General features: G+C 30.2%; 46 protein-coding genes, 1 tRNA gene, 2 pseudogenes and 1 riboswitch. Of the genes and pseudogenes, 44 read left to right on the plus strand and 5 right to left on the minus strand.

The window, feature by feature from the left end; all coding sequences use genetic code 11:
• Positions 1-117: 117 nt before the first annotated feature.
• Positions 118-193, plus strand: a tRNA-Phe gene (locus tag HMPREF3181_RS06015).
• 138 nt (positions 194-331) lie between these two features.
• Positions 332-508: an HTH domain-containing protein gene (locus HMPREF3181_RS06020; RefSeq protein WP_068474459.1), complete on the plus strand. Its 177-nt coding sequence runs from the start codon at positions 332-334 to the stop codon at positions 506-508.
• 39 nt (positions 509-547) lie between these two features.
• Here HMPREF3181_RS06020 and HMPREF3181_RS06025 read toward each other — a convergent pair whose 3' ends face one another.
• Complete coding sequence (locus HMPREF3181_RS06025) at positions 548-1804, minus strand: helix-turn-helix domain-containing protein (protein ID WP_068474460.1); 1257 nt, start codon at positions 1802-1804, stop codon at positions 548-550.
• A gap of 431 nt (positions 1805-2235) precedes the next feature.
• Between HMPREF3181_RS06025 and argF the strand changes: the two genes are divergently transcribed.
• From argF to brnQ, 11 genes are all read left to right on the plus strand, one after another.
• On the plus strand, positions 2236-3228 hold the full coding sequence (argF, locus tag HMPREF3181_RS06030) for an ornithine carbamoyltransferase (protein ID WP_068474461.1): 993 nt from the start codon (positions 2236-2238) through the stop codon (positions 3226-3228).
• 9 nt (positions 3229-3237) lie between these two features.
• Positions 3238-4173, plus strand: a complete 936-nt coding sequence (gene arcC / locus HMPREF3181_RS06035; protein ID WP_068474462.1) for a carbamate kinase — start codon at positions 3238-3240, stop codon at positions 4171-4173.
• A gap of 9 nt (positions 4174-4182) precedes the next feature.
• A complete protein-coding gene (locus HMPREF3181_RS06040) occupies positions 4183-5118 on the plus strand; it encodes a DMT family transporter (protein WP_068474470.1) in 936 nt (311 codons plus the stop codon).
• Between the two features lie 111 nt (positions 5119-5229).
• Positions 5230-6549: a MurT ligase domain-containing protein gene (locus HMPREF3181_RS06045; RefSeq protein WP_068474473.1), complete on the plus strand. Its 1320-nt coding sequence runs from the start codon at positions 5230-5232 to the stop codon at positions 6547-6549.
• 86 nt (positions 6550-6635) lie between these two features.
• Positions 6636-7307, plus strand: a complete 672-nt coding sequence (locus HMPREF3181_RS06050; RefSeq protein WP_068474476.1) for a nitroreductase family protein — start codon at positions 6636-6638, stop codon at positions 7305-7307.
• Positions 7308-7315: 8 nt separating this feature from the next.
• Entirely contained in the window at positions 7316-8467 is a 1152-nt protein-coding gene (locus HMPREF3181_RS06055) for an Mbeg1-like protein (RefSeq protein ID WP_068474478.1), read from the plus strand.
• Positions 8468-8579: 112 nt separating this feature from the next.
• On the plus strand, positions 8580-8990 hold the full coding sequence (gene rpsL / locus HMPREF3181_RS06060) for a 30S ribosomal protein S12 (protein ID WP_009355082.1): 411 nt from the start codon (positions 8580-8582) through the stop codon (positions 8988-8990).
• 132 nt (positions 8991-9122) lie between these two features.
• Positions 9123-9593, plus strand: a complete 471-nt coding sequence (gene rpsG, locus HMPREF3181_RS06065) for a 30S ribosomal protein S7 (protein ID WP_068474480.1) — start codon at positions 9123-9125, stop codon at positions 9591-9593.
• A gap of 38 nt (positions 9594-9631) precedes the next feature.
• On the plus strand, positions 9632-11707 hold the full coding sequence (fusA, locus tag HMPREF3181_RS06070; protein ID WP_068474483.1) for an elongation factor G: 2076 nt from the start codon (positions 9632-9634) through the stop codon (positions 11705-11707).
• Between the two features lie 20 nt (positions 11708-11727).
• Positions 11728-12921, plus strand: coding sequence for an elongation factor Tu (gene tuf, locus HMPREF3181_RS06075; protein WP_068474487.1), 1194 nt, complete (start codon positions 11728-11730; stop codon positions 12919-12921).
• Between the two features lie 249 nt (positions 12922-13170).
• Positions 13171-14589, plus strand: coding sequence for a branched-chain amino acid transport system II carrier protein (gene brnQ / locus HMPREF3181_RS06080; protein WP_068474491.1), 1419 nt, complete (start codon positions 13171-13173; stop codon positions 14587-14589).
• A gap of 79 nt (positions 14590-14668) precedes the next feature.
• Here brnQ and gpmA read toward each other — a convergent pair whose 3' ends face one another.
• Positions 14669-15412 (minus strand): 2,3-diphosphoglycerate-dependent phosphoglycerate mutase, encoded by a 744-nt coding sequence (gene gpmA / locus HMPREF3181_RS06085; protein ID WP_068474493.1) that lies wholly within the window; start codon positions 15410-15412, stop codon positions 14669-14671.
• Positions 15413-15727: 315 nt separating this feature from the next.
• Here gpmA and HMPREF3181_RS06090 point away from each other — a divergent pair, with 315 nt between their 5' ends.
• The 14 genes from HMPREF3181_RS06090 to HMPREF3181_RS06155 all read left to right on the plus strand — a co-directional run bounded on the left by HMPREF3181_RS06090 (position 15728) and on the right by HMPREF3181_RS06155 (position 31708).
• Positions 15728-16585, plus strand: a complete 858-nt coding sequence (locus tag HMPREF3181_RS06090) for an ABC transporter permease (protein ID WP_068474503.1) — start codon at positions 15728-15730, stop codon at positions 16583-16585.
• The gene (locus HMPREF3181_RS06095) at positions 16579-17367 is read left to right on the plus strand and encodes an ABC transporter permease (RefSeq protein WP_068474505.1); all 789 of its coding nucleotides are present in this window, start codon (positions 16579-16581) and stop codon (positions 17365-17367) included. Before HMPREF3181_RS06090 ends, HMPREF3181_RS06095 begins: the two co-directional genes overlap by 7 nt.
• Positions 17354-18442, plus strand: a complete 1089-nt coding sequence (locus tag HMPREF3181_RS06100) for an ABC transporter substrate-binding protein (protein ID WP_068474506.1) — start codon at positions 17354-17356, stop codon at positions 18440-18442. Before HMPREF3181_RS06095 ends, HMPREF3181_RS06100 begins: the two co-directional genes overlap by 14 nt.
• Before the next feature lie 236 nt (positions 18443-18678).
• Positions 18679-20109 carry an APC family permease gene (locus tag HMPREF3181_RS06105; protein WP_068474507.1) on the plus strand — a complete coding sequence of 477 codons (1431 nt, stop codon included), beginning with the start codon at positions 18679-18681 and terminating at the stop codon, positions 20107-20109.
• A gap of 127 nt (positions 20110-20236) precedes the next feature.
• On the plus strand, positions 20237-21556 hold the full coding sequence (locus HMPREF3181_RS06110; protein ID WP_068474508.1) for a M18 family aminopeptidase: 1320 nt from the start codon (positions 20237-20239) through the stop codon (positions 21554-21556).
• Positions 21556-21936, plus strand: a complete 381-nt coding sequence (locus HMPREF3181_RS06115) for a hypothetical protein (protein ID WP_068474516.1) — start codon at positions 21556-21558, stop codon at positions 21934-21936. The genes HMPREF3181_RS06110 and HMPREF3181_RS06115 overlap by 1 nt, the downstream gene beginning before the upstream one ends.
• 155 nt (positions 21937-22091) lie before the next feature.
• Positions 22092-23267 carry an iron-containing alcohol dehydrogenase gene (locus HMPREF3181_RS06120; protein ID WP_068474519.1) on the plus strand — a complete coding sequence of 392 codons (1176 nt, stop codon included), beginning with the start codon at positions 22092-22094 and terminating at the stop codon, positions 23265-23267.
• A gap of 446 nt (positions 23268-23713) precedes the next feature.
• Entirely contained in the window at positions 23714-24976 is a 1263-nt protein-coding gene (locus HMPREF3181_RS06125; protein ID WP_068474522.1) for an ABC transporter permease, read from the plus strand.
• On the plus strand, positions 24969-25838 hold the full coding sequence (locus tag HMPREF3181_RS06130; protein WP_068474525.1) for an ABC transporter ATP-binding protein: 870 nt from the start codon (positions 24969-24971) through the stop codon (positions 25836-25838). The genes HMPREF3181_RS06125 and HMPREF3181_RS06130 overlap by 8 nt, the downstream gene beginning before the upstream one ends.
• Positions 25839-25847: 9 nt before the next feature.
• Positions 25848-26723 carry a hypothetical protein gene (locus HMPREF3181_RS06135; RefSeq protein ID WP_068474533.1) on the plus strand — a complete coding sequence of 292 codons (876 nt, stop codon included), beginning with the start codon at positions 25848-25850 and terminating at the stop codon, positions 26721-26723.
• A 207-nt stretch (positions 26724-26930) separates the two neighbouring features.
• Positions 26931-27950, plus strand: a complete 1020-nt coding sequence (locus tag HMPREF3181_RS06140) for a LacI family DNA-binding transcriptional regulator (protein WP_068474537.1) — start codon at positions 26931-26933, stop codon at positions 27948-27950.
• Positions 27951-28009: 59 nt separating this feature from the next.
• Positions 28010-29752, plus strand: a complete 1743-nt coding sequence (locus tag HMPREF3181_RS06145; RefSeq protein ID WP_068474539.1) for an ABC transporter ATP-binding protein — start codon at positions 28010-28012, stop codon at positions 29750-29752.
• Positions 29742-31481, plus strand: a complete 1740-nt coding sequence (locus HMPREF3181_RS06150) for an ABC transporter ATP-binding protein (protein WP_068474542.1) — start codon at positions 29742-29744, stop codon at positions 31479-31481. Before HMPREF3181_RS06145 ends, HMPREF3181_RS06150 begins: the two co-directional genes overlap by 11 nt.
• The gene (locus HMPREF3181_RS06155; protein ID WP_068474545.1) at positions 31478-31708 is read left to right on the plus strand and encodes a hypothetical protein; all 231 of its coding nucleotides are present in this window, start codon (positions 31478-31480) and stop codon (positions 31706-31708) included. Before HMPREF3181_RS06150 ends, HMPREF3181_RS06155 begins: the two co-directional genes overlap by 4 nt.
• Positions 31709-31828: 120 nt before the next feature.
• Here the strand turns inward: HMPREF3181_RS06155 and HMPREF3181_RS06160 are convergent, their stop codons facing one another.
• The gene (locus HMPREF3181_RS06160; protein ID WP_068474548.1) at positions 31829-32074 is read right to left on the minus strand and encodes a type B 50S ribosomal protein L31; all 246 of its coding nucleotides are present in this window, start codon (positions 32072-32074) and stop codon (positions 31829-31831) included.
• A gap of 177 nt (positions 32075-32251) precedes the next feature.
• On the opposite strand from HMPREF3181_RS06160, the gene thyA reads away from it, so the two are divergent.
• From thyA to HMPREF3181_RS06190, 6 genes are all read left to right on the plus strand, one after another.
• Positions 32252-33082, plus strand: coding sequence for a thymidylate synthase (gene thyA / locus HMPREF3181_RS06165; protein ID WP_068474551.1), 831 nt, complete (start codon positions 32252-32254; stop codon positions 33080-33082).
• A 9-nt stretch (positions 33083-33091) separates the two neighbouring features.
• Complete coding sequence (locus tag HMPREF3181_RS06170) at positions 33092-33631, plus strand: flavin reductase family protein (RefSeq protein ID WP_068474554.1); 540 nt, start codon at positions 33092-33094, stop codon at positions 33629-33631.
• Positions 33632-33848: 217 nt separating this feature from the next.
• On the plus strand, positions 33849-34295 hold the full coding sequence (locus tag HMPREF3181_RS06175) for a GNAT family N-acetyltransferase (protein WP_068474557.1): 447 nt from the start codon (positions 33849-33851) through the stop codon (positions 34293-34295).
• Between the two features lie 10 nt (positions 34296-34305).
• On the plus strand, positions 34306-36390 hold the full coding sequence (gene topA, locus HMPREF3181_RS06180) for a type I DNA topoisomerase (protein ID WP_068474560.1): 2085 nt from the start codon (positions 34306-34308) through the stop codon (positions 36388-36390).
• 330 nt (positions 36391-36720) lie between these two features.
• Positions 36721-37233, plus strand: coding sequence for a cysteine hydrolase family protein (locus tag HMPREF3181_RS06185; RefSeq protein WP_068474563.1), 513 nt, complete (start codon positions 36721-36723; stop codon positions 37231-37233).
• Positions 37234-37443: 210 nt separating this feature from the next.
• Positions 37444-37860: a hypothetical protein gene (locus tag HMPREF3181_RS06190; RefSeq protein ID WP_068474564.1), complete on the plus strand. Its 417-nt coding sequence runs from the start codon at positions 37444-37446 to the stop codon at positions 37858-37860.
• Between the two features lie 41 nt (positions 37861-37901).
• On the opposite strand, the gene HMPREF3181_RS06195 is transcribed toward HMPREF3181_RS06190, so the two are convergent.
• Both HMPREF3181_RS06195 and HMPREF3181_RS06200 read right to left on the minus strand, forming a co-directional pair.
• A complete protein-coding gene (locus HMPREF3181_RS06195) occupies positions 37902-39116 on the minus strand; it encodes an arginine deiminase (RefSeq protein ID WP_068474566.1) in 1215 nt (404 codons plus the stop codon).
• 174 nt (positions 39117-39290) lie between these two features.
• A complete protein-coding gene (locus HMPREF3181_RS06200; protein ID WP_068474568.1) occupies positions 39291-39821 on the minus strand; it encodes a folate family ECF transporter S component in 531 nt (176 codons plus the stop codon).
• A gap of 25 nt (positions 39822-39846) precedes the next feature.
• Positions 39847-39939, minus strand: a riboswitch (THF riboswitch).
• Positions 39940-40166: 227 nt separating this feature from the next.
• Here HMPREF3181_RS06200 and secA point away from each other — a divergent pair.
• The 11 genes and pseudogenes from secA to HMPREF3181_RS07985 all read left to right on the plus strand — a co-directional run.
• Complete coding sequence (secA, locus tag HMPREF3181_RS06205; RefSeq protein WP_068474570.1) at positions 40167-42887, plus strand: preprotein translocase subunit SecA; 2721 nt, start codon at positions 40167-40169, stop codon at positions 42885-42887.
• A gap of 60 nt (positions 42888-42947) precedes the next feature.
• Positions 42948-44300, plus strand: coding sequence for a 23S rRNA (uracil(1939)-C(5))-methyltransferase RlmD (gene rlmD / locus HMPREF3181_RS06210; RefSeq protein ID WP_068474572.1), 1353 nt, complete (start codon positions 42948-42950; stop codon positions 44298-44300).
• 524 nt (positions 44301-44824) lie between these two features.
• Positions 44825-45364 (plus strand): GNAT family N-acetyltransferase, encoded by a 540-nt coding sequence (locus HMPREF3181_RS06215; RefSeq protein ID WP_068474574.1) that lies wholly within the window; start codon positions 44825-44827, stop codon positions 45362-45364.
• Between the two features lie 21 nt (positions 45365-45385).
• A complete protein-coding gene (locus tag HMPREF3181_RS06220) occupies positions 45386-46135 on the plus strand; it encodes a nucleoside phosphorylase (RefSeq protein ID WP_068474577.1) in 750 nt (249 codons plus the stop codon).
• A gap of 55 nt (positions 46136-46190) precedes the next feature.
• Positions 46191-46319: pseudogene (locus HMPREF3181_RS07980) on the plus strand (DUF5301 domain-containing protein); the annotation flags it as partial.
• Between the two features lie 413 nt (positions 46320-46732).
• Positions 46733-47683 carry a 2-keto-3-deoxygluconate permease gene (locus HMPREF3181_RS06225; RefSeq protein WP_068474582.1) on the plus strand — a complete coding sequence of 317 codons (951 nt, stop codon included), beginning with the start codon at positions 46733-46735 and terminating at the stop codon, positions 47681-47683.
• 9 nt (positions 47684-47692) lie between these two features.
• Positions 47693-48862 carry a M20 metallopeptidase family protein gene (locus HMPREF3181_RS06230; RefSeq protein ID WP_068474585.1) on the plus strand — a complete coding sequence of 390 codons (1170 nt, stop codon included), beginning with the start codon at positions 47693-47695 and terminating at the stop codon, positions 48860-48862.
• A 500-nt stretch (positions 48863-49362) separates the two neighbouring features.
• The gene (locus tag HMPREF3181_RS06235; protein WP_068474587.1) at positions 49363-49785 is read left to right on the plus strand and encodes a hypothetical protein; all 423 of its coding nucleotides are present in this window, start codon (positions 49363-49365) and stop codon (positions 49783-49785) included.
• A gap of 3 nt (positions 49786-49788) precedes the next feature.
• A complete protein-coding gene (locus tag HMPREF3181_RS06240; protein WP_068474589.1) occupies positions 49789-51369 on the plus strand; it encodes a potassium/proton antiporter in 1581 nt (526 codons plus the stop codon).
• Between the two features lie 220 nt (positions 51370-51589).
• The gene (locus HMPREF3181_RS06245; RefSeq protein WP_068474597.1) at positions 51590-55375 is read left to right on the plus strand and encodes an InlB B-repeat-containing protein; all 3786 of its coding nucleotides are present in this window, start codon (positions 51590-51592) and stop codon (positions 55373-55375) included.
• Positions 55376-55635: 260 nt separating this feature from the next.
• A pseudogene (locus tag HMPREF3181_RS07985) lies at positions 55636-55761 on the plus strand (IS30 family transposase); the annotation flags it as partial.
• Positions 55762-56028 lie beyond the last annotated feature (267 nt).

Below are 56028 nucleotides of genomic sequence, written 5' to 3' on the forward strand. Positions count from 1 at the left end.
GTTGTTTTTAGGCAATGCCTTAGTTTAGTGCGGAGCACGAGAGAATGAGCTATCGTAAGAAATGATATAAATTTAAAACAGAATAATTTTTTAGAAAAAACAAAATAAGTGTTATATGCCCAGATAGCTCAGTCGGTAGAGCAGAGGACTGAAAATCCTCGTGTCGGTGGTTCGATTCCGCCTCTGGGCACCAGACCTGTAATTCGATACGTCTGTTATGGGTTGCTATTTTTTTCCTGCAGTTGCAGGATTTTTTTATTCATTTTTAGAATTGTTGAGTTTTAATTGTTTTAGGGTAAAAATATATCATAAAATTAAAGGAGATATAAAAATGGAATTAAATGAAAAAATTATTGAATTATTAAAATCTTCAGAACCTCTTAAGGGTGGAGAAATTGCTGAAAAATTAGGCGTAGATAAATCTGATGTAGATAAGGTTTTAAAAAAATTAAAATCAGAAGAAAAAATAATTTCACCAAAGAGATGTTATTATTCTGTTGAAAAGTAAAAATTGTGTAACTAAAGCTGTGTTTTTAAGCACAGCTTTTTAAATGTCTTTGTTTTGTAGTTGTAAATTTTTTCTAAATTCTGTTGGTAATATTTTTTGGAATTTTAAAAAGTTTCTGTTAAATGTTTTAACTGTATTGTATCCAACTTCAAATGCAATGTCTGTTATTTGCATATTTGTTTCCAGTAATAGTTTTGTAGATTTGTTTATTCTAACAAAATTCAAAAAGTTTTTGAAATTTTTTTCTACATAGTATATGAATAATCTGTTTAATTCTATTAAGGAAATAGAAAAGTCTTTACATATATTATCTATGTCTAAATCGTCACTGGAATTTTTTACGATATAGTTTAATATTCTATAAAATTTTCTAGTATTTTCTATTTGGCAAATTTGTGATATTTTATGAAATGTTTGTCTGTATTTATTAGGATTTTGTCCTGTTCTTGCCGTAAATACTTTTGATAGATGTGAACGGTCTGAAAAACCTGTTATCTCTGCGATTTCTTCTATATCAAGGTCGGTATAAAGCAACATATCCATAGTTTTTCCGACTCTCATTTCATTTATGAGTGTATTGAAAGAAAGACCGGTTGTTTCTTTTATATATCTGTTTATTGTCGATTCGCTTGTAAAAAATAATTTTGAAATAAGAGAAATTGTAAGCTTTTCGCTTAAATGGGCATGTATATACCTAAAAATATTTATTTTATCAAATTTTTCGTCGATTCTTTTTATTTTTTTAGTATCTTCGTCTTGTATTCTTCTATAAGTGATTATAAGGTCTATTATTTTATTTAAGACGAATGCTGATGAAATAGGGTTTTCATTTTTATCGTAAAGCGTTGAATCTTCTCCTAATTCATTTCTAAGTAAGTCAAATATATTTGAAAAATATTTAAATTGTTCATCTGTACATTGTATTACGGGATTGTCGTAGAATGAGTTTATTAAACTTAAATTTTCTGCGTCAACATTGTAGAATGATTTTATTATTTTGTTTGCGCTGTCAAAATTGTATTTTAAAATAAAATACTGAATAGTTTTAGAAACTTCAATAACTTCGGTGTATTCCCAAGGTAATATACAAACTAAGGTCTTATCATTTATTTCATAGATATTATTTTGAATTCTTATCTTTGCCAAACCTTTTTTTACAAGCAAAAATCTGGCTGATTGGTGAAAAAGTCCTTTTGTTGCTGATGTTATTATTTCTCTATCTATACTATACATACTTTCTTCGTTTATGTATGAATTTGCTCTGTTTTGTATTTCAATTCCCTTTTGTTTATTCATAATTAACTCCCGATTTTTATGTACTTTAATTTCCTTTTATATTAGTATAAATCATAAGTCTTTATATGTAAAGAGTTGTTTTGATAAAATGTCTTTTTGGTAAAAAATGGTATAAATAATTCTAAATGAATTTTTAATTAAATAAAAATCTTTAAATTTAAATATTTTAATTTTGTAAAAGACAATTTATATATAAATTAGAGTAAAATTAAGTCTAAAATTAATATATTTTATAATGTTTTTATGAATAAAAGTATTAATTTTAGATATATTTTTTTTAAAAGTTATTATATGTTTAATTATAAAAAAAGTATGTTAATACAAGATTATTTTGTTAATTTGTCCTTAGAAAAAAGACTATAAATAGTATAATAATTATGTAATAAATACGGTAGGTCGTATTAAAAATTTATTTTTAAAGGAGAAATGTTATGAGCAAAAATTTAAGAGGAAGAAATTTCCTAACATTATTAGACTTTACAAGTGATGAAATCCGTTACCTTTTAGACCTTTCAAGAAATTTTAAGGACTTAAAGAGAAATGGAACTCCTCACCGTTATTTAGAAGGAAAAAATATAGTATTATTATTTGAAAAGACTTCTACTAGAACTCGTTGTTCTTTTGAAGTTGCAGGAATGGACTTAGGTATGGGAGTTACTTACTTAGACCCAGGTTCTTCACAAATGGGTAAAAAAGAATCTATTGAAGATACTGCAAGAGTTTTAGGAAGAATGTATGACGGTATTGAATACAGAGGATTCAGCCAAGAATTAGTTGAAACTTTAGGAAAATATGCAGGAGTACCTGTATGGAATGGGTTAACAGACAAATTCCACCCAACTCAAATGTTAGCTGACCTTTTAACTATTGAAGAAAAATTTGGATACTTAAAAGGATTAAACTTTGTTTATATGGGAGATGCAAGAAATAATATGGGTAACTCACTTATGATAGCTTGTGCTAAAATGGGTGTAAACTTTACAGCTTGTGCTCCAAAAGAATTATGGCCTGAAGAAGAATTAAGAGAAAAAGCATTAGAAATTGCTAAAGGTACTCATTGTACTGTAAGCTTTGAAGAAGATGTTAAAAAAGGAACTACAAATGCTGATGTAATTTACACAGATATTTGGGTATCAATGGGTGAACCAGATGAAGTTTGGGCAGAAAGAATTAAATTATTAAAACCATACCAAGTAAATAAAGAAGTTATGGCAAACGCTAAAGAAACTGCTATCTTTATGCACTGCTTACCTTCATTCCACGACCAAAAAACTGTTATCGGAAGACAAATTTTTGAAAAATTTGGTATTCCTGAAATGGAAGTTACTGATGAAGTTATTGAAGGACCTCAATCAGTTGTATTTGATGAAGCTGAAAACAGAATGCATACTATAAAAGCAGTTATGTATTCAACTTTATGGTAAGAGGTACAAATGGGAAAGAGAATAGTTGTAGCTTTGGGGGGTAATGCTTTAGGCAATACCCCTTTAGAGCAATTAGAGAAAGTTAAAATAGCTGCCGATATTATTTCAGATTTAGTTAAAGATGGAAATGATGTTATAATCGGACATGGAAATGGACCTCAAGTAGGAATGATTAATCTGGCTATGGATTATTCAGCAAACGGAAAGGAAAAAACTCCTTTAATGCCACTTGTTGAATGTGGAGCTATGAGCCAAGGGTATATTGGATATCATTTACAACAAGCTTTAGGTCAAGCTTTTAAAGAAAAAGGAATAAATAAAACGGCTGTTTCAGTTGTAACTCAAGTTGAAGTTGCAGAAGATGATAAAGCTTTTGAACACCCAACTAAACCTGTTGGAATGTTCTATACAAAAGAAAAAGCAGATGAACTTGCTAGAGAAAAGGGCTTTACTTTTGTTGAAGATGCAGGTAGAGGATACAGAAAAGTTGTTCCTTCACCAAAACCATTACACATCGTTGAAATTGACGCTGTTAAGAAAATGGTAGATGCCGGACTTGTAGTTATAACTGTTGGTGGAGGCGGAATACCTGTTGTTAAGAAAAATGATAGATTAGTTGGAATTGACGCTGTTATCGACAAAGATAAGTCAAGTGCAAAACTTGCATCAGACTTAAATGCTGATTTTCTTTTAATCTTAACAGCGGTTGATAAAGTTTGCATAAACTTTAATAAACCTGACCAAAAAGAATTAGACGAAATAAATGTTGAACAAGCTATGAAGTATATTTCAGAAGGACAATTTGCAAAGGGTAGTATGTTACCAAAGGTTGAGGCTTGTTTGGAATTCGTAAATAGTTCTGATGATAGATGTGCTATCATTACTTTACTTGAAAAAGCATCAGATGCTGTAAAAGGTCTTACAGGAACTAAAATAGTTAAGTAGGAGGGTGTTTTGAACAATATTTCACATAGAACAAGTTTTTTAGCTAAAATTGCACTTTTTATTGTAGCTATTTTGTGGGGAACTTCTCTTACTGTTGTTAAAAGTGCAGCTGATGTTCTTAAACCTAACTTTCTTTTAGGTGTTAGATTTACTATAGCTGGAATTATCTTAGCAATTATTTTTCATAAAAAATTGTTTAAAGCAAGAAAAGATGAATTGACAGCCGGAGCTATAATCGGTGTATTTTTATTTGTTGCTTATTCCAGTCAAACTCTTGGAGTTACTTTTACAACTCCGGGACGTAGTGGATTTTTATCAGCATCATATTGTGTAATTGTACCTTTTTTATATTGGATAACAAATAAAGTTAGACCTGATAAATTTAATGTATCGGCTGCAATTTTTTGTATAATTGGAATATTTTTTATTGCAATGGCAGGAGAGAGCGGTTCAATTTTTAATTCCAGTTGGACAGCTATTTACGGTGATGCACTTGCGCTTTTAAGTGGAGTTTTATTTGCATCACATATTGTAATGGTTACAAAACTTGGAGTAGGTAAAGACCCATTTGTACTTACAATAATGCAATTTTTAGTTTCAGGAGTTTTATCTTGGATAACTACATTTGCTATAGAAAATAATGCAGGAATGCAAATTACATTAAGACCTATGCTTGAAGTTTTATATCTTTCTATAATGTGTACTGCAGTTGCATTATTATTACAAAACTTAGGGCAAAAATATACAGATCCAAGCAGTGCCGCTATCATTTTAGGTTGTGAGTCAATCTTTGGAGTTGTATTACCTGTTGCACTTGGGATCGAAAGCTTAACAGTTAAATCAGTTATAGGTTTTGTATTAATTTTTATTGCGATAATAATTTCAGAAACAAAATTATCTTTCATATTTAAAAAGAAAAGCGAAGAAGCTAAAAATAATATTTAAGAAGTCTTAGGACTTCTTTTTTGTTTTACAAACATTGTTAATGTGTTGACATTTAAAGGTTTGTATGTTAGTATAAAAAACGAAAATAATTTGTTTTAAAAGGAGGAAATTTTGAAAGATAGATTTGCAATATTTTGTGGGAAATTCGTTTATTATTTAGGTAAAAAATTTACTGCTTGTAGTTCTTTGCCTGGAAAAATTGCTTTGAATATAGACAAAAATTTATTAAAAAATATAAAAAAAGAAAATAATACAATTATTTTTATAACTGGAACTAACGGAAAGACGTCAACAACATTTTATAGTTATTATACTGTTAAAGATTTACATAATGATGTTGTTACCAATCTTTCCGGTGCAAATATGATTCAGGGTGTATTAACTGAAATTTTAAAGAAAACTGAAAAAAAGAATTTTAGTAATAAACTTTGTGTGTTTGAAGTTGATGAGCTAACAATTCCACTTCTTATAAAAAATGGCTTAATTCCTAATTATGTCGTAATTACGAATTTGCTTGATGACCAAGTTGATAGATATGGTTCAAAAGAAATTTTGGCAAAAACTTTGAGAGAAAATTTAGAAAAAACAGATGCAAAATTAATTGTAAACTTTGAGGACCCTACACTTAGAATTATAACTGACGGAATAAAAAATGAGGTAATATACTTTGGTGTTCAAGGAGAAGAAAGGGAAGTAGAAAAAGACAATTTAATTTTTAAATACTTGAATTATAGTTCTGTTGGATTTTTTAAAACTAAAGATGACGAAGATTTTGTTGATTTAAAGAGTTATACATTAAGGGAATGTGAAGATGGAAAATATTGTGAAGTTTTGTCGAAAGAAAAAACTTTTAAATTTGAAATAAAAAATAGGGAGAAATTTGACATTATTTATAATAGATATAATTATGTTGCCTCTTTTTCTCTGTTTATGACTTTAATTAGAGATGGAATTGTAAAATGTGAAAATCCTGAAGAAAAAATTTCAAACGTTATAAGTCTTGACGTTGGAAATGGTAGAATGGAGAACTTTAAGTTTTTGGGTAAATCTACGAAGTTAAATTTAGTTAAAAACAAGGTAGGTTTGGAGCTTTCTCTTACGGAATATGCAAAAGAAACCGAAAAATTCGATTTAGTTTTGGCTTTGGGAAATACTCCTGCTGACGGAACAGATTTGAATTGGATTGCTGAAGTTGATTTTAAAAATTTTGTAGAAAATTCTTTGGTTGATACGATTTTTATAACAGGAAATGCTTTTGAAATTGTAAAAGAAAAATTGGAAAAGTATTTAGAAAATAACTGTTTGTGTAAAAAATTTATTTTTGTTTCAAAAGATGAATTTAAAGAAAAATTGAGTAAAAAAACTATGTTTTTAGCAGGATTTTCAGAGCTTAATGATATGAGAAGTTTTTTAGAGAATAAAAATAAATAAAGATATCAATCAGAATTTTGTTAGTTTACAATAATATTTTAAGGGCGTTTTCGCCCTTTTATTATATCAAGAAAGGGTGTAATAATATGGATATTCAAAAATTTTTAGAACAAAGACATTCTGTAAGGAAATATACAAAAAAAGAAATAGATAAAGAGCTTGTTGACGAATTAAATAGAGATATTGAGGAGTATAATAAGATTGCAAATTTGAATATTCAATTTGTAACCAATGAGCCTTATGCATTCGGAAGAAGTATTTTAGCTAATTATGGTAATTTTAAAAATGTTAGAAACTATATAGTAATGATTGGTAAAAAATGTGATAATTTAGAAGAAAAGATTGGATATTTCGGAGAAAAATTAGTTATAAAAGCTCAGTCTTTAGGGCTTAATACTTGCTGGGTCGGTGGAACATATAGCAAGAAAAATACTAAATATGATATAAAAGAAGGTGAAAAACTTGTTTGTGTCATAGCTGTTGGTTATGGAGAGACGAATGGAAAGGTGAGAAAACTTAAGAGTATTTCTAAAGTTGCAATTAGCGATGTAGAAATGCCTGATTGGTTTTTAAAAGGAGTAAGATTTGCACTGCTTGCACCTACAGCATTGAATCAACAAAGATATAAAATTACTTTAAAAGATAATAAGTTGGAAATAGTTTCAAAAATTGGATTTTATACAAAGGTTGACTTAGGAATAATTAAGTGCCATTTTGAACTCGGTGCTGGTAAGGAACATTATATTTTTAAGTTTTAGGAGGCAATATGATGGATATAGACATTTTGTTAATTTTAAATTGTATAATTTATATACATGGATTTGAAAAAGATGATGTAAAAGAAAAGTTTGTTGGTAAAAGTATTTATGAAATTTCAGATTATATAAAAACTCAAAAAAATTCTTTAGGAATGTATCCTGGAGAAATTAATGAGGAGGAATTTTCAAATATCGTTAATACGATAGAATACAATAAGGAAATTTATAGGAAAATAAAAATTGTAGATGTTGAGAACTCTTATTTTGCAAATTTTTCAGGAAGCGAGAGAGTTGTAAATGTAACTTTTTTGTTTGAAGATAATTTAATTATAGTTTATAAAGGCACAGCCGGAGATTATGAGTGGAAGGACAATGTAGAAGGGACATATAATATAACAGATACAAAACAACAGAGAAGAGCTTTGAGTTATTTTGACGAAATGGTTAAGAAATTCCCCGATTTTAAAAAAATTTATGTTTCCGGTCATTCTAAGGGAGGAAATAAAGCCCAATATATTGGAGTTTTAAGAGGCGATATGTCTAAACTTGAAATGATTTACTCTTTTGATGGACAGGGTTTTAATAATAATTTTATAAAAAAATATAATAAAGAAATTACAAATAATAGACATAAAATATTTAATATATGTAATGAACTTGATTATGTAAATATTATATTATTTTCTATTTCTAATAAGATTTTTATAAAATCTACTACAAATGTTGGAAATGAAGATGATAGACAGTCTAAATTATTACATAGATTTGGTGGTTTTCACTCTCCTTATTCAATGTTTAAAAAGGAAAATGGCATATTAACATTGAATGAAAAAACTGAACAAAGTGATATTATGAAAAATTTTGAAAAACTTTTTGAATACTATAATACTAATATGGAAGATGAAGATAGTAATTTTATGTATTATAGAATGTCATTAGTTGTTATGGAAAATGGAAAGGAAGTTTTTGGAGAAGAATATCCAGCTTCGCCAAAAGGCTTTTTTAAAAGATTTATAAAGTTAACAAGAGAGTTTACAAAAAATGAAAATGAACTTAGCTTTTCACAAATTATTAAACTTTTTAAACCGATTTTATCCGATGTTGGTTCAATAATTTTTGCGGGTAAAATTTCTGAAAATGCTCCAGAAAAAAATACTTAAAAACTTTGAAAAATAGTTGACTTTTAATAAAAGTAATGTTAAAATAATTAGGTACATTTAATAATGTATAGTTATGTGCATTTTTAAAGAAAAATATTGAGGAGGTGAAGAAATGCCAACTATTAACCAGTTAATTAAACAAGGAAGACAAAAAGCTGTAACTAAATCAAAAGCACCAGCATTAAGTTTCAATTTTAATACTCTTAAAAAGAGAAGTACTGCTAGTGAATCACCACAAAAAAGAGGTGTATGTACAGCTGTAAGAACTGTAACTCCTAAAAAACCTAACTCAGCGTTACGTAAGGTTGCCAGAGTTAGATTAACAAACGGAATGGAAGTTGCAGCTTATATTCCAGGTATAGGTCATAACCTACAAGAACATAGCGTTGTGCTTATTAGAGGTGGAAGAGTAAAGGACCTTCCAGGGGTTAGATACCACATTATCAGAGGTACATTAGATACTGCAGGTGTAGCTAACAGAAAGCAAGGAAGATCTAAATACGGAGCTAAAAGACCTAAATAATTAAACTGATGTGGCAGAAATGTTTTATTAATTAAAGAATTTAACTTTATAATACATACATTTGTGTGCTTGTCAGCAAAATCAATCGCTGAGTACCAGTGATACTACTAATATAGTAAGGAGGGAAGAAAGGTGCCAAGAAAAGGACATGTTCCAAAGAGAGAAGTAATGCCGGATCCAATTTACGGAGATGTGGTTGTTACTAAACTTATAAACAACATTATGCTTGATGGTAAAAAAGGAACTGCTCAAGCAATAGTTTACGGTGCATTTGAAATCGTAAAAGAAAAAACTGGCGAAGAACCAACTGAAGTTTTCAGAAAAGCTTTAGAAAATATCATGCCTGTTTTAGAAATTAAAGCAAGACGTATAGGTGGGGCGACATACCAAGTGCCTATTCAAGTTAGACCTGAAAGAAGACAAACTTTAGGTTTAAGATGGTTAGTAACTTACTCTAGAAATAGAGGAGAAAAAACTATGAAAGAAAGACTTGCAAAAGAAATCTTAGATGCAGTTAACAATACTGGATCAAGTGTTAAGAAGAGAGAAGATACTCATAAGATGGCTGAAGCTAACAAGGCTTTTGCACATTACGGATTCTAATATAGGATTTTATTTAAAAGGAAAGGGGAAATGCTATTGTGGCAAGACAATATTCACTTGAAAATACAAGAAATATTGGTATAATGGCGCATATCGATGCTGGTAAAACAACAGTAACTGAAAGAATGCTTTATTATACAGGAAAGATCCACAAAATAGGTGATACTCACGAAGGTGCTGCACAAATGGACTGGATGGAGCAAGAAAAAGAAAGAGGTATCACTATTTGTTCAGCTGCTACAACTTGTGTATGGAATGATACAAGAATTAACATCATTGACACTCCGGGACACGTTGACTTTACAGTAGAAGTTGAAAGATCTTTAAGAGTTCTTGACGGCTCAGTTGCACTTTTTGATGCAAAGAGCGGTGTAGAACCACAATCAGAAACTGTTTGGAGACAAGCAGATAAATATGGCGTACCACGTATTTGCTTTATAAATAAAATGGATGCGACTGGAGCTAACTATTATGACTCTATCGAAACTATTAAGGATAAGTTAAAAGCTAATCCGGTTCCTGTTCAAATTCCTATTGGAGCTGAATCAGAATTCGTTGGAGTTATTGACTTAATTTCAATGCACGCTATTATTTATAAAAATGACTTAGGTACAGATATAGAAGAAACTGATATTCCAGATGCTTATAAAGATAAAGCTGAAGAATATCGTCAAAACTTATTAGAAGCCTTAGCTGAAACAGATGAGTTTATTATGGAAAAATATTTAGAAGGAGAAGCTATTTCACCATCTGAATTAAGAGAAGCTATAAGAAGAGCTACTATTAATCTATCAATAAACCCAGTACTTTGTGGTTCAGCTTATAAAAACAAAGGGGTACAACCTTTATTAAATGCTATCGTGGCTTATATGCCATCTCCATTAGACATTCCTTCTATTAAGGGTGTTGATGACAATGAAGAAGAAACAGAAAGACATGCTTCAGATGAAGAACCTTTCTCAGCGTTAGCATTTAAAATCGTAGCTGACCCATTTGTTGGAAAGCTTGCATATTTCAGAGTTTATTCAGGAACTTTAGAAGCTGGTTCTTATGTATATAACTCAACAAAAGGTAAAAAAGAAAGAATTGGTAGAATTCTTATGATGCATGCTAATAAGAGAGAAGAAGTTGATAGTGTATCAGCTGGGGACATTGCTGCTGCAGTTGGTCTTAAAGACACTACAACAGGGGATACTCTTTGTGATATGAATAGCCATGTAATCTTAGAAAAAATGGAATTCCCAGAACCGGTTATTTCTGTTGCTATCGAACCAAAGACAAAAGCATCTCAAGAAAAAATGAGTATAGCTTTACACAAATTAGCTGAAGAAGACCCTACTTTCAGAACTTATACTGATGAAGAAACTGGTCAAACAATTATCTCAGGTATGGGTGAATTACACTTAGAAATCATCGTTGATAGACTTTTAAGAGAATTCAAAGTAGAAGCTAATATAGGAAATCCACAAGTTTCTTACAGAGAATCTATTTCTAAAGAATCTGATGCTGAAGGAAAGTATGTAAGACAATCTGGTGGTAGTGGACAATACGGACACTGTAAAATTAAAATTGAACCTCAAGAACCTGGTAAAGGATTTGAGTTTGTAAATAATATCGTTGGTGGTTCTATTCCAAAAGAATATATCGGACCAGTTCAAAAAGGTATTGAAGAAGCAACTCAAGCAGGTGTACTTGCCGGATACCCTGTTTTAGATGTTAAAGTTACTTTATACGATGGTTCATACCATGAAGTTGACTCATCTGAAATGGCATTTAAGATTGCAGGTTCAATGGCATTTAGAGAAGCTGTTAGAAAAGCAGCTCCGGTTTTATTAGAACCAATGATGAAAGTTGAAATAACAACTCCGGATGAATATTTAGGAGATGTTATGGGTGATGTTTCATCAAGAAGAGGTAGAATCCAAGGAATGAATCCTAAGAATGGTGTTCATGTACTTGATGCATTCATACCTTTAGCAGAAATGTTTGGATATGCAACTGACTTAAGAAGTAATACTCAAGGTCGTGCAACATATTCAATGCAATTCGATCATTATGAAAAAGTGCCTCAAGCAATTTCTGAAAAAGTAATTGGCGAGAGAGCAAAAAAATAGATTAGGAGGATTTTAGTAAAATGGCTAAGCAAAAATTTGAAAGAACTAAACCACACGTTAATATCGGAACTATCGGTCACGTTGACCATGGTAAAACTACTTTAACTGCAGCTATCACTTTAGTATTAAATAAAAGATTTGGTACTGGTGAATTCGTTGATTATGCAAACATCGATAAAGCTCCAGAAGAAAGAGAAAGAGGAATCACAATTTCAACTTCTCACGTTGAATATGAAACAGCAAACAGACACTATGCACACGTTGACTGCCCAGGACACGCCGACTATGTAAAGAACATGATTACAGGTGCTGCTCAAATGGACGGAGCTATCTTAGTAGTAAGTGCTGCTGATGGTCCAATGCCTCAAACAAGAGAACATATCTTACTTGCAAGACAAGTAGGTGTTCCAAAAATCGCTGTTTTCTTAAACAAAGAAGACCAAGTTGATGACCCAGAATTAATCGAACTTGTTGAAATGGAAGTTAGAGAATTATTAAATGAATATGAATATGATGGAGATAACACTCCAATCGTAGTTGGTTCAGCTTTAAAAGCTCTTGAAGAACCAGATGGAGAATGGGGAGACAAAATCGTTAAATTAATGGAAGAAGTTGACGCATTCATTCCTGAACCAGTTAGAGATATCGACAATCCATTCTTAATGCCAGTAGAAGACGTATTCTCAATCACAGGTAGAGGAACTGTTGCTACAGGTAGAGTAGAAAAAGGTAAAGTAAAAATTCAAGATAACGTTGAATTAGTAGGTTTAACTGAAGAAAGAAGAACAGTTGTAGTAACTGGTGTTGAAATGTTCAAGAAAATGTTAGACGAAGCTGCTGCCGGAGATAACATTGGACTTCTTTTAAGAGGTGTTCAAAGAAACGAAATCCAAAGAGGACAAGTTCTTGCTAAACCAGGAACAATTAACCCACATACTAAATTCGAATCAGAAGTTTACGTATTAACTAAAGAAGAAGGTGGAAGACATACTCCATTCTTCTCAGGATACAGACCACAATTCTACTTCAGAACAACTGACGTAACTGGTAATATCCAATTAGAAGAAGGCGTTGAAATGGTTATGCCAGGAGATAACGCTAAATTCATAATCGAATTAATCACTCCAATCGCTATTGATGAAGGTTTAAGATTTGCCATCAGAGAAGGCGGAAGAACAGTAGGTTCAGGAGTTGTTACTAAGATTTTAGGATAATTTAAGTGATAATTTCTAAAAGGGAACTTTAAGTTCCCTTTTTTTATGTAAATATTTTATCTTGATAAATTATATAATTTTCACAATGAATAATTATACAATAAACTTTATTTATTTTCAGTTTTATATACTTCAAATCGTGAAATAAAATAGAGAATATAAAGATGATTTTTCAAGTCGATAAGCCTTGCAAGTTTTGAATTTTTATGTTAATATATCTAAAGAAATCGTTATTATCAAGGGGGAAGTATGAAAAAAGAATTAAGAATAATATTTGTAATAGGCTTTAGTTTGTTTGCAATGTTTTTTGGTGCCGGGAACTTAATATTTCCAACATTTTTGGGTTATTCTTCAGGCTCTTACTGGCCAATAGCTTTTATTTTGTATATGGCTGCAGATGGACTTTTAGCAATGGTATCGCTTTATTGCGTATTTAGTTGTGGTGGTATTACAGAATTCGTTAAACCTTTAGGAAAGTATTTAGGAACTATTATTTTGGTTTGTATATCTTTATGTATAGGACCTCTAGTTGCAATTCCAAGAACTGGAGCAATTACATATAATTTAGGCGTTGCAAATTTTGGATTTAAAAGTTTGGTTATAACAACTGCCGTATTTTTTATTGCTACATATTTTATTTGTATAAAATCTGAAAAAATTGTTGATTTTATTGGTAGATATTTAACTCCTACATTATTAGCATTTTTAATTATTATGGTTATAACAGGAATTATATCTCCGGTTGGAGAAATTCAAGCTGGACAAAATTTACAAAAAGTAATGTATGAATCATTTATAAATGGTTTTCAAACTTTAGATGGACTTGGTGCAGGACTTTTTAATGCTGTTATTGTAAATGCTTTGATTTTTTATAATATAAAGAAAGATAGAGAAAAGAAAGTAATTTTATCTTCTTCAATTATAGCTTTCATCTGTTTAAGTATAGTTTATTGTGGACTTTGTTACTTAGGAGCAAGTTCAAGACTTAATGTTGCAAATGCAGAAAATGGTACAGATATTTTACTTAGCTTTACAGGATTATTATTTGGTCGTTCCGGTGTTTTGATGCTTTCTGTAATAGTAATTTTAGCTTGTTTAACTACTTCAGTTGCTCTTACAGGAGGAGTTGCAGAATATTTTTCAGAATTAATACCGAAAATTCCTTATAAAATTTGGCTTATGATAGTTTGTTTTGCAAGTTTTATTTTCTCATGTTTGGGTGTAGATGCGATAATAAAATTGGCAATTCCACTTTTATTTACATTATATCCACCAATTATTATATTGATTTTAACAAGTGTATTTAGAAATAAATTCCCTTGTAATAATGCGATAAAATATTCAGCAATACTTGCTATAATCATCGGATTTATCACTGTATTGAATGATACTTTTGGAGGTTTGGGTTTTATAAAATTACTACCTCTTAGTTCTTTAAGTTTTGGATATTTAATTCCTTCATTAATTGTTTTTGTTGTCATTGCATTTTTTGAAAAGAACAGCGGAGATAATATTGATGTTCCAAAGGTATTAAATACGAGAATAACTTTACATGACGAAGATGTTGGAATGCTTTATTATATATCTGAAAAAATTGACGAACCGAAGTCAGAAGTTATTAGAAAAGCAATTAAGAATTTGTATGATGAATTAAAAGATAAAGAATAAAAATCTACATATGCTTGGTATAGTAATGGAAAAACAATAAAAATAGAGAAAAGAAAGGGTGATACGTTTGTATCACCTATTATTTTTTTTTTGCTTGGTTTGCAACTGAATTTATTTTTGCATTTATTGCATCTTGATTTCCTAAGTAATATTTATTTGTAACTTTGAAATTGTCATCAAATTCATAAACTAAAGGAACGCCTGTTGGAATATTTACAGAAATTATTTCTTCATCTGTTAGGTTGTCTAAATATTTAACTAATGCTCTTAATGAGTTTCCATGAGCAGTGATTAAAACTCTTTTTCCGTCTAACATATCTTTTTTAATAACTTCATTGAAATAAGGAATAACTCTTTCGATAGTATTTTTTAAACTTTCATTATAAGGTAATTCGCTCCTTTCAACATTTCTATAAGCCTCTTGGTTATGAGGACATCTTTTATCATTTTCTTCAAGTGCTGGCGGTGGTACGTCAAAAGACCTTCTCCAAAGTTTTACTTGTTCTTCTCCGTATTTTTCAGCAGTTTCTGCTTTATTTAATCCTTGCAAAGCACCATAATGTCTTTCGTTTAATTTCCAAGTTTTGATAACTGGTAACCATTGTCTATCCATTCTTTCTAAGACGATATTTAAAGTATTTATAGCTCTTTTTAGGTATGAACAGTAGCATACATCAAAGTCAAATTCGTTGTCTTTTAATGCAAATCCGGCCTCGTTTGCCTCGATAACGCCTTTGTCTGAAAGACCTACATCAGTCCAACCTGTGAATAAATTTAATTTATTCCATTCGCTTTCTCCATGTCTTATTAAAACTAATTTCATTTTAAAAACTCCTTTAATTTTTCTTATATTAATTATATTACAAATATTTAAACTTTACAAGATAAAAACTTGTCTAATATCTTTTTTGATGATAAAATATAAATAATTTATATTATCAAATAGGAGAAATTATGAAACAACCGTAAAAGTGGGGAGATGCTTTTGTGTGTTTCTATGTTTTAATAGCAAGTCATTTTTATTCACTTGGAGATGAAGAATATAGAGAAAAAGTTAATAAACTTGTAAAATCATTAATTTGATTAGAATAGTTAAATTGTGATATAATCTTAATTGATAATTATTTTTGGAGGATTTATGTTAAAAAAACATTCATATAAAATTAGAGCTATGCCATATTTGATATGGACGGTTCTTTTTACGGTGATACCTTTGTTTTTTATCATTTATTATTCTTTTAAGGTTAAGGATAAAAATTTTGTTTTCACTTTGGATAATTACAAAAAATTTTTTACACCGACTTATGTAAAAATTATTTTTGTTTCTTTAAAATTATCTTTGATTTCAACTTTTTTATGTTTTCTTTTTGGATTTCCAGCAGGACTTTTCCTTAGTAGAATAAAGGGAGAAAAGCGAAGAAATATTTTTGTATTATTTTTTATTATGCCTTTGTGGACTAACTTTTTGCTTAGAACATACTCTTGGATGAGTATTTTTAGAGAACAGGGGATAATAAATCAAATGCTTATAAATATTGGTATTATTAGCCAACCGATAAAGTTTTTAAACAATAATTTTGCGATTATTATAGGAATGATTTACAATTTTTTACCTTTTATGGTACTTCCAATCTATACTGCACTTATTAATATTGATAAGGAATATATCGAATGTGCAAAAGATTTAGGGGCAAGGGGTAAAGATTTGTTTTTTAGAATTCTTTTGCCACTCAGCTTTAAGGGAGTAATTTCAGGTTGCATTATGGTCTTTATGCCTTCAGTTACGACTTTTATAATTTCCGACTTGCTTGGTGGTAGTCAAAATATGCTTGTCGGAAATTTAATTCAAAGGGAATTTTTACAAGCGAGAAATTGGGAAACGGGCTCAAGCATTTCTATAATTATGATTTGTATAATTTTTGCAAGTCTTTTTATTTTTAAAAAACTTGTAAAACAATCAGAAAATGAAATTTCAGAAGGGTTTAGGATATGGTAAAAAAAGCGTTAGAAAAAATTTATCTCTATTTTTGTTATGTATTTTTATATATGCCAATAATATTTATGATGATTTTTTCTTTTAATGAATCAAGATATAACAAGTCTTTTACTGGCTTTAGTTTGAAATGGTATGCAGAGCTTTTTAAAGATGAATCCATTATGAAAGTTTTTTACCAAACTCTTATCATAACTGGAATTGCAACGATTTTTGCACTTTTAATAGGAACTCTTGGTGCTTGGTCGATTTACAAGGTAGTTAGTTCGAAACTTAGAAGTTTTTTTACAAATGTAAGCTATATACCACTTATATTGCCGGACATTGTAATTGCCATTGGAATGATAATTTTGTATGTATTTTTTAATTTTGATTTTGGATATATCACAATAATTTTATCACATATAATCTTTAATGTTCCTTTTGTGGTTTTTGCTATTTTGCCTAAACTTTTGACCTTTGATAAAAGACTATATGATGCAGGTATGGACTTAGGGGCAAGACCTTTTCAAGTGTTTAGAAGAGTTGTTTTGCCACAATTAGTTCCGAATTTAATCGCAAGTGCATTGATTTGCATAACTTTATCTTTAGACGATTTTACGGTTAGTTACTTTACTTCAGGAAATGGAGTAATGACGCTTTCCGTTAAAATTTATTCAATGACAAAAAGGGGAATAAGTCCAAAAATAAACGCATTGTCAACTTTATTGTTTGCAAGTATAATTTTAATTTCAACAATAACATATATATTTAAAAATAAAGGAGTAAAAAATGAAAATATTTAAAAAATTATTAGCATTACTATTAGTTTCATCAACAGCAATGACTTTTGCAGGTTGTGGAAAAACTGAGAAAAAAGAAGAAAAGAAAGGCGAAAAAGTAGAACAAAGTTCTGAAAAGAAAGTTTTAAATGTAACAAATACCGACCTTTTCATTGAGCCTGAAACAATTAAGGAATTTGAAAAAGAATATAATTGTAAAGTAAATTACACATTCTTTGAAGAAAACGAAGAATATTACACAAAATTAAAATCAGGTGCTGAAAAGTATGACGTAATTGTAGCAAGTGATTATATGGTTGACACTATGATTAAAGAGGGAATGTTGGAAAAACTTGATAAGAATAAAATTCCAAATATGGAGAAAGTTAAACCGGAATATAGAAAATTAGTTTTTGACCCTACTTTTGAATATTCAGTTCCTTATACAATCGGAAATATCGGAATTGCTTATGATAAATCAAAGCAAGAAAAAGTTGAAAGCTGGGCTGACCTTTGGAGTGAAAAAAATAAAGGCGAAGTTGTAATGCTAGACGGAAGTAGATTTACAATGGCAATCGCTATGATTAAAGAAGGTATTGACCCTAACTCAACAAAAAAAGAAGATATTTTAAAAGCAAGAGATTCTTTAATAGCTCAAAAGAAAATCATAAAAAGCTATGTAGGAGATGACCAAGCTAAAGATAACCTAATTTCAGGAGAATCAAAACTTACTTGTATTTGGGGTGGAGAAGCATTACTTGCAAAAGATGAAAATAAAAATGTAGAATTTGTATTTCCAAAAGAAGGAGCAATTTTCATCTTTGATAACTGGGTAATGCCTAAAGTTTCAGAAAATAAAGAACTTGCTCAAAAGTTCATCGACTTTATGTCAAGACCTGAAATCTCTGCAAGAAATTGTAATGTTGTAAAATACGGCTCACCAATCGAGGGTGCAAGAGAGCTTATGAAAGACGAATTAAAAAATAGTGATATAGTATTCCCTGCAAAAGAAGTATTTGAAAAAGGCTTTATCTTAAAAGATTTAGGAGAATCAAACGAAATATTACAAAATGCGTGGACAGAAATGAAAGCGAAGTAAAGCAAAGAAAAAACAAAAAGGCATCGAAAGATGCCTTTTAAATTGAATTAAAATAAGTGATAAATATTTGATTTAGCATATTTTAATTTAAATGAACAATTTATTAAAGTAATAAAAATATTATAACAAAAATAAAACGTTATCCTATTTCAAACACCTTTGACAAGAGACTTTAATTTTGGTATACTAAAGACAGCTAAAATTTTAGCACAAAATTTATATTTTAGGAGGACAAAATGGAAAGTTCCGAAAAGAAAATCAAATGGCAGGCCCTTGTATTTATGTGTTTCTCAACACTTTGGGGTTTTGGAAATGTTTTAAACGGATATATTTGCTTTCATGGTACTCAAGTAATCTTTTCTTGGTTACTAATGTTTGCATTGTATTTTATTCCGTATGCACTTATGGTTGGTGAACTTGGTTCAGTATTTAAAGATTTAGGTGGTGGGGTAACTTCTTGGATTCAAGAAACTACTAACTCTAAATTAGCTTATTATGCAGGTTGGACTTATTGGGCAGTACATATTACTTATATTGCTGGTAAAGGTTCAGGTGGTCTTAAGGCTTTAAGCTTTATGATTTTTAGAGATGCTAAAGCGTATGATAGTATTCCTACTATTTATGTTCAATTAGCAACATTTGGTGTTTTATTATTATTCTGTTATTTAGCAACTAGAGGTTTAAGCCCTATTAAGAAATTAGCAACTCTTGCTGGTTCAAGTATGTTTGTTTTAGGTATTTTATTTATTCTTATGATGTATGCTGCACCTGTTATCAATCCAAATGGTGGATATTTAAAATTAAACTTCGCATGGAATAACTTATTCCCTAAGGTTGACTTGAACTATTTAAGTAGTTTATCTATCTTAGTATTTGCTGTTGGTGGTATCGAAAAGATTTCACCTTATGTAAATAAAATTGAAGGAGATTCTGCAAAAGAATTCCCTAGAGCAATGATGTTTGCAACTTTAATGGTTGTTATCAGTGCTATCTTTGGTACAGTTGCTATGGGACTTATGTTCGATATTAATGAAATCAATGCAAGTAAAGAAGCATTTGACTCTTATGCAGCAAATGGTGCTTACTGGGCATTCCAAAAATTAGGCGCATATTATGGTGTTGGTGATTTATTATTAATCATTTACTCAGCAGCTAATACTGTTGGACAATTCTCAACATTATTAATCAGTATTGATGCTCCTTTAAGAATGTTATTAGAAGACCCTAATGCAAGTCAATACATCCCAACAAAATTGTTAAAGAAGAACGACAAAGGTGCTTATGTAAATGGTATCGTATTAGTTGCAGTTTTAGGTGGAGCAATCATCTTAGCTCAATCTTTCGTTCCTGGTGCTACTACAGTTCTTAGACAACTTACTCGTCTTAACGGTGTAGTAATGCCAATGAGATATATGTGGGTATTCGTTGCATACATTGCTCTTAGATATGGTAAAGAAGAACTTGACAGACATTACAGATTTGTTAAGAGTAGAGGCGTTGGATTATTCTTCGGTGCTTGGTGTTTCTTAGTAACATTAGCTTGTTGTTTACTTGGAATGTACTCAAAAGACAGCTTTGAAATGGTATTAAAGATTATAACTCCAGCAGTTTTAGTTGCTTTAGGTTTAATCTTACCAATTCTTAGAAAAAGGGAAGACAATAAATAAATTTAGATAATAAAATTTAGATTATAAAGAAATAAAGGAACTTTGGTTCCTTTATTTTCTTTGAAATATATTTAATGATTTTAAATTTAATAATTGGGGTAAATTTAAAATTATAGGGGGTATTGATATGAATAATATTGAAATTACAAAAGAATTATTAAGTTTTATTGATTCAAGTAAAAGTATGTTTCATACTGTTGATACAATGAAAAAATATTTTGATAAAGCAGGCTATACATTTTTACCTGAAAATGCAAAATGGGAAATCAAAAAAGGTGGAAACTACTATACTACAAGAAATAATTCAAGTATATTAGCTTTCCAAGTAGGAGAAGAACTTAGCGACTATCACTTCCAAATAACAGCTGCCCACAGCGACTCTCCAACATATAAAGTTAAAGCTGTTCCTGAAATGGATGCACCGGGCGAACATTTAAAACTAAATGTTGAAGGTTACGGCGGAATGATTGACTCAACTTGGTTTGACAGACCTTTAAGTCTTGCAGGAAGAGTTTTAGTTAGAGAAAACGGAAAAATTGTAAATAAATTATTCTATATAGATAAAGATATTTTAATGATTCCAAATGTTGCAATTCATTTAAACAGAGAAATAAACAATGGCTATGCTTACAATAAGCAAATTGATTTATTACCTTTATTTTCTGCTGGAGAATTAAAGAAAGGTGACTTTGACAAAATGGTTGCAGATGAACTTGGAGTTGATGTTACAGATGTTATTTCAAAAGATTTATTCTTAGTAAATCGTCAAAGACAATGCATCTGGGGATATAAAGATGAATTTGTTTCAACACCTAAACTTGATGACTTACAATGTGCATTCACTTCAATGAAAGCATTTTTAGATGCTAAAAATCCAAAGGCTATAAATGTTTGTGCTGTATTTGACAACGAAGAAGTTGGTTCAAATACAAAACAAGGTGCAATGTCAACATTTATGAAAGATGCTTTAAAGAGAATTAATGCTTCTCTTGGATTTGGAACTGATGAATATCATCAAGCAGTAGCAAAATCTTTCTTAGTTAGCTGTGATAACGCTCATGCAGTTCATCCAAACCATGCTGAGCTTTATGACCCAACAAATAGAACTTTTATGAACAAAGGTATTGTTATAAAAGAGGCTGCAAATCAAAAATATACAACTGATGCTTTCAGTAGAGCAGTATTCTTAGAAATTTGTAAAAAGGTTGAAGTTCCTACACAATTCTTTGCAAACAGATCTGATAAAGTTGGTGGGTCAACTCTTGGAAACTTATCAAATATTCAAGTTAGTTTACATGCTTTAGATATAGGGGTTGCACAACTTGGAATGCACTCAAGTTTTGAAACTTGTGGTATCAAAGATACAGGATATATGGTTACTGCATTAAAAGAATTCTTCTCAAGCAATATTAAAATTGACTGTGCAGACGGAGTGATTTTTGAATAATGTCAAGAAGAATTACACCAAAAGAAATAGCTGAAGATAAGTCAAAAATTTCTTTGACAGGATTAACCATAATTATGATGGGAACTTTGTTTATATATTTTTTATGGGCTGTTATAAATAGTAAATTTTTAGTAAACTTTAGTATAGATGCATTAGTTGGAGTAGTTGCTATCGTTATTTTAATTAGAAATTTAAAAGTAAAATACAGTATAATAAAAAAATATACAAGTGAAAAACAATTTATGATTTTAGATTTAGTAGCTTTTACTCTATGCTTTTTAATAAAAGTTGTAGTAAAAATTCCTTTTGACTTTTCTTTAATCATTTTGTTAATTTCACATTATGCGACAAAGCAAATATTTAATAAAATAGTAAAATAAGGTTACTACACAATAAAAATCAGAGAGAATTGTTTTAAATAATTCTCTCTTTTTTTGTTTTCTTATTTTAAAATAAGGGTATTCTTTAACTAGATATAGAGAAAATGTGAAATCAATTTAGAAGTATTAAAAAATAAATTTAAAGGAGGATTTTTATGAAACCATTTATTTACGATATTCCTGTTAAGGTATATTTTGGAGAAGGACAACTTTCCAATCTTGGAAGAGAATTGTCAAAATATGGAAAAAAAGTTTTATTAACTTATGGAGGAGGTTCCATTAAAAAGATTGGACTTTATGATGAAGTTATAAAAGAAATAAGAGATGCAGGACTTGAAGTTTTTGAACTTTCAGGTATAGAACCTAATCCTAGAATAGAATCTGTTAGAGAGGGTGCTAGAATATGTAAGGAAGAAAATATTGACGTGGTTCTTGCTGTTGGTGGAGGTTCAACAATTGATGCCTCAAAATTTATTTGTGCTGGAGCAAAAGTTGATTTTGACCCATGGGATTTTCTTGATTTAGAAAAAAGAGCAAAAATAGAAGATGCATTGCCACTTTTAACTATACTAACACTTTCAGCAACAGGCTCTGAAATGGATAATGATGGAGTTATTTCAAATCTTAAAACAAATGAAAAATTAAGTAATGGTTCAATGTGTATGTTACCAAAAGTTTCATTTCTTGACCCTACAAATACATACAGTGTAAGTGAGTATCAAACTGCTTGTGGGTCGGCAGATATTTTAAGTCATATCCTAGAAGTTTATTTTACAACAGAAAATGATTTATTTATGCTTGATTGTGTTATGGAAGGTCTTATGAAAACAGTTATAAAATATGCTCCGATAGCAATGAAAGACCCTACAAACTATGAGGCTCGTGCTAATTTAATGTGGGCATCTTCATGGGCAATAAATGGTTTTGTAAATGGAAGTAAATCAACTGCTTGGAGTTGCCACCCAATGGAACACGAACTTTCAGCTTTTTATGATATAACTCATGGACACGGACTTGCAATCTTAACTCCACGTTGGATGAAATATTGTTTAAATGATGAAAATATATATAAATATGTTCAATTTGGAGTTAATGTTTTTGACATAGATAAAAATCTTTCTGATAGAGAAATTGCAGAAAAAGCCATTGAAAAACTTTCAGAATTTTTATTTAATGACTTAAAATTACAAAGCACATTAAAAGATATAAATATTGATGATAAAAATTTTTCTATTATGGCTAAAAAGGCTTGTAAAGGAAAAGAAAGTATAAAAGGCTTTAAAGAATTAACACCTGAAGATGTAGAAAATATTTTTAGAATGTGTTTGTAAACTTTAGTATAATTTTTTTAAAATAATTAAATAAAAACCCCACCCTTCCACGATGCGTCGCATCGAGTGGGTGCCCGGGAACCTTGTTGTTTCACAATAAAAACTCGTCTAACATTTTTAGATGAGTTTTTTTATACAATATAGAATATTTGATATGAAAATAATTTAATAAAAATTTTTTCATAATAAAAAGCTCCTTAAATAATAAATACGATATTTTAAAATTTCAATTATAAAACCTCAAATTATCTTGCTATATAATATAATTTTATTTTATATCAATATAAGATGAAAAATACTAGTTATTATATTTGACAAAAAATAACAATTATGATATTCTCGTAGTAACGATTTACCTAGAAGAGAAAGTAAATAGATAAATTGATTTTCTGAAATGTATTTTATATAAAATGTTTTTTTTGTTGCGTTTTGCTTTGGAGGTATTTATGTGTAATTTGTTTTTTAAATATTTTATTAAACAGAAGAAAAATATTCTGTTTCTTATTATAATTATAATTATTGGAACTGTTATATCTTCTATTTCAAAAATTGAAAATAATAAAAATAAGGAAGAACAAATTTTTAGCAGAGAAAGAGTTATAGATATATTTAAACAGGACATTAAAGAGGTTGATAAAGATTTAGAAAGCGATAATATTTCAGATGAAGAAAAAATAGAATTAAATAATATAAAAAAAAGAAAAATTAAAAGTATAAATGGTTATGAAGGAATAATCCAAAATATTAAAAATGAAAATTGGCGTGTATTATATGAAGATGAATTAAAACATTTTTTAGATCCCAACGGAAATTTTATTTCAAAAGGATTTGTAAAAAAGGGAGTAAGTTATACTGTAGATCGGTTGACAGTAGAGATAACATACGAAATATTGAAGTATTTAAAGGAAAATAATATTCCATCAGCTCATCCTTTGAATATACAGAGAACAGAATTTGATCAACCTAGAACTTCAGAAGAAAGTAATCTTCTTGACTATTATAGCAAAAAAACACTAGTTGGAACTTCACATAGATTATGGGATTTTTTTACAAATAATTTAGTGTTAATATATACTTTTATAATTGTTGTAACTTTTGGTATCCTATTTTCTAAGTTAGAGGAGAGTCAAAATAAAACAATTAGATTTTTAAAAACATCTGGGGCAAGTAAATTTAGGATTGTATCGTCGGGACTTTTAACGGGTGGAATTTTAACAATTATGCTTGGACTATTGATACCTGCAATATTTTTTGGAATAGAATTTTTAATAAGCGGTTCGTCATCTTTTAAATATCCGATTACAACTTATATTGTAAAAAATGATTATTATTCACTTATGAGTTTTGGATATAAGATTGTTCCAATATCTGATGTTTTAACAAAAAGTTTGATTTTGTTCTTGCTCTATGGACTATTTATTTTCCTTGTTACAAGTACAATTTCAACTTTTGTAAAATCAAGTATAAAATCCATTATTTTATCCTTTGGAGTTATAGCAACATTACAGATGTTTAATAAATGGTATAATCCGTTTTCATACTGGAGAGTTGGGAAAATTGCAGACGGTAGTATAAATTTTTTATTTAAAACAATCACTTACAGTTTTGATAAATCTTGTAAAATTTTAGCAATTGGAATTTGTATTTTAACAATTTTATTGATTTGTATAGCTTTTATTCAAGATAGAAGGAGGAATGGATATGCCTAGTTTGTGTATAAAAAATCTTACTAAAAGATATGGAGAGAATGTAGTTTTAAATGATTTATCTTTAGAACTTGAAAATGCAGAGGTTTGGGCTTTGGTTGCACCTAATGGAACTGGAAAAACCACTCTTTTGGATTGTATTACAAATTTGAATAGCTATCAATCCGGACAGATTACTGTAAATGGCATAGATAATAGGGATAATGCTATTTTTAAAAAATTGTCATATTTACAGGATGCAAGTATTTTATTTCCGAATTTAACAGGACTTGATCATTTGAAATTTGTTGCAAATATACAAAAATTGCCAAAGACTAGAATAAAAGAAATTGTAAGTTTAACAAAGATTGAAAAATTTTATAAAAGAGCTGTAAAGACATATTCTTTGGGAATGAAACAGAGATTACTTTTGGCTATTGCTCTTATTAATAATCCTGAAGTTTTACTGCTTGACGAACCTTTTAACGGACTTGATCCTAGCAGTCAAATAGAGCTTAGAGTTATGTTAAAGGAAATATCAGAAAGAGGAACTCTAGTAATTTTATCTACACATTTTTTAGGAGAAATTAGCCAATTAACTGATAATCTTCTATTCTTAAAAGATAAAAAAATTGTCAAAAAAATTGTAGAAGATGAATTTTTAATCTATGCAATTGATACTACTTCCAATGATCAATCTTTAGAAATTTTATCTCCATTTGTAGTAAGTGCTGAAATTGAAAAAGATATGATTATTTGTCAATTTAAAAAGAATTCTTTTGACGATGCAATTAAGGCAATACAGGATAAAGGCATAAAATTAATTAAAATAAGAGAGCATATAAATGCTTCTGAACAGATGTATCAAAGACTGTTTGCTCAGTAGGTGAATGTTATGAATACTTTGATATTAGAATGTAAAAAATTTATTAGAAGTAGAATATTTGTAGTAATTTTAGGAGTTATATTAGTTTTATTAGCTTCTCTATTTTATAAAAATTATTTAAATTATCAACAAGTTGATACAGATAAAAAGCATGAATTACTCATGATTAAGGAAGAAATATCGTTAATTTTATATCCGGGTGATGGAAAGTCTCCTAGTATATATTCTGGTGATAAAGATAAAATGGATTTGTTAAAAAAATCTCTTGAAATATCAGAAAAGACTTTAAAACTAAAGCACAGCGGAGATGATAGAGGCTATATGGAAAGTGCAATTTTGATGTACGAAAAAATCATTGAAATCAAAGAAAATGAAATAAATTTTTCTATGTCAAAAAGTTATGCTAATCACGAAAAAGAAAGGTTATCAGAAGTAATAAAAGCAAACGGAACTTTTCAATATGAAGAAGCCCCTTTAGATGGAGTTTTGCTTGAATATAATAATATAAAGTATATTCTAGCTGTAATTTTTTTGATGGCTCTATCTTACTTCTTTATAACAACTTATTTAGATTTTTATTATCATAAGGGATTTTTATTTACACTTCCAATGAAAAAGACGAGTTTTATAATTGGAAAGGCTATGATTTCTTTTGCTATTAATATTATATTGATAATAAGTCAGTTTGGGTTAAGTTTAGTTTTTTCTTATCTTTGGAAGTGGAAAAATGCTTTTAATTATCCTGTGTTTTCTGATTTGACAGGTGGATTTTTACCTGTTAATAAGGCTATAATTAATTATGTGGGAATAGAAATCGGAATATGTTTTGTTGCATTGATTATTTCTACTGTTTTTTACAGCTTATATATAAAAATTAAAAAATAAAAATTTTACTGTAAAATGAAAATCATTTTACAGTTTTTTTTATTGTGAAAATTTAATTTTGAAAAATTTTTTATTATTAGAAAATTATGTATTTTTAGGAAAATTTTGTGAATTTATTTTCCTTAACTGTTTTATTTTATTAAAAACTGTGATATAATTATGTTGAGTTTTGTAAACGATTTAATTTTAATTTAAAGGAGTGATAATATGTCAGTACCTACTATAAAGGACGTAGCTAAGTTAGCAGGGGTTTCCATTTCAACTGTTTCAAGAGTAATGAATGAATCTAAACCGGTCAGCCCTGAATCAAGAAGAAAAGTTTTAGATGCTATAAAAAAATTGGATTTTAAGCCTAATGAATTGGCAAGAAGTCTTGTAATGAGAAAATCAAATATGATTGGTGTTATTGTAAAGGATATCGGTATTTCTTATATGGCACAAATCGTTAGAGGAATTGAAGAAATTGGAAGAATGTATAATTACGATATTTTGCTTTCAAGCACATACGGAGATATTGAGGCAGAGCATAAGATTATCGAATTTATGTGTACTAAACAAGTTGAAGGGATAATTATGATAAGTGAAAAGATTAATCCTGAAACTTTGTTTAAATTAAAGAGCAAAAATATTCCTTTTGTAAGACTTGATAAATTTTACGAATATACAGATGAACATACAGTTAGTATAGATTACAAATCAACTTGTAATAAGATGACAAATTATCTTGTAGATGAAGGTCATAATAGTATTGTTTTCATTAGTGAAGATGTTACAAGTAGAATTGGTAGAGAAAAACTTGCGGGTTTCAATGAAGGTGTTGCGAAAAGAAAAGTTAAGTCAGCACTTATCAATGCAAAGGATATAACAGTTCAAACAGGTTATGATATGGGAGAAGAAATTTTCAAACTTATCAAGGAAAATAATTCAACTGTTGTATTTGCAAGTGAAGATTCACTAGCTATTGGTTTCATCAGTTATTGTTACGATAACGGTCTTAAAGTTCCACAAGACATTTCAGTTGCAGGTTTCGGTGATGACTTAATCGCATCAATTTACAGACCGGCGCTTACAACAATAGAAGAGCCATACTATGATATGGGTGCAATTTCTATGAGAAAGTTGATTAAGGAACTTAGAAATGAAGAAAAACTTAAAGATGTTACAATTCTTCCTTCAAGAATAGTTGAAAGAGGTTCAGTTGCAACATTTACTAAGAAAAACAAATAAATATTTTAAATTATGCTCTTCTTTTTGAAGAGCTTTTTTTAAAGAAAAGAGGTGATTTTATGGGGATATATAAAGCTGTTCGTGATGGTTTTAAAAAGGCTAAAACCAGATTTTTGTTCGGTAGTATTTTTAATATTTTAAGTAGTTTTATTTTAATTTATTTGGTAGTTTTAATTGGAAATATAGTTGATTTGTTAAAAGATGCGAACTTTAGTCCTGGTATAATATATAAGAAGGCTATATTTGCTATCATTTTGGGAATTATAAACTTTTTTAGTTTTATGGTTTTCTCCTATGTATCATATGGTTCCGGAGCAAAACTTAAAATGTATTATAAGGATATAATTTTTAGAAAAATTTTGAGAAAATCTCCGGATTTTTTTCAAAAAAATACCGCTGGAGATGTAATTGGGCTTGCAGATAATGAAACAAGGTTTATCTATGATTATTTTACATTTGGAATTTTGATGATGAGTGATTCTGTTGTTATGCCAACAATATGTGCTTTTTACTTAATATTTTTTATTTCTTGGAAACTTACTATTGCAATTATGATTCCTTTTGCTTTTACCATATTAATAACTAATATGTTGAGTAAAAAAGTCGGGAAAGTTAATGAAGAAATGAATAAGACTTTTGGTAAATCAAGTCAAGAAATTTTAGAAATAATTGAAGGTATAAAACTTATAAAGAGTTATGTAAATGAAGAAGTTAGACAAAAAAATATTTCTAAAATAATTAAATATTATTTTGATTTAGCTTATATGGAATCACAACTTTGGGCTTATTCTTTTATTTTAAACTCTTTAATTAGGACAGTTTCTATGGTTATCGGATTGTTTTATGGAGCATTTTTAATTAGAAGCGGGGATATATCTATTGGAAAATTAGTTGCATTTTTTGGATTATGCGATTTCTTAGCTTGGTCGTTTTGGGGACTTGGAGATTGTATAAATACTTACAAAAGAGCTTTAGTTTCTGTAAATAGAATAAATCTTTTACTTGATGATAAAACTGAAATTGAAAACGGAAATAGAATATTAGAAGATTTTTCTACTTTGGAATTTAAAAACTTTAATTTTAACTATCCGGCTACAAATGAAAGTTCTCTAGAGGATATTAGTTTTAAACTTGAAAGAGGAAAGACTCTAGGAATTGTTGGTAAAAGTGGAAGTGGTAAAAGTACATTAGTTAAGCAAATTTTAAGATTTTATAATTTTGATAAAAATAAAATTTTTATAAATGATATTCCTTATGAAGATTACGATATTAACTCTGTTAGAAATAAATTTGGATATGTCAGTCAAGAAAATATTTTACTTTCTAAGACTGTTAGAGAAAATATTTTATTTGGAAGTCCTTTAGAAGATGACGAAAAAATTATAAATGTTATAAAAAAAGCGGACTTCTACAAAGATATACAAAATTTAGAAAAAGGCTTAGATACCGTTGTCGGAGAACGAGGACTTGGGCTTTCCGGAGGACAAAAGCAAAGAATTTCTTTAGCTAGAGCTTTGTATAGAAATCCTGAAATTTTGATTTTAGATGATTCATTCTCTGCGATTGATGCGAATACTGAAAGTAAAATTGTAAACTCACTTAAAGAAAATCGAAAAGACAAGACTAATATAATCATTTCTCATAGAATTTCAGCAGTTGAACATTCTGACTTGATTTTAGTTTTGGATAATGGAAAGATAATTGACAGAGGTACTCATGAAGAACTTATTTCAAGAGATTCTTGGTACAAGGAGCAATTTGAGTATCAAAGTTTAGATAAGGAGGAAGAAAATGAAGCATAGTAAAATAAAATTTTTAACTTCTTATCTTTTACAAGAAAAATTACTATTTTTTATTGGTTCAATAGGAACAATTGGTAGAGTTTTTTTGGATGTATATTTACCTACGATAATTTCTTCAGTAATAGACGCTGATTTAGTTAATATGGAGAATTTTAATTCATTCATATTACAAAAGGGACTTTTATATTTGGGATTGAATTTACTTGTTGCAGGAATGCTTATTGTAATTAGATTTTCTTTTAACAAATTAGCTTGTAATATTGCATATAAAATTCAATTTAACTTGGTTAGACGTATGCAAAATTTTAAAATGCAATATTTTGACAGCTCCTATGCGGGAGATTTAGTTTCGAGATTTACAACGGATACAAATACAATAAAGGAATTGTATCAAACACTTTTAAATGAGCTTTTAGCATTTGTTTTAAATTTAGTTATGATGCTTACTGTTATGTTTTACATTAGTCCATATTTGTTTTTAATCGTTTTAATTTACTTACCTATGATGTATCTTGTTACAAAGTATTATGGACAAAAACTTACAGTAGTTACTAAAACAATAAGAAAACATGAGGGAATAACAAGTTCAATTTACAATGAAACAATAAAATCATTACCTGTAATTCAAGTTTATGGTAATGAAAAGTTGATGATAGATTCTTTTGAAAAAGAGAATAAAGAGGTTGAAAAAAATTATATTAAAAGAACCATACTTAATGCATTATTCTCATGGAATTTAATTGACTTTGTAATTATTCTTACAAATGCAATAATTATTTTAGTATTTACGATATTAAAAGTAAGAGGATTATCGCTTAGTGTTGGTATCTTGTATATATTAATTGAATACAACAGAAGAATTTTAAGACTTTTTATGAATTTCTTAGGACAAATCAATAGATATAAAACTGCCTTGGTTTCTTGTGATAGAATTATTAAAATTTTTGAAATTGAAGAAGAAAAGACGACAGATAGAGAAATCAACCTTGAAGGAAATATTGAATTTAAAAATGTTGGTTTTGAATATAAAGAAAATGTACCAGTTTTAAAAGATGTAAATTTCAAACTTGAAAAAGGAAAATCTATCGCCTTTGTTGGAGCAACGGGAAGTGGAAAATCAACTATAATGAATTTGATTTTAGGATTTTATGAAAATCAAAAAGGAGAAGTTTTGCTTGACGGACAAAATATAAAAGATTTAAGCAAAGCGTCTTATAGGAAACAAATGGCTGTTGTTCTTCAAGACCCTTATATCTTTACAGGAAGTATTAAAGACAATATCACACTTAAAGACGAAAAAATAATTGAAAGTGAAGTATTAGATGCAATCATAAAAGTTGGAGGAAAAAATCTTTTAGAAAAAAGAGGAAACAATTTAAATTTTGAACTTGCAATAAATGGCTCCGACCTTTCACTTGGAGAAAAACAAATAATTTGCTTTGCAAGAGCGATTGTTAGGAATCCAAAAGTTTTAATCTTAGACGAGGCAACTGCCAATATTGATACTGAAACGGAAAAAATAATTAACTATGGAATTGACGTTTTGAAAAAAGGTAGAAGTACAATAATCATTGCGCATAGATTGTCAACAATAAAAGATTGTGATACCATAGTTATGATAGAAAACGGAAAAGTTTTAGAAACCGGTAGCCATGATGAACTCATAGCATTAAACGGAAAGTACAAAACTTGGTACGAAATACAGTCAGCAAAAGGGGAGAATAAATGAAACAAGAGTATTATGATTTATACGATATAGTCGTTAAGGACATAAACAAAGAGGGTTATTTTGTTCATTCACAAAAGGCAAAAAAATTCATAAAGGAAAAAACTAATATGTCTGTTGATGAACAAAAAAGAGCATTTCAATTTTTTGAACTTATGGGATATTTTAATCAACACGACAAATTCCCAAAACTTTATATTAGAAGTAAAAAATTAAAAGGTGGTTGTTAGTTATTGAAAGCATTATTAGTACTTGATGTTCAAAAGGGTTTGTAATTAAATTGTATTAAAAAAAGTGGTTTTGACCACTTTTTTTGTTGCAAAAAAAAAAGCAGATTGCTCTGCTTTTTGCTAGTCCATATTGTATCTTTTTTTGAATTTTTCGATTCTACCACCTTTTTCAACAAATCTTTGACGACCTGTGTAGAATGGGTGTGAGTCAGAACTGATTTCAATTTTAATTAATGGATATGTGTTACCGTCTTCCATTTCTATTGTTTCTTTAGAAGTTTTTGTTGAACCACAGATGAATTTGTATCCACTTGTTGTATCCATAAAAACTACTTTATTATATTCTGGATGTATTCCTTTTTTCATTGTATTCACCTCGCTTAAATATTGTATATTAATCACTTTAGGTATTATATCATATAACAAAACATAAATCAAGCATTTTTTAGGGGATAGGTGAAAAATATTTTTCTTTACGATTGCAAAAATTCATCATAAATGGTATTCTTATAATAATAATAAATTTTTAGGAGAATAAATAATATGAGCAGAGCAGATGATATATTTATTTCAATGTGTAAAGACATACTTGAAAACGGTGTTGACACAAAGGGAGAGAAAGTTCGTCCGGTTTGGGAGGACGGAACTAAAGCATACACTATAAAAAAATTTGGAGTTGTTAATAGATATAATTTAGCAGAGGAATTTCCGGCACTTACACTTAGAAAGACAGCCATAAAATTATGTACTGATGAAATGCTTTGGATATGGCAAAAAAAATCTAATAATATAAAGGATTTAAAGAGTCATGTTTGGGACGAATGGGCTGATGAAAACGGAAGTATTGGAAAGGCGTACGGCTATCAGCTTGGCGTAAAGCATAAATATAAAGAGGGTATGTTCGACCAAGTTGACAGAGTTATTTATGATTTGAAAAATAATCCATATAGTAGAAGAATAATTACAAATATCTATGTTCACGAAGATTTGTCTGAGATGAATCTTTATCCTTGTGCATATAGTATGACTTTTAATGTTACAGGTAAAAAATTAAATGGAATTTTAAATCAAAGAAGTCAAGACATTTTGGCTGCAAATAATTGGAATGTTTGTCAATATGCGATTCTAATTCATATGCTTGCTAGAGAATGTAATTTAGAAGTTGGAGAGCTTGTTCATGTTATTGCCGATGCTCATATTTATGATAGACATATTCCTATCGTAAAAGAACTTATCACAAGAGAAAAATTTCCGGCACCAAAGGTTACTTTAAATCCTGATGTAAAAAGTTTTTATGATTTCACTTCAGACGATGTAATCATAGAAAATTATAAATGTGGAGAACAAATAAAAAATATTCCAATAGCAATTTAGGAGAAAATTATGAAAAGAGAAATTAATGTTTTTGATTATGCAAAAGAAATAATGTTCGCAGTTGAAAAAGGGGTTTTAATTACAACAAAGTCAGGAGAAAAAGTTAATACAATGTCAATTTCTTGGGGAACTTTGGGAATTGAATGGAATAGACCTATTTTTACAACATTTGTAAGAGAGAGTCGTTTTACTAAAAAATTGCTTGATGAAAATGGAGAATTTACTGTAAATATTTTTCTAAAAGATTTTGATAAACATATTATTGGAGTTTGTGGAACTAAATCAGGCAGAGATATGGATAAAATTAAAGACTTAAATTTAACTTTAGTTGAGCCGAGTGTTGTAAATGTTCCAGCGATTAAAGAATTACCTTTAACTTTAGAATGTAAAGTTGTTTATAAACAAAAACAAGATGAAAATGCTATTCCGATAGAAATAAAAGAAAAAAATTATCCTGAAAATGTATCGGGAGAATTTTATGGTGCAAACAAAGATTACCATACTGCTTATTATGGAGAAATTGTGAGTAGCTATATAATAGAAGACTAATATTAATGTGCCAAAATTTGGCACATTTTTTCTAGACCTACTTTTATTCGCATGCGAATAAAAGTAGGTCTGACGCAAAGAATGTCCAAATCTATGATTTTAAAAACAATCGACTATGCTCAAAATGGAAAAATTTTAAAATATATTGACAAAATTATGTAAATTTTATAGTATATAAGAAGTTTATTAGAAATAACATTGTTATGGAGTGATTTTTATGGAATTTAGAATTTTAAAAACAAAAGAAGAATTAAAACTTGCTTTTGCTTTAAGAGAAGAGGTTTTTGTTGACGAGCAAAAAGTTCCTCTTGAATATGAAGTTGACGAAAAAGATAGTTTAAATAACACTCTACATGTTGGAGTTTTTGAAGATGGAGAGATTTTAGCGACTGCAAGAATTATGGACTTTAATAAAAATGTCGTTCGTTTCGGAAGAGCTTGTGTTAAAAAGTCTTGCAGAGGAAAAGGTGTTGGTAAATTTTTATTTATAAATATGGAAGAAACTGTAAAAAATTCTAAAAATAATGATGAAAAAAAGACTATAAAATTTTCAGCACAATATCATGCGATGACATTTTATGAAATGTTAGGTTATTCTAAGGATAATGATGATGTTTTTGTTGAATTTGGAATAGAACATATTGCAATGAGTAAAGTTGTGTAAGGAGTTAGTTTTGTATAAAAATTTAGTTATAGTAGAATCTCCAACAAAGGCTAAAACTGTTAGTAAAATGCTTGGAAGTAATTATAAAGTTGTAGCAAGTGTTGGACATATCAGAGATTTACCTAAAAGTAAATTGGGAATAGACATAGAAAATAATTTTCAGCCTGAATATATAAATGTTAGAGGAAAGGCAAGCAAGATTAAAGAATTAAAAGAGCTTTATAAAAATTCAAAAAATATTTATCTTGCAACCGACCCCGATAGAGAGGGAGAGGCGATTTCTTGGCATATTGCTTATCTTTTAGGACTTGATATAAACAGCAACAATAGAATAGAATTTCACGAAATTACTAAGAATAGTATCAAAGAATCAATTAAAAATTCAAGAAAAATAGATATGAATTTAGTAAATTCACAACAAGCCAGAAGAGTTTTAGACAGACTTGTGGGCTATAAACTTTCTCCAATTCTTTGGAAAAAAATAAAGAGTGGACTTTCTGCCGGACGTGTTCAGTCTGCAACATTAAAAATTATTTGTGAGCGTCAAGAAGAAATTGACAACTTTATTCCTGAAGAATTTTGGAAAATTGAAGGAATACATGATGTTCAAAATATTGAATTCAAATCTCTTTATTATGGAGAATATGTAAATAATAAGATAGTAAAAAAAGAAATTAAAAATGAACAAGAGGCTTTGAAAGTTGTAGAAAAAACTGATAAGGACAATTTTGTTGTAGAAGATGTTAAAAAGACAAAGAAAGAAAGAAAACCTCAACCGCCTTTTACAACAAGTACATTACAACAAGAGGCAGGAAGAAAATTAGGCTTTTCAAGTTCAATGACTATGAGCATTGCTCAACAACTATATGAAGGGATAAATGTAGGGAAAGACGGTTCTGTCGGTTTGATTTCATATATGAGAACGGACTCAACCAGAATTTCATCAGAAATTGTTGCAGAGGCTCTTGAGTACATTACAGAAAATTATGGGAAAAATTATGCTGGCAAAGGTAATGAATACAATCTAAAGAAGAAAAATTCACAAGATGCACACGAGGGTGTTAGACCAAGTAGTATTTTTAGAAGTCCACAAAAGATTAAAAATTATTTAACTGCTAATCAATATAAACTTTATAAATTGATTTGGGAGAGAACTGTTGCATCTCAAATGAAAGCTGAAAGTTATGAAAGCACACAAATAGTTTTAAATTCAAATAATTGTATTTATAAACTAAGTGGGAGATACACTATATTTGACGGCTTTTCAAAAATATACACTTCAAGTGATGTAAAAGATGAAATATTACCAAAACTTGAAAATAAAGATGTGATTGACGCTGAAAAAATAGAAAAAAGTCAACATTTTACAAAACCGGTTGCAAACTTTACAGAGGCAAGTCTTGTAAAAAAACTTGAAGAAAACGGAATCGGTAGGCCAAGTACCTATGCAAGTATCATTAACAGTTTGACAAGTAGATTTTATATTGTGATTGAAAGTAAAAAAATTATCCCGACAGATTTAGGAAAAAATGTAAATAAGTTTTTGGTTTCCAACTTTGAAAGAATTATAAATGAAAAATTCACAATGGAAATGGAAGAAAAACTTGATGAAATAGCTGAAAATAAAAAAGATTGGAAAAAAGTTATTTCTGAATTTTATGCTTTTTTTGAAACATTTTTGAAAAAATCTGAGGAAGATTCTAAAAATTACAAAATACAAGATGAAGTTCTTGATGAAAAATGTCCAATGTGTGGAAAAAATTTAGTTGTTAAAAAAACAAAATTTGGTAAATTTATCGGTTGTAGTGGTTTTCCGGATTGTAATTATATAAAGAAAGAAGTTAAGGACACAAATGTAAAATGTCCAAAATGTGGCGGAAGAATAATCGAAAAAATTTCTAAAAAGAGAAAAGTTTTTTATGGTTGTGAAAATTATCCGGATTGTGATTTTGCAATTTGGGATAAACCGATAGCCGATAAAAAATGTGAAAAATGTGGGAAATTCTTAGTAGAAGTTAAAAATAGATTCAAACACGCATTAAAATGTTCAGATGAAGCTTGCGATTTTGAAATAGATTTAAAGAAAAAAGGTTAGAAATGGGAAATAGGAGATCTAAATTAAATCAATTTGCTTTTCCACTTATTATAAATTTTATTTTAAGTTATGTTTTGGAGTTGTCCGATGTTGCTATTGTAGCTAGGGTTTCAACTCCTTCTTTTAACACAAATTTTTAATTTATCATTGGTTGGCGTTGCATTTTCACAATTTGTGAATGAATTTATCTTGAGTATAATCTTTTTGAAATACTATAAAGATGTTGTACTAAATAGATTTTGTTAATTTGACAAAAGTAAATTTTACATATATACTATATTTGATTAAAATATTTAGATTTTTTTATAAAAAACTTTTAAAGGAGGGCTTATGAAAATTTTAGTTGTTGTTGATATTCAAAATGATTTTGTTGACGGAAGACTTGGAACTAAGGAGGCAATGAAAATTATTCCTTATGTTAAGGAAAAGATTGAAAATTTTGACGGAGAAGTTGTTTATACAATGGATACTCATGATGAAAATTATTTACATACTCAAGAGGGAAGAAATCTTCCTTTGAAACATTGCATAAAGGGAACTGATGGCTGGAAAATTAAAGAAGGAGTTTACAAAGAAAATTGTAAAATTTTTGAAAAACCAAGTTTTGGTTCAGTTGATTTGGTTGAGTACATAAAGAGTATAAACGAAAAAGAAAAAATTGAAAGTGTTGAATTTATTGGAATCTGTACGGATATTTGTGTAGTTACAAATGTTATGATGATAAAGGGACATTTTCCTGAAATTGAATTAATCGTTGACAGCAAGGCTTGTTCCGGAGTCAGTCCACAAAGCCATAATAGTGCTTTAGAAACAATGAAAATGTGTCAAGTTAAGATTGTATAGGTATATTTTCTTTTGCGGTTAGATTTGGAATTAAGTTGTAAGATTGAAAAACATAGCCTAGATGCTTTCTTCTGTAATTAGAATTTTTTTCTCGCTCATATTTTCCATAACTTCACCATTTATGGTTATAGAGCCTTTTTCAATAAAGCACACAATATATTTGTAAAATGTTGTATTTTTATGATATATTATGATAAAGGAGCTGTTTGTATGAAAAGAAAGTATTTGTTACTAATTGGCTTGCTGTTGCTTTCATCTTGCTCAAAAAGTGAGGATAAAAGTAAAGTGAAAACAGAATTTGTCGAAACTAAAAGTACGGATAAAATTAGATTTGAAAATTTTAATGTAGATGGTAAAAATATAGAATTTGAAATAGTAAATGAAATAGATAAAAATTTATTATATACAGATGAAATAAAATTGTATAAAAATGGGGAACAATTAATTCCAAAACTTGAAGAAAAGGCAATTACGCAAAAAATGGAGCCGAACAAAAAGATAAAATTTAAAATGAATTTGGAACATTATTTTAAAAATATAAAAAGTGGAAAATATATTTTGATTAAAACTGTTTGGATTGAAAATGAAAATTCTGTTGAGCTTGTTAAAAAATTTGAAATAAAATAATATAAAACAAAAAGGTGCTTATGCACCTTTTTGAATTCAAACTATTTTAAATCTTCTCTAAATAGTGGCATACTCATACATCTTGGGCCACCACGTCCTCTTGATAATTCTCCTGAATCTATCTTGTGAAGTTTTACCCCTTTTTCTTCAAGAAGTTCGTTTGTAATGGTATTTCTATCATAAACGATGGCCTCTCTTGGAGCGATAGCTAATGTGTTATATCCGTCAGACCATTGTTCTCTATGTGTGTCTAAAAGTCCACCTTTTCCTTCACGAATAAAGTCGATTTTATCTAAATGTAAATATTTTTTTAATACAATTTCTATATCAGTTGATTCAGCCTCAACTTTAACTTTTCCATCAACTAATTTTAATGAATAGATTTCTAGTGTCTTTTCAATTTCAGGGTGTAGAGTGAATAAATCTCTATCAACTGAAGTTAAAACGGTATCTAAATGCATAAAAGCTCTATTGTTTGGAATTACCATTGCAAGTAAAGTTTTTACGCCGTTTTCATCTTCAAGAAGTCTTTTTGCAATAGTTTCAATAGCGATTGCAGTTGAACGTTGAGAAATACCGATAGCAACTACATCTTTAGATAAAACTAAAATATCTCCACCTTCGATTGAAGGTACATCTGTTCTGTCATACCATTTGTGAATACCTTTAAATTCTTTGTGATGATTAAAGATATATTTTCCAAAAAGAGTTTCTCTTCTTCTTGTAACAGACCACATTGTATGCAAACTTACCCCATTTTTAATAAATGCAAAAGGGTCTCTTGTGAAATATAAATTAGGAAGTGGTTTTGAAATGAAGAAATCATTCTTTGAAACAAGTTCGCTCAAAGTTGAAGGCTCTCTCAAATCAACTTCATTCTTTCTAATACCTTCCATCATTTTTAAAACTAACTCTTTGTTATCTTTGATAGAAAATAAATATTCTCTTAAAATTCTTTTTTCATTTTCTACGGCTACATCTGCATTATCTAAAAATTCTTCAATAAAAGCAGTTCTAATACCGTCATCATAAAGACTTTCAGCACACAAATCTTCAAGATAGAAAACTTCACAACCATTTTGTCTAAAAATGTTTGCAAACATATCATGTTCTTTTTGTGCGTTGTCCAAAAATGGAATTTCATCAAAAAGAAGTTCATCAAGCAAATAAGGTGTTAAATTTAAAAGTTCTTTATGAGGTCTGTGTAGCAAAACGGATTTTAATTTTCCGATTTCAGAATTTACATTAATTCTCATAACTCCCTCCTTAAAACTCATTAAAATAATTATAACAGATAAAATAATTAAAGACAATATACAAATTACTATGTAGTAGTAAACAAAAATTTGAATGATACACTAAAAAACTGACTACAATGTAGCCAGTTTTGATTCGTGTATGTGATTTTTATTTATTAATTTTTAAAAATTTTATCTGTATGTTTTTTTGATTCTTATAACCAAAACTAAAATTGCAACAAATGTAATACCCATTTGAATTAAATTTGGTACACTTCTTGAAATTACATAGTACCAAAAGCCTTTGCCTCTTGTTATAGAAAGCCAGAAGCTATCTAAAAAGATTGTAACTAAAAAAGAAGTAATTGATATAAGAGCAACTCTTAAAGTTAAAAATAATTTGTTATCTCTATTAGTATCTTTTCTAATTATAAGTCCCGGGAAAAATCCCATAACCATATTTGTAAGCATATAGCCTGGAAAGTACATTCCAGGAGAACCTAAAGTTAAAAAATAAATTAAAGGGTCTGATGCTCCACCAACTATGGTTCCTATTGTTGGTCCTAATAATATACTTGAAAATATCATTGGGATAAATCTAAGTGTAATTCTTCCACTTCTAGGTGGGAATAAATAAATATTTTGATAAGACAAAATAACTGTTATAGCTATCATTAAACCTGCAATAGCTAATTGTGTTGTCGTAAACCTATTCTTTTTCATTTTTCTCCTTTCAAAAATCAATGCCAACAGTGGATGCGAAAACTAACCACGAGAAAATCCCTTCGTTTACAAGCAACATCCCATCTTGTAACACTTAATGCAAGTTTCCTACTCTGCCTAAAAAATAGGCTACTATTGGTATTACACGAATACAACTTAATTGTATAAAAATTTATTTATAAAGTCAATAGTTTTTTGTTTTCTTAAGAAATAAAGAATGAGATTTTTAAACTTATATTCAAATATTTTATGGTTGTAAAAATTTATTGTGAAAATTTGTAAATTTTGTGTATTTGTGGTAAAATATTAATCGTGAGAAAATATATATTTTAATAGAGGTGAGTTATGGGATTTTTTAGCGATTTTTTTAATTCTTCTGTAAAAAGAGTTAAAAAAATAAATCCAATCGTAGATAAAATAATGTCTTACGATGAAAAATATTCAAAATTAACAGATGAGGAACTTAGAAATAATACTGAGATATTTAAAACTAGATTAGCAAATGGTGAAACTTTAGACGATATTTTACCTGAGGCTTTTGCGACAGTTAGGGAGGCTGCGTACAGAGTTTTAGGAATGAAACATTATAGAGTACAATTAATCGGTGGTATTGTTCTTCATGAAGGAAGAATTGCAGAAATGAAAACAGGTGAAGGTAAAACTTTAGTTGCAACTTTACCATCATATTTGAATGCACTTACAGGTAAAGGTGTTCATATCGTAACAGTTAACGACTACCTTGCAAAGAGAGATAAGGAGTGGATGGGTAAAGTTCACGAATTTTTAGGCTTAAAGGTAGGTTGTATTTTACATGGTCTTACAAATGATGAAAGACGTGAAAACTATAATTGTGATATAACTTATGGAACAAACTCAGAATTTGGTTTCGACTACCTTAGAGATAATATGGTTGTTTATAAAGAAGAACTTGTTCAAAGAGGACTTAACTTTGCCATCGTAGATGAGGTTGACTCTATCTTAATTGACGAGGCTAGAACTCCACTTATTATATCAGGAGAAGGCGACCAATCAACTGACTTATATGCTCTTGCAGATAGATTTGTAAAGAGTTTAAAAGGTAGAATTGCAGACCCAAGTGAAGAAAATGAAGATTTTTACAATAGAGAGCTTAGAGAAGAAACTGTTGATTTTGTAGTTAATGAAAAACATAAGACTGCAAACTTAACTGAAATAGGTACTGGGAAAGCTGAAGACTTTTTCGGGCTTGTAAATCTTTCTGATCCGGTTAATATGGAAGTTGCACATCATATCAACCAAGCGTTAAAAGCTAATAATACAATGCAAAGAGATGTTGACTATGTTGTTAGCGAAGACGGTGAGATTTTAATTGTTGATGAATTTACCGGACGTATTATGGAAGGTAGAAGATATAGTGAGGGTTTACACCAAGCCATTGAAGCTAAAGAAGGTGTTGAAATTAAATCTGAATCTAAGACTCTTGCAACAATAACATATCAAAATTATTTCAGAATGTATGATAAACTTTCCGGTATGACAGGAACTGCAAAGACAGAAGAAAATGAATTTAACGAAATTTATCATATGGACGTTATTGAAATTCCAACAAATAAACCGGTTATAAGAAAAGATCATCATGATAGAGTTTATTTAACAGAAGAGGCTAAATTTAAAGCTATTGTTGAAGAAATTGAAAGAATTCATGCAACCGGACAACCTGTGCTTGTTGGTACGATTTCAATCGAAATTTCAGAATTGTTAAGTGCAATGCTTAAGAAAAAAAGAATAGAACATGATGTATTGAACGCGAAGTTCCATGCAAGAGAAGCTGAAATAGTTGCTCAAGCAGGTATTTTTGGAAAAGTTACTATCGCAACAAATATGGCAGGTCGTGGGACCGATATTCTTTTAGGTGGTAATCCGGACTTTATGGCAAAACATGAAATGAAGAAAAACGGAACACCTCAATATGTTTTAGATAATTTAGATGCTTTCTGGGAAACTGATGATGAAGAAATTTTAGAGGCTAGAAAAGTATTTAGTAGATTATATGAAAAATATAAGGCGCAAACAGATGAAAATGCTAAAAAAGTTCTTGAAGTTGGTGGACTTTTCATAATTGGTACTGAAAGACACGAATCAAGACGTATCGACAATCAGTTAAGAGGACGTTCAGGACGTCAAGGAGACCCTGGAGAATCAAGATTCTTCGTTTCACTTACAGATAACTTAATGCGTCTATTTGGTGGAGAGGCTATTCAAAAATTTGCTATGAATAGAAATTATGACCCTGATGAAGTGTTAGAGTTTAGATCTGTTACAAGAGCTATTGAACGTTCTCAAGAAAGAGTTGAAGCAAATAACTTCGGTATCAGAAAAAATGTATTAAAATATGATGACGTTATGAATGTTCAAAGAAATGTTATTTATAAAGAAAGACGTGCAGTTCTTGATGGTGAAAATATGAAAGAAAGCATTCAAGATATGTTAGAAAGCTTTATAGATGAAACTGTTGAACAATATTCTAATGGAAATAGCATTGAATTAGCAGATTTAAAATTGGCAATAGAAAATGCTTACTTACCACATGATATTTTAGACTTTGAAAAAATGAAAAATCTTGACAAAGAAAGAATCAAAGTATATATCAGAACACTTTCTGAAAATTTCTATGCTGAAAAAGAAAAAATGATTGGCGAAGAACAAATGAGAGAAGTTGAAAGAGTAATTATGCTTATGGTTGTAGATAGAAAATGGATGGACCATATCGATGCAATGGACCAATTAAGACAAGGTATAGGCATAAGATCTTATGGACAACAAGACCCTGTTCGTGCATATGGAGCTGAAGGCTTTGAAATGTTCAACGAAATGAATGAATCAATCAGAGCTGACGTTTTAAGAGGACTTTTCAATATCCAACCTGCAGGAGCTGAAATTGAAAGAGAACAAGCTGTTAAGGAAGTTTCAACAAATGTTCCTGACGAACAAACTACATTTGTTAAAGGAAAAGAAGTTGGAAGAAATGACCCATGCCCATGTGGAAGTGGAAAAAAATATAAAAAATGTTGTGGAAGAAACAAATAGAAAATTTTAAAGAAAAGAGTGAATATATTTCACTCTTTTCTTCTAATAGAAAGGTAATATATGGGAAGAAGAAAGAAGAAAATCATAGAGGGAAAAATTGAAAAAGTAAATTTTCCAAATATGTCTGAATTTACTTTTGAAGATAAGAAAGTAAATTTTAAAGGTGGAATCGAAGGACAAAAAGTTTCTGTCGTTGTTGGAAGAAAAAGAGCGAATCACATGGAGGCAAAACTTCTTGAAACTCTAGAAAAAAGTGAGCTTGAAACAAATAAAACATGTCCGAATTACCTTGAATGTGGTGGTTGTAGCTATCAAAGTGTTTCTCATGAATATGAATTGAATTTAAAACAAAGACAGATTAAAGAGCTTTTTGAGGATATTTATTTAGAAGAAGTGGAAATTTTTGAAAGTCCTTTAAAAAGTGCTTATAGAAATAAAATGGAATATACTTTTGCAGATATCTATAAAGATAGTCCGATTATGCTTGGAATGCATAAGAAAAATAGATTTTATGAAGTTGTAGATACAAAAGAATGTAATTTAGTACATAGAGATTTTGAAGTAATAAGAAATGCAAGCGTTGATTTTGCCAGAGAAAAAGAATTATCCTTTGTAAAAAAGAGAAATCACGAGGGTTTGTTAAGACATTTAATTATCCGTTATGCTCTAACAACGGGTGAAATAATGGTAAATATCGTAACTACAACACAAAGTGAATTTGATTCAAAAAGTTTTGTAGATATGCTTTTAGACTTGAAACTTGAAGGAAAGATAAAATCTATTGTTCATACAGAAAATGATTCACTTGCAGATGCAGTGGTGCCTGAAAAAGTAAATATTATTTTTGGAGATGATTATATAACAGAAAAAATATTTGATTTAGAATTTAAAGTAACACCATTTTCATTTTTTCAACCAAATGTATTTGGAGCAATAAACCTTTATTCAAAAGCAATTGAACTTTGTGGAGATATTGAAAACAAAGTAGTTTTCGACTTATACTCAGGAACCGGAACAATCGGACAAATCGTAGCCAGAAAAGCAAAAGAAGTTTATGGAATAGAAATAGTAAAAGAGGCAGTTGAAAGTGCAAATAAATCTGCAAAAGAAAACGGACTTACAAATTGTACCTTCATTGCAGGGGACGTATTAGTAGAAATTGAAAACAGAAAAGAAATAGTTGACGTAATTGTCGTAGACCCTCCAAGAGATGGAATAAACCAAACAGCTTTAGAAAAAATAATTTCTTGTGGAGCAAAAACAATCGTCTATATCTCTTGCAATCCAAAAACTCAAAAACGAGATGCAAAAATTCTAATAGAAAACGGATATAAACTAAAAACATTAAAAGTTTTTAACCAGTTCCCAAGAACAGTTCATGTGGAGAGTGTCGCGTTGCTGTCAAGAGAGTAGGGTACTAAAGTCTTTGAAAGGCTTGAAATCAATAGGTTTATGAATTTTGGATTAGATAATTATATGATTATTTTTTTAAAATTAGTGTTCAAAAATATCTCTCAAATAATTAGTCGTAGCACCAAGTAGGTAAGCATTTTCAATAATTTCCTCTTCGCTTTGCTTGTGGAAATTAGAAAATTGCTTAACACTATAAATATTATGAAAGGGTTGTGTCAACACTTTAGATATTTTGATAGGTCGTGTCAACAGTATAGATGGATAAAAATGATAAGATAGATTTGAATTTATAAATTTTATTAGAAACAAATAATCTCAAAGGAGCTCTTCCCGATGCTTCATTTAACAATCCAGATGAAGTTGGCAAGGGAAAAGAACTTGTTGATAAAGTTTCAGGCCTCATAACTATATTTCAAAATCCAGCAATAGATTTTAAGACAACAGAGCACGCGGAGTGTGTAGTATTGAAGTCAAGAGAGTAGTCCGAAGCAATAAATAATGCAACAATTTTTAGAGGTGGATATATGAAACTAAAATTAATTAAACTAACTAAAGAGTACGAAGTAAAACTTGGTGAGATGATTGATGAATGGAAGCTTGACCAAGAAATTAATAATACAAATCATTCTCCATGGTCTATATTTAAAAATGATTACCATGATTTTGACTATTATCTAAATAATTTAGAAAGAAAATACGAAACTGAGGATAGGGTTCCTGATTCAGTTTTCTTTCTTCTAGATGAAGAAAGAAATAGGCTTTTGGGAGCTGTAAATATTCGTCACTATTTGAATGAGTCGCTTTTGAAAGAAGGCGGTCATATTGGTGATGGGATAAGGCCAAGTGAGAGAAGAAAAGGCTATGCAACTGAAATGGTTAGACTAGCTTTGATAGAGTGTAAAAAGCTAGGAATTGAAAGAGTACTCATGACATGTTACAAAAATAATATAAGATCTGCTAAGTCTATTATAAAAAATGGAGGAGTACTTGAAAATGAGTTTGTAAATTCAGAGGGTGAAATAGAACAAAGATATTGGATAGATAATAGAGAATTTGAAAGGTAATAGAAATTAATAGGTTAAATTATGATAATAGATAGCTACGATAAAGACTCAGAGCCGATTATAAGTCTAAAAGATTTTTATGGTGAAAAGAAATATCTGACAGAAAAATGCTTAATAATATTTTCGAAAAGAATATTCGAATATTTACTTGATAACTTTGATTGTCAAGAAATAGGCCAGATTGGCTCTGTAAATGGGACAAGTCCAGTATATAAAAGCCACTTTGAAGGTCAAGAATTTGCTTTCTACCTCACAATGATTGGCTCAGCCCTTGCTTCAACACATTGTGTAGAAGTAAACTGGATTACAGGTGCGGAAAAGTTTATTATGTTCGGCTCATGTGGAAGTCTTGATAAGGAAAAGACATTTGGAAAATATATTATACCGACCGAAGTTTATAGAGGAGAGGGGGCATCTTATTATTATGCAGCTCCTTCAGACTATCTTACAATTAAAAATCATGAAAAAGTTGAAGATTTTTTTATCAGGGAAAATGCTCCCTATACTAAGGGAAAAGTTTGGACTACAGATGTTATGATTCGTGAGACTCGTGGACTTGTCTCAAAGAGAAAGTCTGAGGGATGTATAGCGGTAGAAATGGAGCTTGCAGGTGTACAAGCAGCTTGTGATTTTTATGGACTTGAACTTTATAACTTTCTTGAGTCTGGGGATATATTAAATGAGAATTCTTATGAAGTTAAGGGACTTCATAGTGCCAACCATGACCTTGGAAAGTTGTATTTGGCTTTGAATTTTTTGAAAGAAATATAATAGAAACAAATATGGATGTAATGACAATGTTGAGGCAACATTTGATACTGGTAAGGAAAGTGTTAACGATCAACCCACAAATATTGATGATTATATTATCGTTAAATTTCATCATAAAAATGAAGAAGGAAGTTCAAGTATTGTGTATTTATATAAAGACAAAAACAGTCGTTATGTTGAGTAGTCATATTCAGGTGTTTGGAAATTAAAAGAAGAAACATTTGATAGAATCAGTATTAATTTGACGAAATAATGATATTCAACCATCCAAGTTTATCGAGCTAATCATGTTAGGTCTTGATCATGCCAAGAATCACCAAGAGAAGCACACGTGAGGGTGTGATCATTGGCAAGATTCGACGGCGGATACTATATATTGATGTCAGTCGGCATGCACTAAGGCTCGGTAACATTTCGGTTTTATACAAATTGGATAATTTTGACAGCGGGTAGATAAATAATTCCCCTAGTAGTATATATCCGGCAAAGTGGTAGATATTAAATGACTAGTGATGATTGTGGCTTCCTTTTATCGTATTTAATATCATGCTTAAAAACTATGTTAATTGGGTATAGTTCAAGAGAGGAGGTTTTTATATGTTAAAATTTATGAAAAAAATTCCCGGTGGCATGCTTTTAATTCCTATGCTAATCAGCGCTTTATTTGCAACGTTTTTGCCGGACATTTTTAAGATAGGTGGGATGACGGAAGCATTCTTTACAACTAAAGGTATTAACTACATAGTTGCCCTGGTTTGCTTTTGTTCGTCAGCAGCCTTAGATTTTGAAAAAATCAAAAAAGTTTTAAAGAAGCAGGGTTCGATTTTGCTTGTAAAAATTATCATTTGTTTTGCTTTTTCAATTCTATTCTTCCGATTCTTTGGAATGGAAGGCATTTTAGGAATTTCAGCAATTGCTTTTACTACAACTATTTGTTCACTAAATCCATCCCTATACCTTGCTCTTGTTAGCGACTACGGAAGTGAAAGCGATGAAGCGGCATTTGGACTTACCGGTCTATTATGTGTGCCAGCTTTCCCAATATTGGTGTACAGCGTGTCCAAAGCATCGAATGTTGATTGGACGCCGGTTATTTCAGCATTAATTCCAATTTTAGCGGGAGTAATAATTGGCAACTTAGACAAAGACCTGAGTAAATTTTTCTCAGGAGCTGTTCCAATTCTAACCCCATTTATGGGATGGGCATTCGGTGCCGGAATTAATTTGATTTCAGCTTTTAAATCCGGATTTCAGGGAATCATTTTAACTGTCATTTTCTACGTTGTTTCTTTTCCGCTAATTTGGCTTTTCGAAACAAGGGTTTTAAGAGAAGATGGAATTACAACCTTTGGAATCACATCTATCGCAGGTTTGTCAGTTTCTGTGCCTACGATAATCGCCGCAGCTGACCCGAGTGTATCTGAAATTGCAAGGGTTGCAGTTGCGCAAATTGCATTTGGCGTGGTGCTAACGAGCATTATTACTCCAATATTAACTGGAAAATATGCAAGGAAACGCAAGATGCAAAAGAGAAGTTTAAACATGTAAGGAGGAATTATGACTAATTATTTTAAAGAAGCTTTAGAATACAAAGACGAGCTAATTGAAAAAAGAAGAGCCTTGCACCAAATTCCGGAAGTTGGACTGGATTTACCAAAAACAAAGGCATATATAAAGGGTGAGCTCGAAGGACTTGGCCTTGAAGTAAAAGAATATGGTACATCCGGTTTATCTACCATTATTCAAGGTGAAAAAGGTGAAGGAAAATGCATTATGATTAGGGCAGACATGGATGCCCTTCCAATGAATGAAGAAAGTGGTTTGCCTTTTGCTTCAACTGGAAATACTGCCCACACTTGTGGCCACGATCTCCACTCTTCTATTGCCCTAACTGCTGCAAAAGTTCTATTAAAAGAAAAGGCAAATTTCAAAGGTACAGTGAAAATTATGTTCCAACCGGCTGAAGAAATTTTTGCAGGATCTAAAATGATGATTGAGAACGGAATATTAGAAAATCCTCAGGTGGATAGGGCTCTTGCACTTCACACAGCTCTTGATAGAGAAACAGGTTCAATTTGTTACAATGAAGGCTATTTTGCTACAAGCTCAGATAACTTTAAAATTACAATTAAAGGTAAAGGCGGCCATGGCGCATATCCTCACACTACAATTGATCCGATATATGTAGCTGTCAATATTTACACAAATTTCTTAGAGCTAATCGCCCGCGAATGTCCACCTCAAGAAACGAGCACATTGACCTTTGGAATGCTAAGTGCCGGTTCAAACTCAAATATTATTCCGGATCTTGCAGAAATGCAAGGAACACTTCGTGCATATAATCCGGAGGTTAGAAATAAATTAAAATCAAGAATGCTGGAAATTATTGAAGGATTAAAGATTTCAACAAAAGCTGAAATCAATCTTGACTTCTTCACCGGAGTTCCAAGTCTTTATTCAGACCCTGAATTCACAAGAGAAATTGTGGACTATATAAAAAATAGTGATTTTGATGGCGAATTCATTCCGGACACAAAAATAATGGCAAGCGAAGATATGGCTCTTGTGGCTGAAAAAGTTCCAACCGCCTATTTCTCTGTAAACTGCAAATTGCCAGGCAACAACTTTAGCCACCATAATCCCGGAGTGAATTTTGACGAGAATATGATGCCAATTGGGCTGGGACTAATGCTTACAGCCGTTGTCAACTGGCTAAATAACAACTGATTTGAATTAAAAAGGCCTTAAGATTTGACCACTTTGCGCTGACCTACAAAGGTTGGATTTCTTGGTCCAACTTTTGGATGTCAGTGAATGACACAAACAGCTCTTTTATGGGCTGTTTTTTCTTTGCTCCGGAATAATATAATAAATTATAAAATGTTTATTGATTGATAGCTTCCCACATACGAGGCTTTTGAGAAATATGAAACTTTATTCATACTGACCACTCAAGCCATGTCAAGACTATAGCACTATTGTCAAAAGTACACAATTAAATATGGAGAAAAGGCTTGAAATAAGATGATGGTGTAGCAAATGCAGTATTTGAATCATATAAATCTAATAAAATCATTACTTCTTTTTGTTTGGTTTCAATTATATAATAATGCGCAGAAAGAAGATATATGAATATTGATTCGATGAATATTATTAAACAAAATAATGGGATCATTACATTTTGAAAAATATAAAGTCATAATATTGATTAATGGTATCTCACGGATATGATTCGTAAAGGAGAACTTGAGAGGGTATCGCGTGGAATATGTTTTGATCCAACTTATAATGATTTTGATGAACTATATTTTTTACAAAAACAGTTTAAAAAGAAAGTCAGCTTTTATCAGATAAAGAAGATTCTTGAGTATCAAATAGGTATAATGCAGTTAGAAACAATTATGGAAAATACTGTTAATGTTTATGATATAGAACATATAATTTGCGATATTATCCGTAATAGGAAAAATCAAGATCCAAAAAAATTTTCAAGAGTATGGAATTTATATTTAGGGAATCAAAATGAAAATATATGGAAGCTTAGGAGATATGCTGTAATTTTGGGTATATCTAAACATGAATGCACATATATCTTTGTTTTGAAAGATATACTAAATCTTGATAGAATGACAACAATAGGAGGTGGATAGCGTATGTTTTATATATCAGTCATATTACTGGCTGCTCTGATTGCGGTTCAGATAGCGAAGAAGTCAGGGATTCCTTCTTTGATGTTGTTCTTGTCTTTGGGTATTGTAAGCAGTCTAATTGGTTTTAACTTTAACGATTACCAATTTGCAGAAAACTTCTCGAAGATTGCATTATTAATTATCATCTTCTATGGTGGCTTTGGCACAAACTGGAAAGCTGGAAGAACTGTCGTAATTGAATCATTAATTCTATCAACATTAGGAGTAATATTTACGTCATTACTGACAGGAATATTGATACATTTTATTCTACGCTTTGGCTGGATAGAGAGTTTCTTAATTGGTTCAATTATTGGCTCTACGGACTACGCATCTGTATCGAATATTCTTTCTTCAAAGAATCTAAATTTAAAATACAATACTGCATCTCTTTTAGAACTTGAAAGTGGATCAAACGACCCGATAGCGTTTACACTAACTTGTATTTTCTTAGCATTAATCAAAGGTGAACAGATTTCTATCGGTACAATATTATTCTTTCAGATATTCTGGGGTATTCTCATTGGTGTAATCGTTGCCTATGTTGTTCGCAAATTTATGGAGTACACAGACCTTCAAAAGACCGGATTTATTACAGTTTTTATCATTGCGGTTGTACTATTATCTTTCTCGATTAGTGAACTGTTGAATGGTAATGGATATCTAACGGTATATATTCTTGGATTGATATTAGGAAATCAAGTTTTTATCGCAAAGAAAGAGGTGATATTCTTCTTTGATGGTGTATCTAACATTATGAATATCCTATTGTTCTTTATTTTGGGATTACTTGCGACACCTGCACATATCTTGACGAACTTATTCTTTGCGATTGTCATTGCAATTGTACTCATCTTTATTGTTAGAACAATCGTAGTGTTTGGACTGATGTTACCATTTGATTTGAAACGCAATCAAAAGTGGTTAGTATCTTGGGGAGGACTTCGTGGAGCAGCTGCGATTACCTTTGCAATTATGGTAGTGAATCAGTATAAAACAAGTTCTGTGGATATCTTCCATATTGTCTTTGGTGTCTGCTTGCTTTCATCACTCATACAAGGCTCCTCTATGAAGTGGGTAACAGAAAAGTTACATATGATTGATCCTCGTAATGAAGTATTAAGAACATTTAATTACTATGTTGGAAAAGGGAATATTACATTTGTAAAATCAGTAGTAGATGAGGGTGGTATTCTCGCACATCGTCAGATAAAAGATATTTCTTTAGATAAGCACCTAATTATTGCAAAGGTAATTCGTGATGATAAGCCATTAGTTCCTAATGGAAGTCTTGTTCTAAAACCAAACGATATTATTATTTGGAGCGGTGAAGAGTATTTTGATCCAAACGGACAAGATCTCATAGAATTTACAGTGACAGAACATCATGCATGGAATCATAAGTATATCAGTGACTTGAAGCTTACGAAAAATAAGTTGATTATTTCAATTAATCGTAATGATGAAATTATACCAGCAACAGGTAGTACGCTGATTCAAACGGAAGATCGTATATTACTGTTTAAAGGGAAGAATATAAAATAAAAAATGACTCGTGTCTATCTTCAAAGAGAAGATGCACGAGTCATTTATTATATGTGCTAGATATTGTATATCCTAGGTGTTCAAAACACAAAAAAGATTAAATAATATGAAAAAAGCTTAACAAATGCCTGAAACTGTGGTATAATATTCATAGTTATAAGATAAAACAGAAAATTTTTATAACGCAGTTGATATAAAGAAATATGAGGTGAAGGAAAAAATGAAATTAAAAGCAAAATTTATGAATTTATTCAGGAAGAATGTTAATGTCTTCAAGAAAATTTCAGCTGGGCTGCTTGCATTTATGATTATGTTGTCACCACTGACATCTATCGTAAATGCAAACAGCATCCAGCCTAATTCTGGTACAACAAAAGCGGTTCCGCAGATTGATGTTAAGAAACCGAGCGTTAACCCTGTATTATACGGTGCAACGACTATTTCAGGAGGCAATCTAGATAAATATAGAGATAAAGTTAATAGAAAGACTGTAATAGCGACAGTCCATGTAATCTTAAAAGGTGAAGATGGGACTGAAAAAGCCAAGCTTTATGTTACACCTACAAGCGGAATAAAATGGTCAGTAAAATTACCTGAAGGAAAAAAAGTTGAAAAAGGCGATACGGTTACTGTTTATCAACAAATAGGTGAAAATAAATCACCGGAGGTAAATGTGGACGCTAAACCATCTAAGGCATCTACAGTTACTCTTAAAATGCCGACAGGTGAAATTTGGATAGAGCAAACAAGTTCTAACATAGTTAATGAAGACGAACAAGCAGAAGCTGTTAAAATGTTGAAAGATGCAAATACTGCAGTAGCTGGTGATATGAAATCAGTTAAGTTTACTATTGATGGTACTAACCATGCTTATTATGAAGTAACTTATACTGATGGTTCGACATCAGGGAAAGTTGAAGCTACAAATTTACAAATAAAAAAAGTTACAGAAAATTCAAGAAAAGCAGATCTTAATGAAATTACAATTGTAGACAATGTTGTTAAGGGGAAACTGCCAGGACCGGGACCGTTTGACGGCATAAAAGTACAATTAATCATTAATGTTAAAAAGGAGAAATCAGGAGACTTTTGTACTGACAAAGGATGTAAAATTGACAAAGACTCATCTAAACCGGTAGTAGTAACTTTAGAAGCTGATGGAACTTTTTCCTATACTTTACAAGAACAAAATAAGGAAAGTTTAACTCTCGACCAAATAGTTGGTGTTACAGTAAAAGAACCCCATAAATTTGTATCTTGTTCTACAACTACTGTAAAACCAGTAATACCTGAAAAGACAGAAGTTAAAGACCCTAGAAAATTAACAGCAGAGAATAAAACAACTATAATTAATGCTATTAAAGAAGCATATAAAGCACCAGATGGCACATCTAAATTACCAAATGGAACCGGAGAATGGGATGAAGTACCGGCAGTTATACAATTTGATGACAGCGGAAATGTTAAGATATTTAGCGGTAATGATGTAGCAGGTAATTGGGACAGTGATGGGCATTATGCTCCAGAAACAAATCCTGATGGTTCATTAAAGGTAAAAGAAGATGCTCAACCAAAAATAACAATCCAAGCCAAAGACCTTGTAAAAAATATCAAACCGGACGCACCAACGCTTGCATTAAGTGATGATAAGAAAAACATCACAATCACTCCAAATAAAGTAGATACAGATGCTCATATTATTACTGTTTCTTATAAAGATAAAGACGGTAAAGATCAAACAACTACAGCTACAAAAGCTGATGATGGAACTTGGTCTATTGTTGGCGAAGGAACAGTAGTAAATGGCGTTATTACTCTTCCTAAAGATAAGGTAAAAGGCAAAACAGATGTAAAAGCTAAAGTAACAGATAAGGGTGGAGTAGCGGATGACGATAAAACACCACTTACATCAGATTTTGGAACTTTAACTGTAGAAGAAACAAAAAAAGAAACAAAAGCTGACAAAGTTAGAGCCCTTGGTGGCCTAGACCCTGTTGTTATGAAAAAATGGGTTAAGGATAAGCTTGATTGGAAAGATGGCGTAAAAGTAAGTGATTCAGCATCAGATGAGAACAAAGCAAAAATAAAAGAGTTCTTAGACGAAGCGGGAACAAAATTTACTGATGAGACAACTCCAGGAAGAAATACAGATACACAAGGAGATTATACCGGAACTATTAAAGTTACTTTTGATGACGGATCCTTTATAGAAGTAAAAGATCAAAAGCTATACGTAAGTAACCACGTAACATGGTTTTCAAAAGAAAAAACACCAGGGGGAGAGGTAGTTTTAAATGAAAATACTCCTGATGATGCTTTAGTGGTTGAATTCAAATTAGGCGAAGGTACAAAAGTTGATAATACTAATTCTGGAGCAATTGAAGGAAATAAAGATAATCCTGTAAGCTATCAAAAATATAAGGTTAAACCGAATACGGATTTAAAAACTTATAAAAACCCAATTTTGAATGAAACTTATTACAATTTAATAAATTCAAAAGTAAAAGCTATAGATAAATATACAGAACCAGTTTGGAATGGCAAAAATGGTTCAGTTACAGAAAACTTTATTATAACTGAATCAAATAATGTTTTTACAGCTACAGCAACAAAGACATATGATATAACTTTTGATGCAAATACTGGTGGTGGAACGAAAGACAAGGTAACTCAAAAAGCAAATACAGAGTATGAATTACCAGCATCTAACACATTTACCCCACCAGCTAACAAAGAATTTTCTGGTTGGCAAATCGGAGATGACTCTACAAATCTAAGACAACCAGGATCAAAAATAACAATTACTGGTGATACAACAGTAAAAGCCATCTGGAAACCAATTGAATTTAAGGTAGACTTCAAGGCTGGAGAAGGTGCATCTGGTTCGATGAAAGATGTTCCTGTTACAAAAGGCAGTGAATACGAACTTCCAACACCGACCTTTACAGCACCGAAAGATAAAGTATTTGCCGGCTGGAAAGTTGGGGATCAAGAGGGCGTAAAACAAGCCAAAGAAAGAATAACAATTACCGGAAACGTAACACTAACAGCTACATGGAAACCGATAATGGTAGATGTAAGCTTTGACAAGGGTGAAGGAAGCGGAAACAAAGATAAAGTATCCGTAGCCAAGGGAAGCGAATACACCCTACCAAACAGCGAAGGCTTTACTCCACCGAAAAACAAAGAATTTGCAGGTTGGCAAGTTGGCAATGATAGTGAAGTAAAAGCAGTTGGAACAAAAATAACAGTTAATGAGAATACAATATTAAAAGCTATTTATAAAGACATTGAACACAAAGACATTAAATACAAAGTAACATTCAACGGAAATAATGGAACAGGTTCAATGGATTCTGCAACTGTTAAAAAAGGTGAAAAATACAAATTACCAGAAAATGCTTTCGGAGCACCATCAGAAAACCAAGAATTCAAAACATGGGAGGTAGATGGTAAAGAAGTAGCACCAGGAACAGAAATCACTATAGAAAAAGATACAGAAGTAAAAGCCATCTGGGAAGAGATTATGATTAAAATCACATATAATCCTAATGGTGGTAACTGGAATAATGACAGTGCAAATAAGACAATAGAAGTCAAAAAGGGAACTACAATTACGATTATGGAAGCTCCTGTAAAGGATGGATTCAAATTCAAGTATTGGAAGGGTTCAGAGTATCATCCTGGAGAAAAATATACGGCAGTTGAAGATCATACTTTCACAGCTGTATGGGAAGAAAATAAAAAACCGGGCTATCCTGATGTTAACCCTAGTGAACCGGGATCAAATAATAAAAAACCGGGTACACCTGATGTCAATCCTAGTGAACCAGGATCAAAGGATAAAAATGGAACACAGTCTCGTGGAACTTCAAGTTTGAATTCAAAAACTAACAGAATACCAAAGACTGGTGTTAATGGAACAAATATGCTCTATGCTTTTGTACTTTCATTCGCAGCATGTGCTGTACTAGCTATAAATAGAATCTATAGAAAAGAAAAATAAGATCTATTAAACAAAAGCAAACCATATATTCAAAAACAAAAATAACCGCTCTTATGTAAAAGTATAGGAGCGGTTTTCTGCACTATATCTATGGTATCCAATAAGTTTTGGGGTTCCCCGAGAACTTTTGGGGTGTACTTTAGGGGCAACTAAAAAAAACTCCAATAACTTTAGGGGGCAAAACCAAGGGATGACAGACATCATCCCTTGTATTATTATATGAGCAAATTTTATGAATATTATTTATTTGATTTATCTGATTTTTACCTAAAGGAACAATAAATACTACTCATCAAAGAGTAGCATTTATTGAAAATTGGATTAATGACTATCCTAAAAAAATATTCAATTACAAAACGTCTAGAGAATTATTTTTATGTGGCTAATTTATTCTTGCAATTTAGGATCAAGGCGTGAAATGAAAAAATAAAAAAATGTGACCTCGAAGGTTTACTTTTAAGAACAGTTGTGTTATAATAACAAATATTTGTGCGATTTATATTTTTTTAATATAAATATGAACTTTACTTGATGTTCATAAAAGTAAGCTATTTGATATACTATATTTGTATAAAAAGATGAAAGAAGTTGACACACAATGAAAAATATGTACACAATTTTCAGACAGACAGACAGACAGACAGACAGACAGA

This window comes from Parvimonas sp. KA00067 (assembly GCF_001553085.1).
GTDB classification, from domain to species: domain Bacteria; phylum Bacillota; class Clostridia; order Tissierellales; family Peptoniphilaceae; genus Parvimonas; species Parvimonas parva.

Bases quoted from the DNA above. Each gene is read 5' to 3' on its own strand.
- HMPREF3181_RS06100 (WP_068474506.1), top strand. From the start codon at position 17,354: ATGAAAATATTTAAAAAATTATTAGCATTACTATTAGTTTCATCAACA.
- HMPREF3181_RS06115 (WP_068474516.1), top strand. From the start codon at position 21,556: ATGTCAAGAAGAATTACACCAAAAGAAATAGCTGAAGATAAGTCAAAA.
- HMPREF3181_RS06120 (WP_068474519.1), top strand. From the start codon at position 22,092: ATGAAACCATTTATTTACGATATTCCTGTTAAGGTATATTTTGGAGAA.
- HMPREF3181_RS06105 (WP_068474507.1), top strand. From the start codon at position 18,679: ATGGAAAGTTCCGAAAAGAAAATCAAATGGCAGGCCCTTGTATTTATG.
- HMPREF3181_RS06240 (WP_068474589.1), top strand. From the start codon at position 49,789: ATGTTTTATATATCAGTCATATTACTGGCTGCTCTGATTGCGGTTCAG.
- HMPREF3181_RS06145 (WP_068474539.1), top strand. From the start codon at position 28,010: ATGGGGATATATAAAGCTGTTCGTGATGGTTTTAAAAAGGCTAAAACC.
- HMPREF3181_RS06025 (WP_068474460.1), bottom strand. From the start codon at position 1,804: ATGAATAAACAAAAGGGAATTGAAATACAAAACAGAGCAAATTCATAC.
- arcC (WP_068474462.1), top strand. From the start codon at position 3,238: ATGGGAAAGAGAATAGTTGTAGCTTTGGGGGGTAATGCTTTAGGCAAT.
- HMPREF3181_RS06155 (WP_068474545.1), top strand. From the start codon at position 31,478: ATGAAACAAGAGTATTATGATTTATACGATATAGTCGTTAAGGACATA.
- HMPREF3181_RS06090 (WP_068474503.1), top strand. From the start codon at position 15,728: ATGTTAAAAAAACATTCATATAAAATTAGAGCTATGCCATATTTGATA.
- HMPREF3181_RS06095 (WP_068474505.1), top strand. From the start codon at position 16,579: ATGGTAAAAAAAGCGTTAGAAAAAATTTATCTCTATTTTTGTTATGTA.
- HMPREF3181_RS06235 (WP_068474587.1), top strand. From the start codon at position 49,363: ATGATTCGTAAAGGAGAACTTGAGAGGGTATCGCGTGGAATATGTTTT.
- thyA (WP_068474551.1), top strand. From the start codon at position 32,252: ATGAGCAGAGCAGATGATATATTTATTTCAATGTGTAAAGACATACTT.
- HMPREF3181_RS06185 (WP_068474563.1), top strand. From the start codon at position 36,721: ATGAAAATTTTAGTTGTTGTTGATATTCAAAATGATTTTGTTGACGGA.
- HMPREF3181_RS06175 (WP_068474557.1), top strand. From the start codon at position 33,849: ATGGAATTTAGAATTTTAAAAACAAAAGAAGAATTAAAACTTGCTTTT.
- HMPREF3181_RS06190 (WP_068474564.1), top strand. From the start codon at position 37,444: ATGAAAAGAAAGTATTTGTTACTAATTGGCTTGCTGTTGCTTTCATCT.
- HMPREF3181_RS06245 (WP_068474597.1), top strand. From the start codon at position 51,590: ATGAAATTAAAAGCAAAATTTATGAATTTATTCAGGAAGAATGTTAAT.
- gpmA (WP_068474493.1), bottom strand. From the start codon at position 15,412: ATGAAATTAGTTTTAATAAGACATGGAGAAAGCGAATGGAATAAATTA.
- HMPREF3181_RS06135 (WP_068474533.1), top strand. From the start codon at position 25,848: ATGAATACTTTGATATTAGAATGTAAAAAATTTATTAGAAGTAGAATA.
- HMPREF3181_RS06110 (WP_068474508.1), top strand. From the start codon at position 20,237: ATGAATAATATTGAAATTACAAAAGAATTATTAAGTTTTATTGATTCA.
- HMPREF3181_RS06055 (WP_068474478.1), top strand. From the start codon at position 7,316: ATGATGGATATAGACATTTTGTTAATTTTAAATTGTATAATTTATATA.
- tuf (WP_068474487.1), top strand. From the start codon at position 11,728: ATGGCTAAGCAAAAATTTGAAAGAACTAAACCACACGTTAATATCGGA.
- rlmD (WP_068474572.1), top strand. From the start codon at position 42,948: ATGGGAAGAAGAAAGAAGAAAATCATAGAGGGAAAAATTGAAAAAGTA.
- HMPREF3181_RS06230 (WP_068474585.1), top strand. From the start codon at position 47,693: ATGACTAATTATTTTAAAGAAGCTTTAGAATACAAAGACGAGCTAATT.
- argF (WP_068474461.1), top strand. From the start codon at position 2,236: ATGAGCAAAAATTTAAGAGGAAGAAATTTCCTAACATTATTAGACTTT.
- rpsL (WP_009355082.1), top strand. From the start codon at position 8,580: ATGCCAACTATTAACCAGTTAATTAAACAAGGAAGACAAAAAGCTGTA.
- secA (WP_068474570.1), top strand. From the start codon at position 40,167: ATGGGATTTTTTAGCGATTTTTTTAATTCTTCTGTAAAAAGAGTTAAA.
- HMPREF3181_RS06140 (WP_068474537.1), top strand. From the start codon at position 26,931: ATGTCAGTACCTACTATAAAGGACGTAGCTAAGTTAGCAGGGGTTTCC.
- HMPREF3181_RS06200 (WP_068474568.1), bottom strand. From the start codon at position 39,821: ATGAAAAAGAATAGGTTTACGACAACACAATTAGCTATTGCAGGTTTA.
- HMPREF3181_RS06195 (WP_068474566.1), bottom strand. From the start codon at position 39,116: ATGAGAATTAATGTAAATTCTGAAATCGGAAAATTAAAATCCGTTTTG.
- HMPREF3181_RS06020 (WP_068474459.1), top strand. From the start codon at position 332: ATGGAATTAAATGAAAAAATTATTGAATTATTAAAATCTTCAGAACCT.
- HMPREF3181_RS06150 (WP_068474542.1), top strand. From the start codon at position 29,742: ATGAAGCATAGTAAAATAAAATTTTTAACTTCTTATCTTTTACAAGAA.
- HMPREF3181_RS06220 (WP_068474577.1), top strand. From the start codon at position 45,386: ATGATAATAGATAGCTACGATAAAGACTCAGAGCCGATTATAAGTCTA.
- HMPREF3181_RS06130 (WP_068474525.1), top strand. From the start codon at position 24,969: ATGCCTAGTTTGTGTATAAAAAATCTTACTAAAAGATATGGAGAGAAT.
- HMPREF3181_RS06160 (WP_068474548.1), bottom strand. From the start codon at position 32,074: ATGAAAAAAGGAATACATCCAGAATATAATAAAGTAGTTTTTATGGAT.
- HMPREF3181_RS06125 (WP_068474522.1), top strand. From the start codon at position 23,714: ATGTGTAATTTGTTTTTTAAATATTTTATTAAACAGAAGAAAAATATT.
- HMPREF3181_RS06215 (WP_068474574.1), top strand. From the start codon at position 44,825: ATGAAACTAAAATTAATTAAACTAACTAAAGAGTACGAAGTAAAACTT.
- HMPREF3181_RS06050 (WP_068474476.1), top strand. From the start codon at position 6,636: ATGGATATTCAAAAATTTTTAGAACAAAGACATTCTGTAAGGAAATAT.
- HMPREF3181_RS06170 (WP_068474554.1), top strand. From the start codon at position 33,092: ATGAAAAGAGAAATTAATGTTTTTGATTATGCAAAAGAAATAATGTTC.
- brnQ (WP_068474491.1), top strand. From the start codon at position 13,171: ATGAAAAAAGAATTAAGAATAATATTTGTAATAGGCTTTAGTTTGTTT.
- HMPREF3181_RS06225 (WP_068474582.1), top strand. From the start codon at position 46,733: ATGTTAAAATTTATGAAAAAAATTCCCGGTGGCATGCTTTTAATTCCT.